Source organism: Kluyvera sichuanensis, assembly GCF_014218705.1.
GTDB lineage: Bacteria > Pseudomonadota > Gammaproteobacteria > Enterobacterales > Enterobacteriaceae > Kluyvera > Kluyvera sichuanensis.
In genome coordinates this window covers 1-57,671 of the sequence record NZ_JABBJF010000016.1, presented here as the reverse complement: position 1 = coordinate 57,671, position 57,671 = coordinate 1, and the positions used below count along the sequence as shown (strand labels likewise).

General features: G+C 56.2%; 51 protein-coding genes and 1 riboswitch (1 of these 52 running past the window's edge). Of the genes, 25 read left to right on the top strand and 26 right to left on the bottom strand.

Translation table 11 applies throughout. The features are described from left to right. The 5 genes from HII27_RS15985 to rhaB all read right to left on the bottom strand — a co-directional run. On the bottom strand, positions 1 to 597 hold the 5' end (the start) of the coding sequence (locus tag HII27_RS15985; protein WP_185668824.1) for a sugar ABC transporter ATP-binding protein. The gene continues 915 nt to the left of window position 1, outside the view; only the first 597 of its 1,512 coding nucleotides appear in the window; its start codon is at positions 595 to 597; the stop codon falls past the left edge of the window. An 86-nt stretch (positions 598 to 683) separates the two neighbouring features. Then, complete coding sequence (rhaS, locus tag HII27_RS15980) at positions 684 to 1,670, bottom strand: rhamnose ABC transporter substrate-binding protein (protein WP_035892339.1); 987 nt, start codon at positions 1,668 to 1,670, stop codon at positions 684 to 686. Between the two features lie 89 nt (positions 1,671 to 1,759). After that, positions 1,760 to 2,590, bottom strand: coding sequence for a rhamnulose-1-phosphate aldolase (rhaD, locus tag HII27_RS15975; RefSeq protein WP_185668823.1), 831 nt, complete (start codon positions 2,588 to 2,590; stop codon positions 1,760 to 1,762). A gap of 125 nt (positions 2,591 to 2,715) precedes the next feature. Continuing rightward, on the bottom strand, positions 2,716 to 3,975 hold the full coding sequence (rhaA, locus tag HII27_RS15970; RefSeq protein ID WP_185668822.1) for an L-rhamnose isomerase: 1,260 nt from the start codon (positions 3,973 to 3,975) through the stop codon (positions 2,716 to 2,718). Beyond that, entirely contained in the window at positions 3,972 to 5,441 is a 1,470-nt protein-coding gene (rhaB, locus tag HII27_RS15965; protein WP_185668821.1) for a rhamnulokinase, read from the bottom strand. The genes rhaA and rhaB overlap by 4 nt, the downstream gene beginning before the upstream one ends. Before the next feature lie 292 nt (positions 5,442 to 5,733). Between rhaB and rhaS (HII27_RS27185) the strand changes: the two genes are divergently transcribed. The 4 genes from rhaS (HII27_RS27185) to yiiM all read left to right on the top strand — a co-directional run bounded on the left by rhaS (HII27_RS27185) (position 5,734) and on the right by yiiM (position 9,013). Next, complete coding sequence (rhaS, locus tag HII27_RS27185) at positions 5,734 to 6,570, top strand: HTH-type transcriptional activator RhaS (protein ID WP_185668820.1); 837 nt, start codon at positions 5,734 to 5,736, stop codon at positions 6,568 to 6,570. Between the two features lie 71 nt (positions 6,571 to 6,641). After that, positions 6,642 to 7,493, top strand: a complete 852-nt coding sequence (gene rhaR / locus HII27_RS15955; protein ID WP_185668819.1) for an HTH-type transcriptional activator RhaR — start codon at positions 6,642 to 6,644, stop codon at positions 7,491 to 7,493. Positions 7,494 to 7,651: 158 nt separating this feature from the next. Further along, on the top strand, positions 7,652 to 8,272 hold the full coding sequence (gene sodA, locus HII27_RS15950) for a superoxide dismutase [Mn] (RefSeq protein WP_035892347.1): 621 nt from the start codon (positions 7,652 to 7,654) through the stop codon (positions 8,270 to 8,272). A gap of 6 nt (positions 8,273 to 8,278) precedes the next feature. Then, positions 8,279 to 9,013 (top strand): 6-hydroxyaminopurine reductase, encoded by a 735-nt coding sequence (yiiM, locus tag HII27_RS15945; protein ID WP_185668818.1) that lies wholly within the window; start codon positions 8,279 to 8,281, stop codon positions 9,011 to 9,013. A gap of 41 nt (positions 9,014 to 9,054) precedes the next feature. Here the strand turns inward: yiiM and cpxA are convergent, their stop codons facing one another. Together cpxA and cpxR are read right to left on the bottom strand one after the other, a co-directional pair. Continuing rightward, positions 9,055 to 10,428: an envelope stress sensor histidine kinase CpxA gene (gene cpxA / locus HII27_RS15940; protein WP_185668817.1), complete on the bottom strand. Its 1,374-nt coding sequence runs from the start codon at positions 10,426 to 10,428 to the stop codon at positions 9,055 to 9,057. Continuing rightward, the gene (gene cpxR / locus HII27_RS15935; RefSeq protein WP_185668816.1) at positions 10,425 to 11,123 is read right to left on the bottom strand and encodes an envelope stress response regulator transcription factor CpxR; all 699 of its coding nucleotides are present in this window, start codon (positions 11,121 to 11,123) and stop codon (positions 10,425 to 10,427) included. The genes cpxA and cpxR overlap by 4 nt, the downstream gene beginning before the upstream one ends. Before the next feature lie 149 nt (positions 11,124 to 11,272). Here cpxR and cpxP point away from each other — a divergent pair, with 149 nt between their 5' ends. From cpxP to pfkA, 5 genes are all read left to right on the top strand, one after another. Beyond that, entirely contained in the window at positions 11,273 to 11,779 is a 507-nt protein-coding gene (gene cpxP / locus HII27_RS15930) for a cell-envelope stress modulator CpxP (protein ID WP_185668815.1), read from the top strand. 180 nt (positions 11,780 to 11,959) lie between these two features. After that, positions 11,960 to 12,301: a type II toxin-antitoxin system RelE/ParE family toxin gene (locus HII27_RS15925; RefSeq protein WP_317983858.1), complete on the top strand. Its 342-nt coding sequence runs from the start codon at positions 11,960 to 11,962 to the stop codon at positions 12,299 to 12,301. Beyond that, positions 12,298 to 12,636: a helix-turn-helix domain-containing protein gene (locus HII27_RS15920; RefSeq protein WP_185668814.1), complete on the top strand. Its 339-nt coding sequence runs from the start codon at positions 12,298 to 12,300 to the stop codon at positions 12,634 to 12,636. The genes HII27_RS15925 and HII27_RS15920 overlap by 4 nt, the downstream gene beginning before the upstream one ends. Before the next feature lie 131 nt (positions 12,637 to 12,767). Further along, a complete protein-coding gene (fieF, locus tag HII27_RS15915; RefSeq protein WP_035892352.1) occupies positions 12,768 to 13,661 on the top strand; it encodes a CDF family cation-efflux transporter FieF in 894 nt (297 codons plus the stop codon). Positions 13,662 to 13,862: 201 nt separating this feature from the next. Beyond that, on the top strand, positions 13,863 to 14,825 hold the full coding sequence (gene pfkA / locus HII27_RS15910; protein ID WP_185668813.1) for a 6-phosphofructokinase: 963 nt from the start codon (positions 13,863 to 13,865) through the stop codon (positions 14,823 to 14,825). Positions 14,826 to 14,907: 82 nt separating this feature from the next. On the opposite strand, the gene rraA is transcribed toward pfkA, so the two are convergent. From rraA to priA, 7 genes are all read right to left on the bottom strand, one after another. Continuing rightward, positions 14,908 to 15,393: a ribonuclease E activity regulator RraA gene (rraA, locus tag HII27_RS15905; RefSeq protein WP_035892355.1), complete on the bottom strand. Its 486-nt coding sequence runs from the start codon at positions 15,391 to 15,393 to the stop codon at positions 14,908 to 14,910. Between the two features lie 92 nt (positions 15,394 to 15,485). Next, positions 15,486 to 16,412: a 1,4-dihydroxy-2-naphthoate polyprenyltransferase gene (menA, locus tag HII27_RS15900; RefSeq protein WP_185668812.1), complete on the bottom strand. Its 927-nt coding sequence runs from the start codon at positions 16,410 to 16,412 to the stop codon at positions 15,486 to 15,488. A gap of 68 nt (positions 16,413 to 16,480) precedes the next feature. Continuing rightward, a complete protein-coding gene (gene hslU, locus HII27_RS15895; RefSeq protein WP_185668811.1) occupies positions 16,481 to 17,812 on the bottom strand; it encodes an HslU--HslV peptidase ATPase subunit in 1,332 nt (443 codons plus the stop codon). Positions 17,813 to 17,821: 9 nt separating this feature from the next. Next, the gene (gene hslV, locus HII27_RS15890; protein ID WP_185668810.1) at positions 17,822 to 18,352 is read right to left on the bottom strand and encodes an ATP-dependent protease subunit HslV; all 531 of its coding nucleotides are present in this window, start codon (positions 18,350 to 18,352) and stop codon (positions 17,822 to 17,824) included. A gap of 101 nt (positions 18,353 to 18,453) precedes the next feature. After that, positions 18,454 to 19,425: a cell division protein FtsN gene (ftsN, locus tag HII27_RS15885; protein WP_185668809.1), complete on the bottom strand. Its 972-nt coding sequence runs from the start codon at positions 19,423 to 19,425 to the stop codon at positions 18,454 to 18,456. Positions 19,426 to 19,523: 98 nt separating this feature from the next. Continuing rightward, a complete protein-coding gene (gene cytR, locus HII27_RS15880; protein ID WP_185668808.1) occupies positions 19,524 to 20,546 on the bottom strand; it encodes a DNA-binding transcriptional regulator CytR in 1,023 nt (340 codons plus the stop codon). A gap of 150 nt (positions 20,547 to 20,696) precedes the next feature. Further along, complete coding sequence (gene priA, locus HII27_RS15875) at positions 20,697 to 22,892, bottom strand: primosomal protein N' (protein WP_185668807.1); 2,196 nt, start codon at positions 22,890 to 22,892, stop codon at positions 20,697 to 20,699. A gap of 197 nt (positions 22,893 to 23,089) precedes the next feature. On the opposite strand from priA, the gene rpmE reads away from it, so the two are divergent. Further along, complete coding sequence (gene rpmE / locus HII27_RS15870) at positions 23,090 to 23,302, top strand: 50S ribosomal protein L31 (RefSeq protein WP_185668806.1); 213 nt, start codon at positions 23,090 to 23,092, stop codon at positions 23,300 to 23,302. Positions 23,303 to 23,611: 309 nt separating this feature from the next. Here the strand turns inward: rpmE and metJ are convergent, their stop codons facing one another. Then, positions 23,612 to 23,929, bottom strand: a complete 318-nt coding sequence (gene metJ, locus HII27_RS15865) for a met regulon transcriptional regulator MetJ (protein WP_012907792.1) — start codon at positions 23,927 to 23,929, stop codon at positions 23,612 to 23,614. Positions 23,930 to 24,189: 260 nt separating this feature from the next. Here metJ and metB point away from each other — a divergent pair, with 260 nt between their 5' ends. Together metB and HII27_RS15855 are read left to right on the top strand one after the other, a co-directional pair. Further along, on the top strand, positions 24,190 to 25,350 hold the full coding sequence (metB, locus tag HII27_RS15860) for a cystathionine gamma-synthase (RefSeq protein WP_185668805.1): 1,161 nt from the start codon (positions 24,190 to 24,192) through the stop codon (positions 25,348 to 25,350). A gap of 2 nt (positions 25,351 to 25,352) precedes the next feature. Then, positions 25,353 to 27,785 carry a bifunctional aspartate kinase/homoserine dehydrogenase II gene (locus HII27_RS15855; protein WP_185668804.1) on the top strand — a complete coding sequence of 811 codons (2,433 nt, stop codon included), beginning with the start codon at positions 25,353 to 25,355 and terminating at the stop codon, positions 27,783 to 27,785. Between the two features lie 40 nt (positions 27,786 to 27,825). On the opposite strand, the gene malI is transcribed toward HII27_RS15855, so the two are convergent. Both malI and HII27_RS15845 read right to left on the bottom strand, forming a co-directional pair. Continuing rightward, positions 27,826 to 28,842 (bottom strand): Mal regulon transcriptional regulator MalI, encoded by a 1,017-nt coding sequence (malI, locus tag HII27_RS15850; RefSeq protein WP_185668803.1) that lies wholly within the window; start codon positions 28,840 to 28,842, stop codon positions 27,826 to 27,828. Positions 28,843 to 28,931: 89 nt separating this feature from the next. After that, complete coding sequence (locus tag HII27_RS15845; protein ID WP_185668802.1) at positions 28,932 to 30,431, bottom strand: PTS transporter subunit EIIC; 1,500 nt, start codon at positions 30,429 to 30,431, stop codon at positions 28,932 to 28,934. 452 nt (positions 30,432 to 30,883) lie between these two features. On the opposite strand from HII27_RS15845, the gene metF reads away from it, so the two are divergent. After that, the gene (gene metF, locus HII27_RS15840) at positions 30,884 to 31,771 is read left to right on the top strand and encodes a methylenetetrahydrofolate reductase (protein WP_185668801.1); all 888 of its coding nucleotides are present in this window, start codon (positions 30,884 to 30,886) and stop codon (positions 31,769 to 31,771) included. A gap of 287 nt (positions 31,772 to 32,058) precedes the next feature. Next, complete coding sequence (gene katG / locus HII27_RS15835; RefSeq protein ID WP_185668800.1) at positions 32,059 to 34,233, top strand: catalase/peroxidase HPI; 2,175 nt, start codon at positions 32,059 to 32,061, stop codon at positions 34,231 to 34,233. A 140-nt stretch (positions 34,234 to 34,373) separates the two neighbouring features. On the opposite strand, the gene gldA is transcribed toward katG, so the two are convergent. From gldA to ptsP, 3 genes are read right to left on the bottom strand one after another with little or no spacing between them, the layout of a single operon-like run. Further along, positions 34,374 to 35,477, bottom strand: a complete 1,104-nt coding sequence (gene gldA / locus HII27_RS15830) for a bifunctional L-1,2-propanediol dehydrogenase/glycerol dehydrogenase (protein ID WP_185668799.1) — start codon at positions 35,475 to 35,477, stop codon at positions 34,374 to 34,376. 9 nt (positions 35,478 to 35,486) lie between these two features. Next, positions 35,487 to 36,149, bottom strand: coding sequence for a fructose-6-phosphate aldolase (fsa, locus tag HII27_RS15825; protein ID WP_185668798.1), 663 nt, complete (start codon positions 36,147 to 36,149; stop codon positions 35,487 to 35,489). 11 nt (positions 36,150 to 36,160) lie between these two features. Continuing rightward, positions 36,161 to 38,662 (bottom strand): phosphoenolpyruvate--protein phosphotransferase, encoded by a 2,502-nt coding sequence (gene ptsP / locus HII27_RS15820; RefSeq protein ID WP_185668797.1) that lies wholly within the window; start codon positions 38,660 to 38,662, stop codon positions 36,161 to 36,163. A 312-nt stretch (positions 38,663 to 38,974) separates the two neighbouring features. Here ptsP and HII27_RS15815 point away from each other — a divergent pair, with 312 nt between their 5' ends. The 3 genes from HII27_RS15815 (at position 38,975) to HII27_RS15805 (ending at position 40,841) form a co-directional block, all read left to right on the top strand. Then, positions 38,975 to 40,054, top strand: coding sequence for a PTS fructose transporter subunit EIIC (locus HII27_RS15815; protein WP_185668796.1), 1,080 nt, complete (start codon positions 38,975 to 38,977; stop codon positions 40,052 to 40,054). An 18-nt stretch (positions 40,055 to 40,072) separates the two neighbouring features. Further along, the gene (locus HII27_RS15810) at positions 40,073 to 40,393 is read left to right on the top strand and encodes a PTS fructose-like transporter subunit IIB (protein ID WP_185668795.1); all 321 of its coding nucleotides are present in this window, start codon (positions 40,073 to 40,075) and stop codon (positions 40,391 to 40,393) included. Between the two features lie 91 nt (positions 40,394 to 40,484). Further along, positions 40,485 to 40,841, top strand: coding sequence for a PTS fructose-like transporter subunit IIB (locus HII27_RS15805; RefSeq protein ID WP_185668794.1), 357 nt, complete (start codon positions 40,485 to 40,487; stop codon positions 40,839 to 40,841). On the opposite strand, the gene HII27_RS15800 is transcribed toward HII27_RS15805, so the two are convergent. From HII27_RS15800 to argE, 3 genes are all read right to left on the bottom strand, one after another. Further along, positions 40,828 to 41,667, bottom strand: a complete 840-nt coding sequence (locus tag HII27_RS15800; protein WP_185668793.1) for a helix-turn-helix transcriptional regulator — start codon at positions 41,665 to 41,667, stop codon at positions 40,828 to 40,830. The genes HII27_RS15805 and HII27_RS15800 overlap by 14 nt on opposite strands. 165 nt (positions 41,668 to 41,832) lie before the next feature. Beyond that, the gene (gene ppc / locus HII27_RS15795; RefSeq protein ID WP_185668792.1) at positions 41,833 to 44,484 is read right to left on the bottom strand and encodes a phosphoenolpyruvate carboxylase; all 2,652 of its coding nucleotides are present in this window, start codon (positions 44,482 to 44,484) and stop codon (positions 41,833 to 41,835) included. Positions 44,485 to 44,795: 311 nt separating this feature from the next. Continuing rightward, positions 44,796 to 45,947 carry an acetylornithine deacetylase gene (argE, locus tag HII27_RS15790; protein WP_185668791.1) on the bottom strand — a complete coding sequence of 384 codons (1,152 nt, stop codon included), beginning with the start codon at positions 45,945 to 45,947 and terminating at the stop codon, positions 44,796 to 44,798. Positions 45,948 to 46,100: 153 nt separating this feature from the next. Here argE and argC point away from each other — a divergent pair, with 153 nt between their 5' ends. From argC to oxyR, 4 genes are all read left to right on the top strand, one after another. Next, the gene (gene argC / locus HII27_RS15785) at positions 46,101 to 47,105 is read left to right on the top strand and encodes an N-acetyl-gamma-glutamyl-phosphate reductase (protein ID WP_185668790.1); all 1,005 of its coding nucleotides are present in this window, start codon (positions 46,101 to 46,103) and stop codon (positions 47,103 to 47,105) included. A gap of 12 nt (positions 47,106 to 47,117) precedes the next feature. Further along, positions 47,118 to 47,891: an acetylglutamate kinase gene (argB, locus tag HII27_RS15780; protein WP_185668789.1), complete on the top strand. Its 774-nt coding sequence runs from the start codon at positions 47,118 to 47,120 to the stop codon at positions 47,889 to 47,891. Between the two features lie 110 nt (positions 47,892 to 48,001). After that, positions 48,002 to 49,375: an argininosuccinate lyase gene (gene argH / locus HII27_RS15775; RefSeq protein ID WP_185668788.1), complete on the top strand. Its 1,374-nt coding sequence runs from the start codon at positions 48,002 to 48,004 to the stop codon at positions 49,373 to 49,375. Between the two features lie 308 nt (positions 49,376 to 49,683). Beyond that, a complete protein-coding gene (oxyR, locus tag HII27_RS15770) occupies positions 49,684 to 50,601 on the top strand; it encodes a DNA-binding transcriptional regulator OxyR (RefSeq protein ID WP_185668787.1) in 918 nt (305 codons plus the stop codon). Here oxyR and sthA read toward each other — a convergent pair. Next, positions 50,584 to 51,984 (bottom strand): Si-specific NAD(P)(+) transhydrogenase, encoded by a 1,401-nt coding sequence (gene sthA / locus HII27_RS15765; RefSeq protein ID WP_185668786.1) that lies wholly within the window; start codon positions 51,982 to 51,984, stop codon positions 50,584 to 50,586. The two genes, oxyR and sthA, sit on opposite strands and share 18 nt — an antisense overlap. A 197-nt stretch (positions 51,985 to 52,181) precedes the next feature. Between sthA and fabR the strand changes: the two genes are divergently transcribed. Further along, positions 52,182 to 52,817, top strand: a complete 636-nt coding sequence (fabR, locus tag HII27_RS15760; RefSeq protein ID WP_185668785.1) for an HTH-type transcriptional repressor FabR — start codon at positions 52,182 to 52,184, stop codon at positions 52,815 to 52,817. 15 nt (positions 52,818 to 52,832) lie between these two features. Then, positions 52,833 to 53,189 carry a YijD family membrane protein gene (locus HII27_RS15755; protein WP_185668784.1) on the top strand — a complete coding sequence of 119 codons (357 nt, stop codon included), beginning with the start codon at positions 52,833 to 52,835 and terminating at the stop codon, positions 53,187 to 53,189. Between the two features lie 34 nt (positions 53,190 to 53,223). On the opposite strand, the gene trmA is transcribed toward HII27_RS15755, so the two are convergent. Then, positions 53,224 to 54,324, bottom strand: coding sequence for a tRNA (uridine(54)-C5)-methyltransferase TrmA (gene trmA / locus HII27_RS15750; RefSeq protein ID WP_185668783.1), 1,101 nt, complete (start codon positions 54,322 to 54,324; stop codon positions 53,224 to 53,226). A 114-nt stretch (positions 54,325 to 54,438) separates the two neighbouring features. Then, a riboswitch (cobalamin riboswitch) is annotated at positions 54,439 to 54,625 on the top strand. A 65-nt stretch (positions 54,626 to 54,690) separates the two neighbouring features. On the opposite strand from trmA, the gene btuB reads away from it, so the two are divergent. Continuing rightward, positions 54,691 to 56,559, top strand: coding sequence for a TonB-dependent vitamin B12 receptor BtuB (gene btuB, locus HII27_RS15745; RefSeq protein ID WP_185668782.1), 1,869 nt, complete (start codon positions 54,691 to 54,693; stop codon positions 56,557 to 56,559). Next, entirely contained in the window at positions 56,504 to 57,361 is an 858-nt protein-coding gene (murI, locus tag HII27_RS15740; RefSeq protein WP_185668781.1) for a glutamate racemase, read from the top strand. The genes btuB and murI overlap by 56 nt, the downstream gene beginning before the upstream one ends. A 66-nt stretch (positions 57,362 to 57,427) precedes the next feature. Here the strand turns inward: murI and HII27_RS27180 are convergent. Then, positions 57,428 to 57,671 (bottom strand): hypothetical protein (locus tag HII27_RS27180; protein WP_223883238.1); only part of this gene is annotated, 244 nt, incomplete at its 5' end.

The window sequence follows — 57,671 nt, the reverse complement described above, 5'->3', positions numbered from 1 at the left end:
CAGAATAGCTTTGCCTTCCAGCTTCAAGCGCTCAACGATTTGATAAAACTCCAGAATCTCGTGCTGGGAGAGGGCGGCGGTGGGTTCATCGAGGATCACTACCTGCGCTTCAAACGACAGCGCGCGCGCAATGGCCACCATGTGGCGCTGGGCGATACTGAGGGTTTTTAGGGTGGCGCGTGGGTCAATCTGCACATCGAGGCGGGTGAGAATTTCCCGCGCTTTCTGGTGCATGGCGGGCCAGTCGAGCTTTTTCAGCCAGCCTTTATAGAGGTACTGGCCGACAAAAATATTTTCGCTGACCGAGAGCTCATCGAACAGAACGGTTTCCTGATGAATCGCGGTGATCCCCACCCGGTGCGCGGAGTCCGGCGTGGGCAGGGTTATTGGAATGGCTTTGTAGAGAATCTCGCCCTCTTCGGGCTGATAGATGCCGGTCATTACTTTGACCAGTGTGGACTTGCCCGCGCCGTTTTCACCGATTAACGCGGTGACCTTGCCGGGCCAGAGATCGAGCTGCACGTTTTCAAGCGCGCGCACGCCGGGGAAGACCTTGGTGATCCCCTTAAGCTGCAATAGCGGAGTCGATGCGGTCATGATAGTTCTCCGGAGCATTCCCCTCACTGCCGCCTGCTTTTCTCCCTCTCCCATTTAGGGAGAGGGGCGGGGTGAGGGTCAAAGGATTAGAAAATCTTCGAGAACTTATCAATATTGCTGGCATCGTAGACGAACGGCTCGGACATCGCGCCATTACCGTCAGCATCGAGCTTCACTTTGCCCAGTTTACCCATGCTGGCTTCGGTTTTGGTTGCCGTACCTTTTACCAGGTCATCGGCGAGGTAGGTGGCGGCATAGCCCAGGTCGATTGGGTTCCAGATGGCGAAGCTTTTGCTCGCGCCGGACTTAATGGCGCCGGCCATTTCAGACGGCAGTCCCAGCCCGGTGACGTAAACCTTGCCAATTTTGCCTTGATCCTTCACCGCCTGCGCCGCCGCGACGATACCGACGGAGGAAGGGGAGACAATCACTTTCAGGTCTGGGTAAGACTTCAGCAGCCCAACCGCTTCGCGGTAGCTCTTATCCGACAGGTCGTCGCCGTAGGCCACGGTCACCAGGTTGATGGACGGATAGTTCGGCAGCACCTTTTTCATCTCGCCAATCCAGATATTCTGGTTGGTGGAGGTGGGGGTCGCGCTCAGAATGGCGACGTCGCCTTTCTCGACGTTCAGCGCTTTCAGCGCATCGGCGGCGAGCTTCACGTTGGTTTCGCCAATCAGCTGGTTGTTCGAAGGGTTCAGGTGAATCTGACGGCCACCGGCGGCAACGCCGGAATCCCATGACACGACCTTAATGCCGCGCTGCATGGCTTTTTTCAGCACCGGCACTACCGCATCAGGATCGTTGGCGGAAATAGCGATCGCATCGACGCCCTGGGCGATCAACCCGTTGAGCACTTCGATCTGCGCTTCAGCGGTGGTAGTGGTAGGGCCGGTATAAATGACTTTAACATCGCCTAACTCTTTGGCCGCCTCCTGTGCGCCAACGTTCGCGGCTTCGAAGAAGCCATTGCCTAATGACTTCGCCACAAGGGCAATTTTCACTTCAGCTAAAGCGGAACCGGACAACGCCAGGGCGGCAACGGTGAGGATGAAGCTTGCTTTTATTTTCATTGCTTGTACTCCACGGTTTTGAGTTAGTTGGTTTGCAGGTAACAGAGTTTCCCCTGCGGATCGTTGCCCGCAGGGGTTATGCGATGTTCTTACTTGTACAGATTTAATGCGCTGGCCATCGGGGTGACGCCAAAGCGCTGGCCGAGGGCAATCAGTTCTTGCTGGGTGATGGTCTGCTTCATGCCGCCCATCGAGTAGACCTTCACCAGCACTTCTGCGGATTTTTCGGCGGTATCGATCAGACCAAAGGCTTCATCGAGCGTTGGGCCGCTGCCGAAGACGCCGTGGAACGGCCACAGCACCAGAGAGTGCTTCTGCATTTCGACGGCGGTCGCCTGGCCGATTTCATCGGTACCCGGCACCATCCACGGCAGAATGCCAACGCCGTCCGGGAAGACCACCAGACACTCGGTGCTGCCTTCCCACAGTTTGCGGGTAATCAGCGCGGTGTCGTTTTCCAGTACGTAGGTCAGCGCGATCAGGTTAGTCGCGTGGCAGTGCATGATGACGCGGTCTTTACCACCGGTCAGTTTGATACGTTCGCAGTGTGACAGGAAATGCGCTGGCAGTTCGGAGGTTGGTACGGCTTCGTGAGTCAGCCCCCACAAAATATGGTAGCCCGCACCGTCGCTATCGACCTTCACTACGCCGAGGTTGGCGGCGGGGTCGAGCTGGACGTTGCGGAAGAATTTACCGGAACCGGTGACGATAAACGGCGTGTTCGCCAGCATTGGCATCGGCTGGCTCAGGGCGATATAGCGCGGTTTGGCGTGGAAATCGGCGGTGAAAGGCGTGATATCCGCATCGTCCAGACGCAGCGTCAGGTTGCCGCCGTTGCGTTCGTCCCAGCCTTTTAACCAGGCGTCAGAGGTGGCTTTAATCATGCCCTGGACGAACCAGGAATCGGTAATGGTCTGCATAGTCTTGTTGTCCTGTTGTCTCGGTGAGGTGTTTCCCCTCACCCTAGCCCTCTCCCCTAAGGGGCGAGGGAACGGTTCGGTTTTTGCCCTCTCCCTTTCAGGAAGAGGGGCGGGGTGAGGGTCAATCACCCACGCTGGTTCAGAATCTCTTTCTCGTAGCTGCGCACGCTCTCCAGCCACTGGCTGCCCGCCGGGGTATCGTTGCGCTGGCAGTACATTTCCCATACCGCCTGCCACGGCAGGCACTTCTGCTCTTCCAGCAGCGCCAGACGCGCGGTGTAGTCACCGTCAACTTCCAGCTGACGCAGCTGTTCGGTTGGTTCCAGCAGCGCGCGCAGCAGGGCTTTCTTCATGTTGCGAGTACCAATAACCCATGCTGCGATGCGGTTGATGGAGGCGTCGAAGAAATCGAGGCCGATGTGCACGCGGTCAAACAGGTCGTGGCGGATGATTTCGCTCGCGATGGCCTGGGTTTCGTCGTCCAGCAGCACCACGTGGTCGCTGTCCCAACGTACTGGGCGGCTCACGTGCAGCAGCAGACGAGGCACGTACAGCATGGCGGCGGAGATTTTGTCGGAGATAACTTCCGTTGGGTGGAAGTGACCGGCATCCAGGCACAGTGCGGTCTGGCGGCTGGTGGCGTAGCCCATATAGAACTCGTTAGAGCCGACGGTGTAGCTCTCAGCGCCGATGCCGAACAGCTTGCTTTCGACGGCATCAATGTGATGCGCCGGATCCAGTTTTTCACTGATGACTTCATCCAGCGCGGCCGCCAGACGCTGGCGCGGCGCCAAACGGTCAACGGTCACGTCTTTCATGCCGTCTGGGATCCAGATGTTCATCACCGAAGGCGTACCCAGCTGTTCGCCAAAGTAGGCGGAAACGCGGCGGCTGGCCTTGCAGTGATCAATCCAGAACTGGCGAATTTTCGGGTCGGCGTGAGACAGCGTAAAGCCGTCGGCGCTCAGCGGATGTGAGAAGCAGGACGGGTTAAAATCGAGGCCCAGCTTGTGTTTTTTCGCCCACTCAACCCAGTTTTTGAAGTGCTCAGGTTTGATCTCGTCGCGCGCCACCGGGGTGTCAGACTCCAGATAGATAGCGTGCAGGTTCAGGCGCTTTGGCCCAGGGATCAGGCTCAGTGCCTGCTCCAGGTCGGCGCGCAGCTCGGTGGCGTTACGCGCTTTGCCCGGATAGTTACCGGTCGCCTGAATACCACCCGTCAAGCTGCCTTCTGGATTTTCAAAACCCGCGACGTCATCGCCCTGCCAGCAGTGCATGGATACGGGTAAGCGGTCCAGCTGGCGTAACGCCTCTTCGACATCGATACCCACAGCGGAATAGCGCTGTTTCGCGAGTTCCCAGGCTTGTTCAAGTTGAGTGGTCATGCGCAAAGCTCCTTTGTCTGTCGTTGTTGCTGAAACTGCGCAACGTAGCGGGCAATTTCATGGTCTGAATTCGGGGTAAACGTGGTGAGGCCGTAGTTGCCGGTCACCACCTTGCGGAAATCGTCGACGTTGGTGAGTTCGTCCAGCGTCATTAATTGGATGCCGATGTTGCCGAGGGTTGAAGCTTCAATCGGCCCGGCGACCACGGTGATGCCGCAGGCATCGGCGCACAGCTGGTTCAGCATCTGGTTCTGGCAACCGCCACCAACAATGTGCAGCTGGCTGAATGGTTTACCGCGCAGCAGCGCCAGCTCGTTGAGCACGTCGGCGTACAGCAGCGCCAGGCTGTCGAAGATGCAGCGCGCCAGCTCGGCTGGGGCATGGGGAACGGGCAGCGCGGCTTCGCGGCAGGCAGCCTGAATCTCGGCGCTCATGTTTTCCGGGTTGATGAAGCGGTCATCGTTCGGGTTAATCAGGTAGCGGCAAGCCGGTAGCTTCTCCGCTCCGGCAATGAGATCTGGCAGGCTGCCGATGTTCTGCTCTTTCAGCACCCGCTGCAGCAGCCACAGGCCCATGATATTTTTCAGCACCCGGTAGCGCCCTTCCGCGCCGCCTTCGTTGGTGATGTTGGCGCGCTGCGCCTGCTCGCTGGTGTACGGCGTTTTGCTCTCAAAGCCCATCAGCGACCAGGTACCGGAAGAGAGATAAGCGGCATCGCGGTCAGCCAGCGGTGAAGCGATGACGGCGCTGGCGGTGTCGTGGCTGGCAACGGCAACCACCGGAATATCATTACCCTGCGGGCAGACCCAGCGGCCGATCACGTTGCCGGGATGCGTCGGCGTACCAAACCAGGACGACGGTGCACCGGTCCAGTTCAGCAGGTCTTCATCCCAGTTATCGCTATTGATATTGACCAACTGCGTGGTGGTGGCGTTGGTGTATTCCCAGTTCATCTTGCCGGTCAGGCGGAAGCTGAGGTAATCCGGGATCAGCAGGGCGTGAGCGGCCTGGCTCACCAGTTCTGGCTGCTGTTCAACCAGCGCGCGCAGCTGATAAAGCGTGTTGAACGGCAGGAACTGAATGCCGCTGCGACGATAGATCTCACTTTTACCCAACTGTTCCATTGCCATGGCCATGACGCCGTCGGTTCGACTATCGCGATAGGCCACCGGCAGGCCAACGCGCTGCCCGTGTTTATCCAGCAGGACGTAGTCCACGCCCCAGGTGTCGATGCCGATGCTGTCTATCAAAATGCCTTCATCGCACACCTTGTTGAGGCCGATGCGGATTTCGGCTTCCAGCGCGTCGATATCCCAGGTATCAAAACCTTCCTGCTTATGCAGGCTGTTCACGAAACGGTGGATTTCGCGCAGTGAAAGCGAACGCTGTTTGGCATCAAAGCGCGCCAGCATTACGCGTCCGCTGGAGGCGCCTAAATCGACGGCCACACAATGGCGAAAAGTCATGGCAAGAGTCCTTCTATGAGTCATTGCGAAACAGTCTAGAAAAAGCGCAATGCCACAACCTTCTCGTTACTGACAGGCGAAATTCGGCGCTGGCAAGAAAGCAAAGGTGAACGTGAGAGAGTTCACAAATTCCGCCGATGAGGGGGTGTGATGCTGACCGCATTTCCCGATCTTTCCGGCTGTTTCTTGAAAAAACGACCGGCTTTGCGCGGTTTGCTGTCAAAACGTCAAGGTCAGATCCCTCATCCGATATTACTATCCTGATAACATTTCTCATTTGTCGGGGGTCGCGATGACCGTACTACACAGCGTGGATTTCTTCTCTTCAGGTAAGCTGCCCGTGGCGATTGAACCTCGACTTCCTCAGGCGGCATTTCCTGAGCATCATCATGATTTTAATGAGATTGTTATCGTTGAACATGGCACAGGTATTCACGTGTTCAATGGTCAGCCGCATACCATTTGCGGTGGCACGGTTTGCTTCGTCCGTGACTTCGACCGGCACCTCTATGAGCACACGGAAAACCTGTGTCTGACCAACGTGCTGTACCGCGCGCCGGATGCTTTCCAGTTCTTGTCAGGTCTTAATAAGCTGCTGCCGCAGGAGCAGGATGGTCACTATCCTTCCCATTGGCGCGTAAACCAGAACACCTTGCAGCAGGTGAGAACGATTGTCGGGCAGATGGAAGAGGCGAATGACAGCACCGATATGATGTCGCTGGCGAACCGTGAAATTCTGTTTATGCAGCTGCTGGTGCTGCTGCGTAAAGGCAGCCAGGAACAGGGGGCGATGGATAACGACGCCCGTCTGAATCAGCTGATGGCGTGGCTGGAAGAGCATTTCGCCGAAGAGGTGTGCTGGGAAGGGGTGGCGGACCGATTCTCGTTGTCTCTGCGCACGCTGCACCGCCAGCTGAAGCACTGTACCGGCCTGACGCCGCAGCGCTATCTTAACCGCCTGCGCCTGATTAAAGCCCGCCATCTGCTGCGCCACAGCGATGAGAGCGTTACCGATATCGCCTATCGCTGCGGTTTTGGCGACAGTAACCACTTTTCGACCCTGTTCCGCCGCGAATTTAACTGGTCGCCGCGCGATATTCGCCAGGGGCGGGACACCCTGCTTCAGTAACGCGAAGGGAATCACCGTTTTTTGCCTCAAAACGGCTAATAATAGAGAGTTGTTAGTCGTGAGGTGCCAGCGTGCCAGGCCAGTTAGTTCTTCGAAAAGCGGATTTTTTTGCCAATCCGACGCAAGCCGTGGCGGTGGCTGACCGCTACCCGCAAAACGTCTTTGCTGAGCATACCCACGAGTTTAACGAGCTGGTGCTGGTCTGGCGCGGCAACGGCTTACACATCCTCAACGACCGTCCTTACCGCATCACCCGCGGCGATCTGTTTTATATCCGCGCGGAAGACAAACACTCCTATGCTTCGGTTAACGATCTGGTTTTACAGAATATTATCTACTGCCCTGAACGCTTAAAGCTCAACCTTGATTGGGTGGCCCATATTCCCGGGCTGCACGGTTCCCACTGGGCGCCGCACTGGCGGATAGGTAGCACCGGCATGACGCAGGCGCGGCAGATAATGACTCAACTGGAGCAGGAGAGCCGCAAAGACGACGCGTTAGCCAACGAGATGTCTGAACTGCTGTTTGCCCAGCTGGTGGTCTGCCTCAAGCGCTATCGCTATGCCACCGATAACCAGGCGGCCACGCAAAGCGAAGCGCTGCTCGACAAACTGCTGACCGTGCTCGCAGGCAGCCTGAACCGTCCTTTCGTCCTTGATACCTTCTGCGAGCAGCAGGGCTGCAGCGAGCGCACCCTGCGCCAGCAGTTCCGCAGCCAGACCGGCATGACCGTTAACCACTACCTGCGCCAACTGCGGATTTGCCACGCGCAATATCTGCTTCAGCACACCGAACTGCTGATTGGCGAAGTGGCGATGCGCTGCGGCTTTGAGGACAGTAACTACTTTTCGGTGGTCTTTAACCGCGAAATTGGGATGACGCCAGGACAGTGGCGGCATAAAAGCCGAATTCCCGTCAATTAACCTGAATGCCGCGTGTTATCAGGAACATAACAAAATGTTATAACCTTATAAAAACTACGGCATTGATAATCATTTTCAATATCATTTAATTAACTATAATGAACCAACTGATTACGCGGCGTTTACAGGTTTGCCGCCCGACAATAATGGAGATGATTATGAGCTATACCCTGCCATCACTGCCTTATGCGTACGATGCCCTGGAACCGCACTTCGACAAACAGACGATGGAAATCCATCACAGCAAACACCACCAGGCCTACGTCAACAACGCTAACGCAGCGCTGGAAAGCCTGCCGGAATTCGCTGCGCTGTCCGCTGAAGAGCTGATCGCGAAACTGGACCAGCTGCCGGCTGACAAGAAAACCGTTCTGCGTAACAACGCGGGCGGCCACGCTAACCACAGCTTCTTCTGGAAAGGCCTGAAAAAAGGCACCACCCTGCAGGGTGACCTGAAAGCGGCTATCGAGCGTGATTTCGGTTCCGTTGATAACTTCAAAGCTGAATTTGAAAAAGCAGCAGCAACGCGTTTCGGCTCCGGCTGGGCGTGGCTGGTGCTGAAAGGCGACAAACTGGCTGTGGTTTCTACCGCAAACCAGGACTCCCCGCTGATGGGTGAAGCCGTTTCTGGCGCTTCCGGTTTCCCAATTGTGGGCCTGGACGTTTGGGAACACGCTTACTACCTGAAATTCCAGAACCGCCGCCCGGACTACATCAAAGAGTTCTGGAACGTGGTGAACTGGGACGAAGCAGCAGCGCGTTTCGCCGCTAAAAAATAATTTGCATTGCCGGTCTGTAGAAGCGAGTCTGATGACTCGCTTTTTTTGTATCCGCCTAAGGAGCAGCAGATGCATTTTCCGGTTGATGTGTTTATTGGCAAAATCCGCGACTATGACGGCAGTCGCCCGAGCGCCATCGCGAAGGTCCAGATGGATGGCGAACTGGAACTCACCGAGCTGGGACTGTTAGGTGACGAACAGGCCGAGAAAAAAATCCACGGCGGCCCCGACCGCGCGCTGTGTCAGTTCCCCCGCGAACATTACGCCGACCTGATTCGTGATTTCCCCGAGCAGGCATCCCTGTTTTGTGCCCCGGCGTTTGGTGAAAACCTGTCGACGGAAGGCATGACCGAGCACAACGTTTTTATCGGTGATATTTACCGCTGGGGTGAGACGTTGATCCAGGTTACCCAGCCGCGTTCTCCGTGCTTTAAGCTCAATTTCCACTTTGCTATCAGCGATATGGCATCGTTGATGCAAAACAGCGGCAAGGTTGGCTGGCTGTATCGGGTGATTGCGCCGGGTAAGGTCTCTACTGATGCTCCGCTGGAGTTGGTGTCGCGTTTGAGCGATGTTTCGGTGTATGACGCCGCCGCGATTGCCTGGCATATGCCGTTTGATGACGACCAGTATCACCGCCTGCTGAGCGCGGCGGGGCTGTCGGTGAGCTGGAGCAGAACCATGCAGAAGCGTCGCCTGAGCGGCAAGATTGAAGATAACAGCAGAAGACTGTGGGGTTAGACGATACAAAAAATTGGCCTGCATTCGCAGGCCGATGGTTTTTAGGTTCGCTTATAAAGCGGTAGCCACAGCGTGAGCCGCAACCCGCCGAGTGGGCTGTCGTCGGCCTTCACCCAGCCGCGGTGCTGCTGCATGGCGCTTTCTACAATCGCCAGCCCCAGTCCCGTCCCGCCAGATTCACGGTCACGGGCCTCATCGGTACGATAGAACGGACGGAAAATCTGCTCGCGGTCTTCCGGGCTAACGCCTGGACCGTCGTCGTCCACGTGAACGGTGACGCCATCTTTGTCCACTGAGAAGCTCACGGCGATTTTGGTGTGCGAGTAGCGCAGCGCGTTGCGTACGATGTTCTCCAGCGCGCTTTCCAGCGCGTTCGGGTTACCGTAAAGCGGCCACGGTCCCGGCGGATAATCGACGCTGAACGACTTGCCCATCTGTTCTGCTTCAAACGCGGCGTTGTCCAGCACGTCGCCCCACAGTTGATTGGCCTTCAGGGTTTCGCTGACCAGTGCGCTTTTCTGCTGATTGCGCGACATCACCAGCATGTCGTTGATCATGCTGTCCAGACGCTGTGCCTCGGTTTCAATGCGCTCCAGCTCTTTACTCTCGCCGCTGCGACGACGCAGCAGCGCCGTGCCAAGCTGCAGACGCGTTAACGGCGTACGCAGTTCGTGAGAGATGTCGGAGAGCAGCCGCTGTTGCGACGTCATCATCCGCTCAAGCGCCATCACCATCTGGTTAAAGCTGGCACCGGCGGCGAGAAACTCCTGCGGCCCGGCCTCCAGCTCAGGATGCTGACGCAGGTTGCCCTGAGCCACTTCATCCGCAGCATTTTTCAGCTTACGCGCCGGTTTTGCCAGGCTCCACGCCAGCCACAAGAGTAGCGGGGCGCTGACCAGCATGGTGACGATAAGCAGCAATAAAGGTCGGTCGAACAGCAGGTTGATAAAGTCGGACTGCGAACTGCTTGCCGGACGGATCAGGTATAACTGGTAGTTATCTTCCCCGTCACGAATGGAGAACGGCCCGACTAACTCAACGCGGCCATACTTCTTTTTTTGCGGATGATCGGAGTTATCAGACTGGCCGATAAAGTTACGAATGATCTGCATTTCGTTGCGTTCTGCGCCGATCACGCGGCCTTCGCTAGTCACCAGTAACAAACGCTGGCCCGGCGGTGCCCACTTATCAATTGCGCGGAACAGCCGACGCCACCACATCAAATCGTTGGGTGGATCGTTAGCCAGTTCTTCTTCAACATGCTGCTCAATCATCAGGCCCTGACGCTGCTCGCTATCGAGCAGCTCGGTCATTTGACGGGAGTCGAGCTTTGGCAGCATCAAAACCAGCATCAGCACCAGCGCTAGCGTTAGCCAGAAAATGGCGAAGATGCGGGCGGTTAAACTTCCTATCATGAAGCGGAGACCATCAGATAGCCGCGGCCACGCAGGGTTTTAAACCACGGATGACCGTCTTTGCGTTCCGGCAGCTTACGGCGCAGGTTGGAGATGTGCATATCAATCGCGCGGTCGAATGGCGTTAAGCGTTTACCCAGCACTTCCTGACTCAGGTGTTCACGAGAAACCACCTGACCCAGATGCTGTGCCAGCAGATAGAGCAGGGTAAATTCGGTACCGGTCAGTTCGAGCGTTTGGCCATCAAAGCTGGCTTCCTGACGACCTGGGTTCAGGCTCAGCGCGTCAACTTCTACGGTTGGTGAACTGGTATCGCTACTTTGCTGCTGTTCGCTCCAGTGTGAACGGCGCAAAATAGCGCGAATACGCGCGACCAGTTCGCGATCGTTAAACGGTTTCGGCAGATAGTCATCCGCGCCCAGCTCAAGGCCCAGCACGCGATCCAACTCGCTTCCGCGAGCAGTTAACATAATGACGGGAGTCTGGTGTGTTTGTCGCAATTCTTTCAGCGTGTCGATACCGTTTTTCTTCGGCATCATCACGTCGAGTAAAAGTAGGTCGATGCTGTCGTCAATCAGCGATAACGCCTGTTCGCCATCGTGGGCAACAAGGACGTTAAAGCCTTCCATATCAAGAAGTTCCTTGAGCAAGGAAGTCAGCTCGCGGTCATCATCAACTAATAAAATTTTATTCATATTTTCATCCCTCCGAGGCAGAAATTACGTCATCAGAGCCAGCGAATCCATGACTTTACGTTGTTTTACACCCCCTGACGGATGTTTGCAGCCTGAATCGTAAACTGTCTCTCGTTGAATCGCGACACAAAAGTTTTTGGGAGCATGTGATGCGCAATGTTATCGCTGCCGTCATGGCCTCAACGCTGGCATTCAGTGCATATAGCCAGGCCGATGAAGTCGTCACCAGCGTTAACTGGCACCCAGCGGAAAGCAATACGCTGCGGAACGGCCAGGGCCATATGTTCGACGGTATTAGTTTAACCGAACATCAACGCCAACAGATGCGCGATCTGATGCAAAGGGCACGACACGATCGTCCACCTGTTAATGTTAGCGAAATGGAGACAATGCATCGCCTTGTCACCGCAGAAAAATTTGATGAAGCCGCCGTGCGAGCCCAGGCCGAGAAAATGGCCGAGGAGCAGGTAAATCGCCAGGTAGAAATGGCGCGGGTACGCAACCAGATGTACCGCCTGTTAACGCCGGAGCAGCAAGCGGCTTTAAATGAGAATCACCAGCAGCGTATGGAGCAGCTGCGTGACGTTGCACGGATGCAGCAAGGTTCAGTACCGAGTCAGAACCTGTTTAGTAGCAATACCCGTAGCAACCAGTAACAAACCCTGTTTTTCCTTGCCATAGACACCATCCCTGTCTTCCCCCTCATGATGAGGGGGTTTTTTTTGTCTTTTTTCCGGCACTTTCTGTTCGATCTTTCATTATTATCATGCTGTTCGTTTTTTGCTCTTTACTGTATAATATTTTATACCTTTTCAAGGCTGAGAAGGTATCGCAGGGTGGCGACGAAGCAGATTGAGTGGATGGGAACGTCTCTGGACGATCTCATCGCTTTCCCGGTTGATGTCCGGCGTGAGGCTGGATTTGAACTGGATAAAGTGCAAAACGGGAAGGAGCCGTCAGATTGGAAATCGATTAATGACTGGGGCTCAGGGGTTATTGAGATTAGGCTGCATGGTGAAGATGGTGAGTATCGCGTTGTGTATGTCGCCAAATTTGACGATGCAGTATGCGTGCTCCATGGGTTTCAGAAGAAGACGCAGAAAACCAGCCCGAGAGATGTTTTCATCATTACGAGTCGATATAAAGAGGCTGTTGCGCAGCGGAGGAGAGCAAAATGACGAAAGATATTGATACTAAAGTTCGCCATGTGACGAAGGCTGACGGCAACGTATTTGCCGACCTCGGATTTGCGCCTGAAGAGGCAACAAAGCTCCTCGCAGAATCTCGTGCCGAGATGGCCAGAACGGATGCGCTTAAAAAACAGCTGATGGGTGAAATTGCTGCCTGGATGAAGCGCGAAGGTTATAAACAGTTGGATGCAGCGAAGGTGCTGCGCGTTTCTCGCCCGAGGGTATCGGATGTGGTGAATAAGAAAACCGAAAAATTCACGTTGGATACGCTGGTTGGCATGGCGACGCTGATTGGTAAAAAAGTACGCCTGATTATTGAGTAACGGTGAACGGTACCGTGAGATTGAAAAACGCATGATGGCAGTTTCCATTGTGCGTTTTTTTGTCTTAAATTCGTCACCGCGCACCCCTCATACATTCCGCTATACTACGCAGATCGAAAGCAGGAGTGTTTATGAATCAATCTTATGGACGACTGGTAAGTCGTGCTGCAATCGCCGCGACGGTCATGGCTTCCGTGCTGCTGGTGATTAAAATTTTTGCGTGGTGGTATACCGGGTCAGTCAGTATTCTGGCGGCGCTGGTCGATTCATTGGTGGATATCGCCGCCTCGCTGACCAACCTGCTGGTGGTGCGCTATTCGCTGCAACCGGCGGATGAGGAGCACACCTTTGGGCACGGTAAGGCCGAATCGTTGGCGGCGCTGGCGCAGAGTATGTTTATTTCCGGTTCGGCGCTGTTCCTGTTCTTGACCGGGATTCAGCATCTGGCACGACCAACGCCGATGAGCCAGCCGGGCATCGGGGTGGTGGTGACGGTGATTGCGCTTATCAGTACATTAGTTCTCGTGACGTTTCAGCGCTGGGTAGTCAGAAAAACCCAGAGCCAGGCCGTACGCGCGGATATGCTTCATTATCAGTCTGATGTTATGATGAACGGCGCGATTCTTGTCGCGCTCGGCCTCTCCTGGTACGGCTGGCATCGCGCCGATGCGCTGTTTGCATTAGGAATTGGCATCTATATTCTATATAGCGCGTTACGCATGGGGTACGAAGCGGTGCAATCGTTATTGGATCGCGCGCTGCCCGATGAAGAACGTCAGGAAATTTTCGACATCGTGACCACCTGGCCAGGTGTGAGCGGTGCTCACGATCTCCGAACGCGGCAGTCAGGGCCGACCCGCTTTATTCAGATTCATATTGAAATGGAAGACAACCTGCCGCTGGTTCAGGCACATCACGTTGCCGATCAGGTGGAGCAGGCGATTTTGCATCGTTTTCCTGGGTCCGACGTGATTATTCATCAGGATCCATGCTCTGTTATGCTGCAGGCAAACAGAGACGTTTGAACTTTCGCAGTGGTTGTACGAAATGTGAGCTAAGTCGGCATTATTTGTATAAATAACCGCCGGTTAGCCTGACCTGAATCAATTCAGCAAGAAGCGCTTGATATACTATCTCTACATAGAGTCGTTCTCTCCCCCCTACAATTGCGGGAGCGCTTCGGGCAGAAGAATTAATTTTTAGCATTCCTAAGTTCAGAGGTAGTCATGATTAAGAAAATCGGTGTGTTGACAAGTGGCGGTGATGCGCCGGGTATGAACGCCGCCATTCGCGGTGTCGTACGCGCAGCATTGACGGAAGGCATTGAAGTCATGGGCGTCTATGACGGTTATCTGGGCCTGTACGAAGATCGTATGGTACAGCTCGACCGTTACAGCGTGTCAGACATGATTAACCGTGGCGGCACCTTCCTGGGCTCCGCGCGTTTCCCGGAATTCCGTGATGAAAACATCCGTGCCGTGGCTATCGAAAACCTGAAAAAACGTGGTATCGATGCGCTGGTAGTTATCGGCGGTGACGGTTCCTACATGGGCGCCGTGCGCCTGACCGAAATGGGCTTCCCATGCATCGGCCTGCCGGGCACCATCGATAACGATATCAAAGGCACCGACTACACCATCGGTTTCTTCACCGCGCTGAGCACCGTCGTTGAAGCGATTGACCGTCTGCGTGACACCTCTTCTTCTCACCAGCGTATCTCCGTTGTTGAAGTGATGGGCCGTTACTGCGGCGACCTGACTCTGGCTGCGGCTATCGCGGGCGGCTGCGAATTTATCGTGGTGCCAGAAGTTGAATTCAAACGTGATGACCTGGTTGCTGAAATCAAAGCGGGCATCGCTAAAGGTAAGAAACACGCCATCGTGGCGATTACCGAGCATATGTGCGACGTTGACGAACTGGCTCACTTCATCGAAGCTGAAACCGGTCGTGAAACCCGTGCAACCGTTCTGGGCCACATCCAGCGCGGCGGCTCCCCGGTTCCTTACGACCGCATCCTGGCATCCCGTATGGGCGCCTACGCGATTGAACTGCTGCAGCAGGGCTTTGGTGGCCGTTGCGTCGGTATTCAGAACGAAAAACTGGTTCACCATGACATCATCGACGCTATCGAAAATATGAAGCGTCCGTTCAAAGGTGACTGGCTGGAATGCGCTAAACAGCTGTACTAAGCCGCGTTTGCCCGGTAACGGGCAGATTTGAGCGAAAAAAAAGCCTTCTCATTGAGAAGGCTTTTTTGTATGCGTCAGGCGCTTATTCGATATCCAGCGCATCTTCCGACAGGATAATGCCGGTGTTATCAGCATACAGATGGTCGCCGGAGAAGAAGGTTACGCCGCCGAAGTTGACGCGTACGTCGCTTTCGCCGATACCTTCGCCCGCTGCGCCAACCGGAATCGCGGCAATCGCCTGAATGCCGATATCCAGCTCTTCCAGATCATCAACCTGACGCACTGCGCCATACACCACAATGCCTTCCCACTCGTTTTGAGTGGCCAGACGGGCGAGGTCAGCGTCGATCAGCGCGCGACGGACAGAACCGCCGCCGTCGACCAGCAGAATGCGGCCACGACCGTTCTGTTCGAGCAGATCGTACAGCAACCCGTTATCCTCGAAACATTTTACGGTGATGATTTGCCCACCGAACGACAGCCGCCCGCCAAAGTTAGAGAACAGGGGTTCTACTACGTTGACATCTTCCTGGTAGATGTCGCAAAGCTCGGAAGTATCGTATTTCATAGGATTAACGCTCAGTTGCTGCGAGTGATTTTAGTATATCGCGCTCTATGCATTGTTGGCAAAATCATCAATTGTTAATTGATATTTGTCAGTTAAGCCAGCGCCTTGCTGAGCACAATCCCGATGACGAACAGCAGGTTAGTTAATAGCGCTCCTTTCACCGTGCGTTCCAGCATCGGCGGCATCGCCTGCGGCGAGCGCTCGCGCATCACAAAGCGCGCTTGTTTCACCAGCAGCGGCGCGCTGAGGATAAACAGCCAGCCCCACGGGCTATGCAGCGAGAGCAGGTTAAACAGCGCCAGGCAGACTAGCGTCCCCATCAGCAGACAGACGTGGTAGCGGCGGGCGTTAACCGGCCCCAGACGTACGGCCAGGGTGTTCTTGCCGTTTTCGCGGTCGCTGTCGATATCACGCAGGTTATTGATATTGAGCACCGCCGTCGCCAGCAGGCCGCAGGCGGTAGCGGGCAGAATAATCGCGCTGCTCAGAGTATGCGTCTGCAAGTACCAGCTGCCAATCACGCTCAGCCAGCCGAAGAAGATCAGCACCGAGATGTCGCCAAGGCCAATATAACCGTATGGGCGCGTGCCGACGGTGTAGGTGATAGCGGCAATAATGGCCAGCAGCCCCAACACCAGGAAGCCGATAAAGTCACCGGTTGTCTGCGAAGCGGTAAACAGCAGAGCAAGACCAGAGATGCAGATAAGCCCGACGGTGATAATCAGCGCGCGCTTCATCTGTTCTTTGGTGATCACCCCTTTTTGCATACCGCGCAGTGGGCCGATGCGGTCCGGCTTATCGCTGCCTTTCACCGCATCGCCATAGTCGTTGGCGAGGTTAGAGAGGATTTGCAGCAGGCTTGCGGTGATCAGCGCCAGTACGGCAACGCCCGCGTTAAAGTGCCCCTGCCACCACGATAGCGCGGTACCGACGATAATCGCCGCGCAGGCCAGAGGTAACGTTTTCGGGCGCAGACTTTCCAGCCAGGCCTGAGAGCGGCTTACAGGTGTATTTGTCATAATAATTAGCCAATAAAAATGGGGCTTTTCAGCCCCATCAATTAAAGATGAAAATGCAGTGAACGCGATTATAGGATAAAACGGCTCAGATCTTCATCTGCGACTAATGCATCCAGATGTTTGCTCACGTATTCCGCATCAATTGTGATGCTTTGTCCGTTGAGGTCGCTGGCGTCATAGGAGATATCTTCCATCAGACGTTCCAGCACCGTGTGCAGACGACGAGCACCGATGTTCTCGGTGGTTTCGTTAACCTGCCATGCCGCTTCGGCGATACGCTTGATACCGGATTCGGTGAACTCGATGTTCACGCCTTCGGTTGCCATCAGCGCTTTGTACTGAACGGTAACGGAGGCATTTGGCTCCGTCAGGATACGTTCGAAGTCGCTGGTGGTCAGCGCCTGTAGCTCTACGCGAATCGGCAGACGACCCTGCAGCTCAGGGATCAGGTCAGACGGCTTCGCCACCTGGAACGCGCCGGAGGCGATAAACAGGATGTGGTCAGTTTTGACCATACCGTGTTTGGTGGAGACGGTGCAGCCTTCAACCAGCGGCAGCAGGTCACGCTGTACGCCTTCACGGGAAACGTCCGGGCCGGAGGATTCGCCGCGCTTACAGATTTTGTCGATTTCGTCGATGAACACGATACCGTGCTGCTCAACAGCGTCGATCGCGTCCTGCTTCAGCTCTTCCGGGTTGACCAGCTTCGCCGCTTCTTCTTCAATCAACAGCTTCATCGCATCTTTGATTTTCAGCTTACGCGGTTTCTGTTTCTGGCCGCCCAAGTTCTGGAACATGGACTGCAGCTGGCTGGTCATCTCTTCCATGCCAGGAGGTGCCATGATTTCAACGCCCATCGGTGCCGCAGCGAGATCGATCTCAATCTCTTTGTCGTCCAGCTGGCCTTCACGCAGTTTTTTACGGAATGCCTGACGTGCAGCAGACGGCTCAGACGGCTGTTCAGCCTGGCCCCAGTTGTTTTTTGCCGGTGGGATCAGCACGTCGAGAATGCGCTCTTCCGCCATCTCTTCTGCGCGGTAGCGGTTTTTCTCGATAGACTGAACGCGTACCATTTTGATAGCAGAATCAGTCAGATCGCGGATGATAGAGTCCACTTCTTTACCCACATAGCCCACTTCGGTGAACTTGGTGGCTTCCACTTTGATGAACGGTGCGTTGGCAAGTTTCGCCAGACGACGGGCAATTTCGGTTTTACCAACGCCGGTTGGGCCGATCATCAGAATGTTTTTCGGCGTGACTTCGTGGCGCAGCTCTTCGTCGAGCTGCATACGACGCCAGCGGTTACGTAAGGCGATAGCCACGGAACGCTTAGCGGCGTCCTGACCGATGATGTGTTTGTTCAGCTCGCTGACAATTTCGCGTGGGGTCATTTCAGACATGGGAGATCCTTACGCCTTAGATGGTAATTCTTCGATGGTGTGGAAATGGTTGGTATAGATGCAGATATCACCTGCAATACTCAACGCTTTTTCAGCAATCTCACGTGCGCCAAGCTCGGTATTTTCCAGCAGGGCACGGGCAGCGGCCTGGGCGTACGGGCCGCCAGAGCCGATAGCAATCAGGTCGTTCTCTGGCTGCACCACATCACCATTACCGGTGATGATAAGCGACGCGGTTTCGTCCGCGACCGCCAGCAGGGCTTCCAGCTTGCGCAGCATACGGTCGGTACGCCAGTCTTTCGCCAGCTCAACGGCGGCTTTGACCAGATGGCCCTGGTGCATTTCCAGCTTACGTTCAAACAGTTCGAACAGCGTGAAGGCGTCCGCAGTGCCGCCCGCGAAGCCGGCGATCACTTTGTCGTTGTACAGACGGCGAACTTTTTTCACGTTGCCTTTCATGACGGTATTGCCCAACGTGGCCTGACCATCACCGGCGATTACGACGTGGCCGTTACGGCGAACACTTACTATTGTTGTCACGAGCAGACCCCTTTGTTGCAAATACGATATGTAGGGGCCCCGTATCGCGGTCACGCGTACGGGGCAGAATGTAAGTATAGATGGGGGGGTTTTTGGGGGTTTCAACCCCCGGAGGCGAGCCTAATGCAGTTTCCGTGACCTGCCAGCTTCAGACGGGCGATAGTGTTATCGACGTTCTCTTTGCCTTTGACCGGGCCGATGACCACGCGATTCCAGCCGTTGTTGGTGGTGATTCTGGAATCAAAGCCTTCAAACGCCAGCTGCGCACGAACGGTTTCCGCCTGCTCGGCACCTTTGAAGGAACCGCACTGCACCATCCAGCGGCGATCGTCTTTTTTCTCTGGCTTCGGCGGCGGCGTGACTTCACGCACTTCCGGGATACCGTTATTGCTCTGCGCTTTTGGCTGCGAGGCGGCGGTGTGCGCTGGCGTCTGCAACAGATCCTGATACGGCGCCTTGTTAGAGACCGTGGCCTTAGGTGGCTGCTGGGTCTGGGTTTGACGCGGTTGCTGAACCGGCGGCGCGGTGCGCGTTTGCGGCTGCTGCACAACCTGCTGCTGTGACCACTGCTGTTGCTGAGCCTGCTGCGCCAGACGCTGGCGCTGCAAGGTTTGCTGGCGCTGTTCCGGCGTTTGTTCGTTCCACGGCACTTCCGTCAGCTGTGTTGGCTGCTGGCGCATATCCGCCTGCATCTGGGCCAACAGCTGGCGCTGCTCGTCGGTAAGCTGATTCGGGTTGATCACTTCTCCGCCTGCTGACGGTTCGGTTGGCGCACGCACGCCTGGCTGGCGACTTTCCAGCTCTTTGATATAGCGCCAGCGCTCTTCCGGTTTCGGCGGAAGGCCGTTCCCGGTTACCTGACGGCCCTGGAGCGCTTCGGACTCTTCTTTTTTATGATGCGTGATGAAGTACAAACCGCCGATAAAGGCGACGACGACTGCAGCAGCAATCGCCACCATGGCAGGAGAGACGGCCGGAAAGTTACTTTGTTTTTTCCGTGTATTCCGTGAAGCGCTGTTCTTGCGCCGCGAAGGTGCCTGTTGGCTGCGGCGTACATAGTCTCGTTGTGCCACTATCGTTTCGCTGTCTTTTTCCGTTAGTTAGCCCGACATGTTACTTAAGCGACGGGGCTTTGACCAGACAAGCAAGTCTTAAAGCTCCCGGCTTTACATCAAATTTTGCTTGTGCTGCCGCGAATGATCAGTTCGCAATCAAGTAGACGCGAACCGCTATCAACAAACTGCCCGCTCAGCTGGTTCAGCAGCAGCAGCATGGCTTCACGACCAATATCAAAACGCGGCTGGGCAACTGTGGTGAGCGGCGGGTCGCAAAACTCTGCCAGTGAAATGTTATCGAAGCCAATAATGGACAGATCGTCCGGCACTTTCAGCCCCTGACGTTTAGCGTAAGAGAGCGCGCCGAGCGCCATAATATCGCTGTGGCAGAAGATGGCGGTAGGTGGTTGCGGCAGCGCCAGCAGCTGTTCCAGCGCGTTAGCACCGGCTTCGTAGGTGAAGTTGCCGCGGGCAATGTAGTGAGGGTCGACGGTGATACCACAGCGACGTAGCGCCTGCACGTAGCCTTGCAGACGATAATGGCACAGCGGCATCTCTTCCGGCCCGGCGATACAGGCGATGCGCTGGTGGCCGAGTTCGTGAAGATAGTTAACGGCATCGAACGAGGCGGTGAGGTTGTCGATATGTACCGTAGGCAGCCCCAGCTCCGGAGCAAATTCGTTAGCCATCACCATCGGCGGCAGGTTGCGCTGCTCTTCAATACTGGCATCAAACGGCAGACGCGAGCCCAGCAGCAGCATGCCGTCAATTTGCTTGGTGATGATTAAATCGATGAAGGTTTTTTCCTGCTGGTTCTGATGCGCGCAGTCGCCAATCAGTACCAGGTAGCCCTGTGCTGCGGCGGTGACCTCGATCCCGCGGATCACTTCGCTAAAGAAGGGATCGCAGATATCCGGGACGATGACCAGAATCGTGCGCGATTCATTACGCTTCATGTTACGCCCCTGCATCTGCGGGAGGTAACCCACTTCCAGGGCGGCCTGCTCAACGCGGTTACGCGTCGCCTGCGAGACTTTCTCGGGGTTCATCAATGCACGAGATACGGTTGCCGTAGAGACATTCGCTTGTAGGGCAACATCCTTCATGGTTGCGGCAACAACCGGTTTTTTAGCCTTCACCTGATTTTCTCCTCGCTAACTGGCGCAGGCACGTCCTATGTGACCTGACATCTGACACACTTTTATCAGATAGTTAGGGGGATCCGTTACAGAATTTTCATCAGAAATGTGATGTTTGTTTGATTTCTAGATCCGGCTCGCAACTCTGCATTAACCTTCGATAGGGTCAACGTCGAGAACCCACTTCACCTTACGGGATTCCGGCAGCGTATTGATAAGCGCCAGACTGGCCGTGACGATGTGCTGCAGGCGAATGCGTGAGGGATGTTGCAGCAGTATCTGCCAGCGGTAGCGGCCGCCGCGCTTCGGCGCTAACGCCGGAACCGGGCCAATCACCCACAGCTTTTCGTCCGCCAGCGGGCTGGCCTGTATCAGATTACGCAACTGCTGCAGGAACACCGGTGCCTGCTGGTTGTTATGATCTTCAGCGCGAATCAGCACATGGCTGGTGTACGGCGGCAGCTGCATGGTCTGGCGTTCGGCCAGCGCCTGCTCGGCAAAGGCGTTATAGCCTTTATAGAGCAGCGTTTGCAGCAGCGGGTGGTCAGGATGGTGCGTCTGCAGAACCACTTCGCCCTGCTTACCCGCACGCCCCGCGCGGCCAGAGACCTGGGTATAAAGTTGGGCAAAGCGTTCCGCCGAGCGGAAATCGGCGGAGAAGAGCGCGCCGTCAACGTCCAGCAGGGCTACCAGCGTCACGTCCGGGAAGTGGTGGCCTTTCGCCAGCATCTGGGTGCCAATCAGGATACGCGCGCCGCCGCGATGGACTTCCGCCAGATGCTGCTCCAGCGCACCTTTGCGGCTGGTGGTATCGCGGTCGATACGTGATAGCGGCACGCCGGGGAACATCGGCGCCAGCACCTGCTCCAACTGTTCCGTTCCCAGACCCACCGGCACCATGTGCGTCGAGCCGCAGGAAGGGCACTGGCGCGGGATCGGACGCTGGCTGTCGCAGTGGTGACAGCGCAGATGATGCTGTGCCTGGTGCAGGGTGTAGTAACTGTCGCAACGCGGGCATTCGGCAATCCAGCCGCAGTCGTGGCACAGCAGCGTAGGCGCGAATCCCCGGCGGTTGAGGAACAAAATAACCTGGTTGTCGGCCTGCAAATGCTGACGCATGCGGTTGATCAGCGCCGGTGAGAGCCCGGCCTGTAGCTGCTGACCTTTTAAATCGAGCACGTGCTGCGTTGCCGGGCGTGCGTTGCCCGCGCGGCGAGTTAAACGTAGCAGGTGATATTTATGCTGGCGTACGTTGAGCAATGTCTCCAGCGCTGGCGTGGCCGAACCGAGAATTATCGGGATCTGTTCGCTGTGGGCGCGCCATACCGCGAGGTCGCGGGCGTGATAACGCCAACCTTCCTGCTGTTTATAGGAGCTATCGTGCTCTTCGTCGATGACGATCACGCCGAGATTCTTAAACGGTGTAAACAGCGAGGAGCGGGTGCCAATGACAATCGCGGCTTCGCCGCTCTTTGCCTTGAGCCAGGCGGCCATACGTTCGCTGTCGTTCAGCGCCGAGTGCAGCACTTCGACAGGCGCATTAAAGCGCTCGCGGAAGCGCGCGATGGTTTGCGGCGTCAGGCCGATTTCCGGCACCATCACCAGCGCCTGTTTGCCCTGCGCCAGCACGTTTTCCAGCACGCTAAGATAGACTTCCGTCTTCCCGGAGCCAGTGATCCCTTCCAGCAGCCAGGCGGAGAACGCATCGGACGCGCTATGAATCGCGCCTACCGCCGTGGCCTGCTCGGTGTTGAGCCGCAGGCGTTCGCCCGGTACCGAGTAGCCGGTGCGCCAATCGGTGGTTTCCGGCGCAATGCTGCCCAGCTCGCAAAGCCCTTTGGTACGCAGCGACTGCATCGCGCTTTCATTAAATTCCAGCTCCGCCACCTGGTGACGCCAGATTTTACCCTGACGCAGCGCGGCCAACGCCTGTTGCTGCTTTGGTGAGCGCTTGAGCGTGTTGATATCGACGGCCTGACCCTGCTCGGTGGCAAACCAGAACCACTGCGGCGTCGCGCTGGCGGGTTTGCCCTGACGCAGCAGAATTGGCAGCGCGTGGAACAGCACATCGCCAATTGGGTGATGATAATAGTCCGCCGCCCAAAGCAGCAGTCGCCAGACGGAGGTAGAAAAGACCGGCTCGCCGTCCAGCACCTCAATCACCGCTTTCAGTTCATCGCGCGGGAGTTCGCTGCTTTCGTTGACCGAGACCACGATGCCAACGCGCTCTTGTTTGCCAAACGGCACGCGCACGCGACAGCCCGCTTTAGCGCTGAAAGCGTCAGGCAGCAGGTAGTCGAACGTACGGGGCAATGGAACAGGCAGGGCAACGTGAGCAACGGGCATGTTTTCTTCCTGACTTGAAATCTGGCGAGACAGTATACACATTGTAGGAGTGCGGATCAGTTTGCATCTGCTGGTCAAATTCTGTATGATTCGCCGCCTTTGATACATCTTTGTATCACTGACCTATACTATTAACATCGCGTGGTGTCTGGCGTTAGGGCTGGAAGAGCGACGCGGCCTTAACCGAGGTTTTCCCCATGAAAAAAGATATTCACCCGAAATACGAAGAAATTACTGCAACTTGTTCTTGCGGTAACATCATGAAAATCCGCTCTACCGTAGGTCACGATCTGAACCTGGACGTGTGCGGTAAATGCCACCCGTTCTATACTGGCAAGCAGCGTGATGTTGCTACCGGTGGCCGTGTTGACCGCTTCAACAAGCGCTTCAGCATCCCAGGCAGCAAGTAAGTTGCCTAACGAAAAAAGCGCCTCAGGGCGCTTTTTTTGTCTCTGAATTTCGGCAGTCGCCATTTTTTTTGTGATGTGCGTCACGAAAATATTGCACCGCACTGCGGATAAGCTTATTATTTGCCCATCAAACGACCACAAAATAACGATGGGTAAAGGTGTGACTATGCTGACCGCAATCAAAAACGTTTTTGTTTCTTACCTGATCTCTATGTCTGAACTGCATCCTGAAGTAACACGCTTCTAAGACGCTGAAAAAATTCGAAAAAAAAAGCAGAAATTACTTTCTGCTTTTTTTATGCCTGCCAATCAGTATTCCCACGTCTCCGGGTCAATCCCCAGCTCACGCATAATTTCTTTTGCCGCTTCCGGAATTTCATCGCTGCGCTCTTTACGCAGGTCTTCATCGTTAGGTAACGGTTGACCGGTAAATGCATGCAGGAACGCTTCACACAGCAGTTCGCTGTTGGTGGCGTGACGCAGGTTGTTCACCTGACGACGCGTGCGTTCATCGGTGAGGATCTTCAACACCTTCAGAGGAATGGAAACCGTAATTTTTTTTACTTGCTCACTCTTCTTACCGTGCTCAGCGTATGGGCTGATATATTCGCCGCTCCATTCAGCCATGAGATACCTTTAATCCTCTAGTCATAAGTTAACAGGCCGGGTTACGGCCGTGATCGCGCGTAGTTTACCGTAGAGAGGCCTGATGTGACACGAGCTTAGGCTTCGCAGATGTGCGCTAATGCGTATAATTTTAACGGCTATTTGCCAATAGCTCAATCTATACGCAAAGAAGTTTAGAAGTCTAGATGTATTGACGGCTATGGCAACAATGTTTACTCTGGGGTCTGACTTTTCACAGACCTTGCCAGGAACGAATCCTCATGACCCGTAAACAGGCCACCATCGCAGTGCGTAGCGGATTAAATGACGACGAGCAGTATGGTTGTGTTGTCCCGCCCATTCATCTTTCCAGTACCTATAACTTTACCGGCTTTAACGAGCCGCGTGCGCATGACTACTCTCGTCGCGGCAACCCGACGCGTGACGTGGTTCAGCGGGCGCTGGCCGAGCTGGAAGGGGGCGCAGGCGCGGTTCTGACCAACACGGGCATGTCGGCGATTCACCTGGTAACCACCGTATTCCTCAAGCCTGGCGACCTGCTGGTGGCGCCACACGACTGCTACGGCGGCAGCTACCGTCTGTTCGACAGCCTGGCTAAACGCGGCTGCTATCGCGTGCTGTTTGTCGATCAGGGCAATGATGAAGCGTTAAAAGCGGCGCTGGCTGAAAAACCGAAGCTGGTGCTGGTGGAAAGCCCAAGCAACCCGCTGCTGCGCGTGGTGGATATTGCGAAAATCTGCCAGCTGGCGCGTGAAGCTGGCGCGACGAGCGTGGTGGATAACACCTTCCTGAGCCCGGCGCTGCAAAATCCGCTGGCGCTGGGCGCGGATCTGGTCCTGCACTCCTGTACCAAATACCTGAACGGTCACTCTGACGTGGTGGCGGGTGTGGTGATTGCAAAAGATCCTGAAACGGTCACGGAACTGGCATGGTGGGCGAATAATATCGGCGTCACCGGCGGCGCGTTCGACAGCTATCTGCTGCTGCGCGGTCTGCGCACGCTGGTACCACGTATGGACGTGGCGCAGCGCAATGCCCAGGCGATTGTCGACTTCCTGAAAACCCAGCCGCTGGTGAAAAAGCTGTATCATCCTTCTCTGCCGGATAACCAGGGGCATGAAATTGCCGCTCGCCAGCAGAAAGGTTTTGGTGCGATGCTGAGCTTTGAACTGAACGGTGATGAACAGACGCTGCGTCGCTTCCTGAGCGGGCTGTCACTTTTCACGCTGGCGGAATCGCTGGGTGGGGTTGAAAGCCTGATTTCTCACGCGGCGACCATGACCCACGCGGGCATGGCCCCGGAAGCGCGCGCGGCCGCAGGTATTTCTGAGACGCTGCTGCGTATCTCAACCGGTATTGAAGATAGCCAGGACTTAATTGCCGATCTGGAAAATGGATTCCGGGTCGCAGCCGAGGGGTAAACATGAGTGTGATTGCGCAGGCAGGGGCGAATGAGCGTCAGCTGCATAAATTTGGTGGAAGTAGTCTGGCGGATGTGAAGTGTTACCTGCGCGTTGCCGGCATTATGACTGAGTACTCTCAGCCCGGCGATATGATGGTCGTTTCTGCCGCAGGGAGCACCACCAACCAGCTGATTAGCTGGCTGAAGCTCAGCCAGACCGATCGCCTTTCTGCGCATCAGGTTCAGCAGACGCTGCGCCGCTATCAGTCTGAGCTGATTAGCGGCCTGCTGCCTGCCGAAATTGCCGACTGCATGATCGCTGAGTTTATTCATGACCTGGAGCGTCTGGCCGAGCTTTTAGATAACGGCGTAAGCGACGCGGTGTATGCGGAGGTGGTTGGTCACGGTGAAGTGTGGTCAGCTCGTCTGATGGCGGAAGTCCTTAAGCTGCAAGGTCTGGACGCCGCATGGCTGGATGCGCGCGCGTTCTTACGCGCCGAGCGCTCCGCGCAGCCGCAGGTAGACGAAGGCCTCTCTTATCCGCTGCTGCAACAGCTTCTGGCACAGCATCCGGGTAAACGTCTGGTGGTGACCGGCTTTATCAGCCGCAACAACGCGGGTGAAACCGTGCTGCTGGGGCGTAACGGCTCGGACTACTCCGCGACGCAAATCGGCGCGCTGGCGGGGGTTTCCCGCGTCACCATCTGGAGCGACGTGGCCGGGGTGTACAGCGCCGACCCGCGTAAAGTCAAAGATGCCTGCCTGCTGCCGCTGCTGCGTCTGGATGAAGCCAGCGAGCTGGCACGTCTTGCCGCCCCGGTGCTGCACGCCCGTACGCTGCAGCCAGTTTCCGGCAGCGATATCAACCTGCAATTACGCTGTAGCTATTCGCCGGATCAGGGTTCGACGCGCATTGAGCGCGTGCTCGCTTCCGGCACCGGTGCGCGTATCGTCACCAGCCATGATGATGTCTGTCTGATTGAGTTCCGCGTTCCGGCAAGCCAGGACTTTAAGCTGGCGCATAAAGAAATCGACCAATTACTTAAGCGCGCACAGATTCGCCCACTGGCGGTAGGCGTGCACGCTGACCATAAGCTGCTGCAGTTCTGCTACACCTCAGAAGTGGCCGACAGTGCGCTGAAAATTCTTGATGAAGCGGGCCTGCCTGGCGAGCTTCGCCTGCGTCAGGGTCTGGCGCTGGTGGCGATGGTGGGCGCGGGCGTCACCCGTAACCCGCTGCACTGCCACCGTTTCTGGCAGCAGCTGAAAGGCCAGCCGGTTGAGTTTACCTGGCAGTCGGAAGAGGGCATCAGCCTGGTCGCCGTGCTGCGCGCGGGGCCAACCGAAAGCCTGATCCAGGGCCTGCACCAGTCGCTGTTCCGCGCGGAAAAGCGTATCGGCCTGATGCTGTTCGGCAAGGGCAACATTGGTTCCCGCTGGCTGGAGCTGTTTGCCCGTGAGCAGAGCACGCTCTCTGCCCGCACCGGCTTTGAGTTTGTGCTGGCCGGGGTGGTGGATAGTCGCCGCAGCCTGCTGAACTATGAAGGGCTGGATGCCAGCCGCGCGCTGGCCTTCTTCGACGATGAAGCTATTGAACAGGATGAAGAGTCACTGTTCCTGTGGATGCGCGCCCACCCGTACGACGATCTCGTGGTGCTGGACGTGACCGCCAGCCCGCAGTTGGCCGATCAGTATCTTGATTTCGCCAGCCACGGTTTCCACGTGATCAGCGCCAACAAACTGGCCGGGGCCAGCAGCAGCGATAAATATCGCCAGATACACGACGCGTTCGATAAAACTGGCCGCCACTGGCTGTATAACGCGACCGTCGGCGCAGGTCTGCCGGTGAACCACACTGTGCGTGATTTGATCGATAGCGGCGACAGCATTCTGGCCATTAGCGGTATCTTCTCCGGCACGCTCTCCTGGCTGTTCCTGCAGTTCGACGGCAGCGTGCCGTTTACCGAGCTGGTGGATCAGGCCTGGCAGCAGGGGCTGACCGAGCCCGATCCGCGCGTCGACCTTTCCGGTAAAGACGTGATGCGCAAGCTAGTGATTCTGGCGCGCGAAGCGGGCTACGACATCGAGCCGGATCAGGTCCGCGTAGAGTCTCTGGTGCCTGCGCACTGCGAAGAGGGCTCAATCGACCACTTCTTTGAAAATGGCGATGAGCTGAACGAGCAGATGCTCCAGCGCCTGGAAGCGGCGCAGGAGATGGGTCTGGTGCTGCGCTACGTGGCGCGATTCGATGCTAACGGTAAAGCCCGCGTCGGCGTGGAAGCCGTGCGTCAGGAGCACCCGCTGGCGTCTTTGCTGCCATGCGATAACGTCTTTGCGATTGAGAGCCGCTGGTACCGCGATAACCCGCTGGTGATTCGCGGGCCGGGCGCCGGTCGCGATGTGACGGCTGGGGCAATTCAGTCGGATATTAACCGTCTGGCGCAGTTACTGTAGCTTTGGTTGCCGGATGGCGCTGCGCCGTCCGGCACCTCTCTCAGGCTGACTCGCGCGTCACCAACTGACCGGAAAGCGTAATCGACTGATTCTCTAACGCAGGCTCTTTGAGTTTGCGGATCATCAGCGTTGCCGCCTGCCGCCCGCTCTCTTCGCTGGCGGAAGAGACATAGGTAAAGGCCGGTGAGGTGAGGTTGATGTGCAGCATATCTTCAAAGCCAATCAGCGCGACCTGCTGCGTCAGAAAGACATCTTTACCTACCGTACGCCCCACCTTATGAATCCCATCAATACAGCCGATTAGGGCATCCGGTGAATGACAGAGCAGCGCGGTAATGGCGTTGTTATTTTCCAGCAGTTGGCGCGTGGCTACGCTTGCAGCATAGGTATCATTGCCGCAGGCAGGGCTGAACTCTTCGCGATAGCCGATCCCAAGGCGGGTGAGGGTACTGCGAAAGCCCATCAGACGCTGCTGGCGGATGAGATCGTTTTCCAGGCCACCGAGATAGGCAATATAGCGATGACCGCGCTCCAGCAGATAGCGTGTCGCCAGGCTGGCCGCCTGTTGGTTATCGCGCAGCACTCGGTTGCACTCGTCTTTAATCGGCGACTGCGAGACGACGACCAGCGGCAGCGGGCACTGGCGAATTTGCGCAGGCAGAGTGTCGCTGCGGACATCGGATGCCAGATAAATCACACCGGCAACGCCTTGCTGCTTAAACGACAGCAGGCAGCGCTCGAGGTGTTCATGTTCGTTTAGCGGTTGGCCGAGAAAGACCATGTAGCCCTGCGCTTCCAACTCCTGCACGATGCTTGCCATCACTTTGATGGAAAAGCTGTCGCTGAAGTCGCGGAGGATCAGACCAATCAGGTTAGAGGTATTCGAACGGAGGTTAGCGGCGGCGACGTTGTGAACGTAGCCCAGCTCATGAATGGCGGTCTGCACTTTTTCGATGGTGGCATCGGAGATTTTGCCTTTCTGGCGAAGCACCAGCGACACGGTGGAGACGGAAACGCCCGCCCGTTTTGCCACATCAATTATGCTGACCTTCTTCAAAAATCACTCCCTGAGCCGCTACGTCATTTGCAGAAAACAAAGAGGCTCCCATCAGGGACGGGAACCTCCAACCGCTTATAATCTTATGATTATTTGCCAATCATCGTCGACATGGTTTCCGCGATAAATTGCGCTCGCGCGCCAAATATCACCTGAATGCCGTGATCGCCGACGAAAACGACCCCGCGAGCACCGATATTATTCAGCCCATCTTTGTCCACCGGCCCTTTATCCGCCACTTCAAGACGCAGGCGGGTAATGCAGGAGCCTACGGACGCGATGTTATGTTCGCCGCCCAGCAGGTCGATAATTTCCGTTGCCAGGTCTTCATCAGTTTTGTCGTTGGCGCTGACCGTGGTTTCCGTGCGGCCCGGCGTTTTGACGTCGAAACGGCGAATCACAAAGCGGAAAGTGAAGTAGTAAATCAGCCCCATCGGAATACCGACGATAATCGCATTCAGGAAGTTGGTCTGATAGCCGTTGAACGACGGCAGGATCCCGAAGGAGATGTAGTCGATAAGCCCGGCCGAGAACGACTTGGCGATATGCGCATGCAGCAGGTACATCACCATGTAGGAGAGACCGGCCATGATGGCGTTGAAGACGTAGAGAATCGGCGCCACAAAGATAAAGGTGAACTCAACCGGTTCGGTGATCCCGGTCAGGAAGCAGGTCAGCGCGGCGGAGAACAGGATACCGGCGGCGATTTTTTTATTCTTGGTATGTGCTTCATGGTACATCGCCAGACAGGCAGCAGGCAGCGCGAACAGCATCAGCGGGAACTCGCCCTGCATGAATTTACCGGCGTTCTGGTAGGTATCGCTGCTGAAGGATTTCACCCCTTCTTCCAGCATTTTGAACCAGATAGTCTGGTCACCGTGGATCACCTGACCGGCGTGGGTGGTGTAGTCGCCGAAGGAGTACCAGAAAGACGGATACCAGATGTGGTGCAGGCCAAGCGGAATCAGCGCACGTTCAACCAGACCGAAGATAAAGGTCGAGGCCGCCTGGTTATCACCGTTGATCACCACCGACAGCGCGTCGATACCCGCCTGAATGTGCTGCCAGATGTACGGCAGAATCAAGCCGAGGGCGAACGATAGCAGCGCGGTGGCAATCGCCACGAAGCGTTTGCCGGAGAAGAAGCCAAGGAATTCAGGCAGCTGCATTTTGTGGAAGCGGTTAAAGCACCACGCTGCCAGGATGCCACAAATCAGGCCGCCAAAGACGCCCATCTGCAGGGTAGGAATACCCACCACCATGGCGTATTTCCCGCCTTGTGCCGCCATTTCCGGCGTAATGCCAAGCACGGTACTAATGGTGATGTTGGTAACAAACACGGAGACGGCGGCAGATAGCGCCGCGATGCCAGATTCGGAGGCCAGGCCGACGGCAGAGCCGATGGCAAACAGCATTGGCAGGTTGTCGAAGATAATCCCACCGGCGTTCATCATCAGCGGCAGATGGAATTTATCCCCGAACGCCAGCAGCAAGCCCGCAGCGGGCAGAAGCGAGATCGGCAGCATCAGCGCACGGCCAATCATCGACAGTTTGGAAAGCGATTTAACAACACTTTGAATCAGACTCATACTGATTTCCCCCGATAGACGCCTCTTCGTGCGTGCTTTTAGTAACCCTGTTTATATTAGGTATAACGTTATAGTAGAACGTTCTACTTATCGTGAAACAAGTCATTAACGTCTGCAATGGAATTTTTGCGTAGTAGGCAGATGCGTGAAAAATATGAGATCTAGTTCTCAAATTTTATGCCATAGTGAAAGTGTGGTTAATGTGACCAGACGGGGAGTGCGTGAGAGGGTAGCTAAACTATTTATGTGCGGAAAACGGCCTTCTGACAGCACAGCCTGCTCCATTCACCGTGGAGATGAATATTTTTCATCTTGATTGCAGAGAACTCACTTTTTACGCGGATTTTTCTATTGACGCCTGACTGCTTTTGGGGCATTTTTACATCCAGACGTCTAAACGGATAGATGTTTACAACACAACAATAATGACACGTGATTGATAGAGGTAAGGTATGAGCTTTTTTCACGCCAACCAGCGGGAAGCGCTGAATCAGAGTCTGGCCGAGGTTCAAGGGCAGATTAACGTTTCTTTCGAGTTTTTCCCGCCGCGCACCAGTGAAATGGAGCAAACCCTGTGGAACTCTATCGATCGCCTAAGCAGCCTGAAGCCGAAATTCGTCTCGGTCACTTACGGGGCCAACTCCGGTGAGCGCGACCGCACGCACAGTATTATTAAAGGCATTAAAGACCGCACCGGTCTGGAAGCCGTGCCGCACCTGACCTGCATTGATGCCACACGCGACGAACTGCGCGCCATTGCCCAGGACTACTGGAACAACGGCATCCGTCATATCGTCGCCCTGCGTGGTGACCTGCCACCGGGCAGCGGTAAACCAGAAATGTATGCCTCCGATCTGGTCACTTTGCTGAAAGACGTGGCGGATTTTGATATCTCCGTAGCGGCCTACCCGGAAGTGCATCCGGAAGCGAAGAGTGCCCAGGCGGACCTGCTGAACCTGAGACGTAAAGTGGAAGCCGGGGCAAACCGTGCTATCACCCAGTTCTTCTTCGACGTTGAAAGCTATCTGCGCTTTCGCGACCGCTGCGTGTCGGCGGGTATTGATGTAGAAATTATTCCGGGCATCCTGCCGGTCTCGAACTTCAAACAGGCGAAGAAATTTGCCGACATGACCAACGTGCGCATTCCTGCCTGGATGTCGACGATGTTCGATGGCCTGGACGATGATGCTGAAACCCGCAAGCTGGTGGGGGCCAACATCGCGATGGACATGGTTAAAATCCTGAGTCGTGAAGGGGTGAAAGATTTCCACTTCTACACGCTGAACCGTGCGGAAATGAGCTACGCCATTTGCCACACGCTGGGTGTGCGCCCGGCGTAATATTCTGCCGGATGGCGCTGCGCTTATCCGGCCTACGGTTCGTGTTCAAATACCCTGCTTAGACATAAGAAACTCCTTATATTTTGAGGGGTTTCTTATCATTTCTCCCGATCGATCACAGTCAACTACCCCTAAATTGTGTAAGGATAGGCTCGACCTGCGCAGAAATTCCTCTCTGACAAGGGAAAAATAAGAGGAATTAACTATCAAATCCGTGGGTCATTTCAGCTATAACTTATCAGCAGGGGTGTATATCTTAACGATAAATACTGTAAGGGAGCATAGTGATGAGCACGCCAGACGATATCCAGAACGCAGGTAAATGTCCTTTCCACCACGGTGGTGGTCACGATCAGAGCGCCGGCGCTGGCACCAGTAGCAAGGACTGGTGGCCGAAGCAGCTTCGCGTTGATCTACTTAATCAGCATTCCAATCGATCCAACCCGCTGGGTGAAGATTTCGATTATCGCAAAGAATTCAGCAAATTAGATTACTCCGCACTGAAGGGTGATATTCGTGCGCTGTTAACGGATTCGCAATCCTGGTGGCCTGCAGACTGGGGCAGCTATGTGGGGTTATTTATCCGCATGGCGTGGCACGGTGCGGGTACCTACCGTTCTACCGACGGTCGCGGCGGCGCAGGGCGCGGTCAACAGCGTTTCGCACCGCTGAACTCCTGGCCGGATAACGTGAGCCTGGATAAGGCGCGTCGTCTGCTGTGGCCAATCAAACAGAAATATGGGCAGAAAATCTCCTGGGCCGACTTGTATATCCTTGCGGGTAACGTGGCGCTGGAAAACTCTGGTTTCCGTACCTTTGGTTTTGGTGCCGGGCGTGAAGACGTGTGGGAACCGGATCAGGACGTAAACTGGGGTGATGAAAAAGCCTGGCTGGCGCACCGTGATCCGGAAGAGCTGGCGAAACGCCCGCTTGCGGCCACCGAAATGGGCCTTATCTACGTGAACCCGGAAGGGCCAAACGCCAGCGGTGAACCGCTGTCTGCGGCAGCGGCGATTCGCGCCACCTTCGGTAACATGGGGATGGACGACGAAGAGACCGTGGCGCTGATTGCCGGTGGTCACACGCTGGGTAAAACCCACGGCGCAGCCTCGGCTACGCACGTCGGTCCGGATCCGGAAGCGGCACCGATTGAATCTCAGGGCCTGGGCTGGGCAAACAGCTACGGCAGTGGTGTAGGTAAAGATGCCATCACCTCCGGTCTGGAAGTGGTCTGGACACAGACGCCTACCCAGTGGAGCAACTACTTCTTCGAGAACCTGTTCAAATACGAATGGGTGCAGACCCGCAGCCCGGCTGGCGCCATCCAGTTTGAAGCGGTAGATGCGCCGGACATCATTCCGGATCCGTTCGACCCGTCGAAAAAACGTAAGCCAACCATGCTGGTGACCGACCTGACGCTGCGCTTCGATCCGGACTTCGAGAAAATTTCTCGCCGCTTCCTGAACGACCCGCAGGCCTTTAACGAAGCCTTTGCCCGTGCGTGGTTCAAACTGACCCACCGTGATATGGGGCCAAAAGCGCGTTACATCGGGCCAGAAGTGCCACGTGAAGATCTGATTTGGCAGGATCCGCTGCCGCATGCGTTCTTCAACCCGACTGCCGAAGATATCGAAAGCCTGAAGGCTGAGATTGCGGCATCCGGCCTCTCCGTCGGTGAGCTGGTGTCGGTCGCCTGGGCTTCCGCTTCCACCTTCCGCGGCGGTGATAAGCGCGGTGGGGCGAACGGCGCACGTCTGGCGCTTGCGCCGCAGCGTGACTGGGAAGTGAACGCCACGGCGGCTCGCGTACTGCCGGTGCTGGAAGGCATCTATAAGTCAGCGCACAAAGCTTCTCTGGCCGATATTATCGTGCTGGCCGGTGTGGTGGGCGTTGAGCAGGCAGCGAAAGCGGCCGGCGTTGATATCAAGGTTCCGTTTACCCCAGGCCGCGTTGATGCGCGTCAGGATCAGACGGACATCGAGATGTTCGAGCTGCTCAAACCGCTTGCCGATGGTTTCCGTAACTATCGTGCGGCACCGGGTGAAGCGACCACGGAATCTCTGCTGATCGACAAAGCACAGTTGTTGACCCTGACCGCGCCGGAACTGACCGTACTGGTTGGTGGCATGCGCGTACTGGGTGCGAACTTCGACGGCAGCAACCACGGCGTCTTTACCGACAACGTGGGCGCGCTCAGCACTGACTTCTTCGTCAACCTGCTGGATATGCGCACCGAGTGGAAATCGACCGACGAAACGTCTGAGCTGTTTGAAGGCCGCGATCGTGCGAGCGGTGAGGTGAAATACACCGCCACGCGCGCTGACCTGGTCTTTGGCTCTAACGCCGTACTGCGTGCGCTGGCGGAGGTTTATGCCTCCAGCGATGCGAAAGAGAAGTTTGTGAAAGACTTCGTGGCGGCATGGGTGAAAGTGATGAACCTGGACCGTTTCGACCTGCTGTAAGGTGGGCGTGAAGGTATAAAAAATCCCCGCGAAAGCGGGGATTTTTGTTTGTGGGTTTAAGGTAGCCCGGACGAGACGCGTTAGCGGCGACTCCGGGGAGATCCCGGCGTCACTTCGTTCGGCCGGGCTACCTTATCTCATTACTCCCACTCGTGCAGAAAACGCTGCCCATACTGGTCAGCCACCAACAGCGCCGCGTAAACGCGGTCAGGGTCCGCGCCGCCCGGCATGTTGTGGATGGTCTCGCCTTCCGCACAGGCCGCTTCCGCCACCAGGCGCATTTTCGCCGGAATATCCTCTTTGATACTCAGCTGTGCCAGGGTGATTGGCAACCCAACGCTATGGCAAAGCGCCGCGACGGTTTCAATTTCCTCCACCGGCGCGTTTTCCAGCACCAGTTGGGTGAGGGTACCAAACGCGACTTTCTCACCGTGGTAGTAGTGGTGTGCGTCTGCAATTGCCGTCATGCCGTTATGAATGGCGTGCGCAGCCGCCAAACCACCGCTCTCGAAGCCGACGCCGCTCAGGTAGGTGTTAGCTTCAATGACGCGGTCCAGCGCTGGCGTCACCACGTGCTGCTCGGCGGCCAGCATGGCTTTCTCGCCTTCTTCAATCAGCGTGTTGTAGCAAAGCTCAGCGACCGCCAGCGCGGCCTGGGTGCATTTCCCGCCTGCCATGGTGGTGGCGCCGCTGCGCGAGCAGGCACGGGCTTCAAACCAGGTCGCCAGCGCATCGCCAATCCCAGCAGCCAGCAGGCGCGCAGGGGCACCGGCGACGATTTTGGTATCGACGATAACCATGTTCGGGTTGTGCGGCAGCATCAGGTAACGGTCGAATTCGCCATCATCGGTGTACAGCACGGAGAGTGCGCTGCACGGTGCATCGGTAGATGCGATGGTGGGAACAATCGCCACCGGCAGATTCATAAAGTGGGCCAGCGCTTTGGCCGTATCCAGCGTTTTCCCGCCGCCGATACCTAAAATGGCGCTGCATTTGGCGCTGTTCGCCACGTCCTGCAGACGGTTAACTTCGTTCTGTGAACATTCGCCGCCGAACGGCGCGATTTCAACGGACAGGCCCGCGCCGGTCAGGCTTTTGCGCAGCGTCTCTTCGGCAAATCCCAGCACGAATTTATCGCCGACGACCAGCCAGCTATTGGCCATTGGCTTCAGATAGTCACCTAGACGTGTGATAACGTCGGCACCCTGAATATACTTACCTGGTGATTGAATAATGCGATCCATACATTTCTCCTACAGGTTCAGATTCCCAAATGCGTTTTTCCAGTCTTGCTCAAACTTCTCAATAGCTGACTCTACTGCGGGTGTGCCGAGCATTTGTTGCGCTACATCTAAAGGAAGGGTGATGGCCTCACATCCTGCCAATAAACAGTCCAGCGCCTGACGTGGGGTTTTAAAGCTGGCTGCCAGCACTTTGCTTTCCGGCGCGTGCAGCTCCAGCAGCGATTGCAGCTCCTGCACCATGCGGATACCGTCACCGCCCTGGGCGTCAACGCGGTTGACGTACGGCGCCACGTATTTTGCCCCCGCCAGCGCGGCCAGCAGCCCCTGAGAGGCGCTGTAGACAGCGGTGCCAAGCGTTGGAATGCCCGCTTGTTTCAAAAGCTTAATCGCCGCCAGACCTTCGGCGGTGACCGGGACTTTCACCACGATGCCCGGCACGGCATCATTCAGCTTACGCGCTTCGGCCACCATACCTTCGGCGGTACGGCTCATGGTCTGGGCAAACAGCGTGCCGTTTTCACCCACGGCTTTTTTCAGCCGCGGCAGCACGTCCCAGATGGATTCGCGGCTGGCGGCCACGATGCTTGGGTTAGTGGTCACGCCGACAATCGGAAAAATACGGGCCAGACGTTCCACTTCCTGCACGTTGGCGGTATCCAGATACAGTTCCATGCTATTTCCTCTTAAAGTTCCAGTTCGTGTTGCAGCAGGCTGGCGATAGCGTCGGCAGAAGCGGCGTTAACCAGAGCGCTGCGGAATTCTTCATGCATAATACGGCGGGCCAGGCGCGAGAAGATGCGCATATGCTGGTCTCCGGCGGCATGTTTGTTCAGCGTCAGCATAATGATGAACTGCGCCTCGTCATCGCCCCAGGCTACCGGCGCGGGCAGGCGCGCGACGCTGATGGTCGACTGCTCAATATGTTCCGATTTGCTGTGCGGAATGGCGAAGCTGAAGCCCAGCCCGGTGGAGAAGACCGCTTCTCGTGCCCACAGGTCGGCTTCCAGCTTACGCGGATAGCGGCAGCGCCCGGCGAGCAGCAGGTTGTCGGTCATCCCTTTGATGACCTCCTCTTTGCTGCGCCAGTCGTTATCGAGCGAAATACAGCGTGGGGTAATCAGCGGCGCATCCTGCTGGCTCATACGGAACTGGGCAAGCAGATGCTCCACTTCCAGCGAGGTGCGGCAGGCCATCGCCTGGTTGAGCAACTGGCGGCAGGCGCGGCTGTCGAGCTGCGCCAGACGCGCTTTAGTCGCCGGAATCGACGGGGCGCTCATGCTGATTTCATCCATTCCCAGCCCAACCAGCAGCGGCAGTACCGAGCCTTTAGCGCCCAGCTCGCCGCACAGACCAATCCATTTCCCCTGACGGTGCACCGCCTGCACGGCGAAGTCCAGGGCGCGCAGGAAGGCTGGATTCAAACTGTTGTAGTGGCGAGTCACTTTGGCGTTATCGCGATCGACTGCCAGCAGGTACTGGGTCAGGTCGTTACTGCCAATGCTGAAGAAGTCTATCTCTTCGCAGCACTGGTCGATGATGAACATCACCGACGGCACTTCCAGCATGATGCCCAGCGGAATGCGCTCATCGAACGGCACGTGTTCGCTGCGCAGCTGCTGTTTGGCTTCGGCCACCTTCTCTTTGACCCACAAAATCTCTTCCATGGAGGAGATCATCGGGATCATGATTTTCAGGCTGCCGTGGGCGGAGGCGCGCAGGATGGCGCGCAGCTGGGTGGTGAACAGCGCGGAATACTCTTCATAAATACGCACCGCGCGGTAGCCGAGGAACGGGTTGTTCTCTGCCGGAATATTGAGGTAATCCACCGGCTTATCGCCGCCGATATCCATGGTGCGGATAATAATGCTACGCCCTTCGGCAGACTCCAGCGCCTGGCAGAAAATGTTGTACAGCTCGCTCTCGCTCGGCTCGCTGGCCCTGTCCATATAGAGCATTTCCGTGCGGAACAGGCCGACGGCCTCCGCGCCGTTGCCGAAGGCGGCCTGTGCTTCAACGGAGTGGGCAATGTTGGCGGCAACCTCAAGGCGAATGCCATCGGCAGTGCGCGCTTCTTTATGCAGCCATACGCTTTGCTGTTCGCGAATGGCGGCCTGTACACGTGCTTCCTGCTGGTAATAGCGGGTGATGGCCTCTGTTGGGGCGACAATCACCGCACCCGCGTTGCCGTCGAGGTAAACCGGCTGGTTCTGCCACGGCGTTAGTGCATCAATCTCCACGCCCACAAGGGTTGGAATGTTAAAGGAGCGAGCGAGGATCACCGTATGCGAGGTGGTACCGCCGCTTTGCAGCAGCAGGCCCTTGAGCAGGGTTTTGTCCAGTTCGAGGAACTGGCTTGGGGTCAATTCTTCCGCCACGCAGATGGACGGCTGAGTAAGCTGGCCCGGTGCCGGGAAGCGGTCTTCACCATAAATATGCTGCAGCAGCTGGAAGCCGACGTCGCGCACGTCCAGCGCACGCTCTTGTAAATAGCTGCTGCTGGAACGGGCAAATTCGGCACAGAAGTGGTTGGCGCTCTCAACGACGGCCTGCGCGCAGCTCAGGCCGTTATTTACGCCCGCCAGTAAATGCTGGCGTAACGAGGTATCGGTGGCCAGCGAGCGGTGCGCTTCGAGGATAGCGCTGGCGGTGCTGTCGTTGTCTAACAACCGCAGTTCCAGTGTTCTGACCAGCCGTGTCAGGCCGCTATCCAGCGCAGCTTGTTCCTGTTCCGCATTTTTCGCGGGCGGAAGTTCGCCGAGATTATTGAGATCCAGCGCGGCCAGACGAGTGAGCACACCGCCCGCGCTGCCGTTACAGACCGGCAGTGCGCGGAACAGCGTTGGGTTGAGGCGAGTCAGGGATTCCGGCAGCGCTTCCTGCTCTACGTTGGCAACCTGCGCCAACGGCGCGTCGCACAGCGGGAATTCCTCTTTCAGCCAGGCAGAGAGACGTTGATGCGCGTTCTGCTCATCTGCACCGTTCAGCAGCAGGCGGCAGCTATCGCCTGACAGCGTGTCGGTGCCGATAATTGCCAGCGCGCTTTTGGCGTTGCCTTTGCGATCCGTACGCAGGTTATGCCATTCAATATCGCAGCTAAACGTGTTGCACAGCGTCTCAACGTGGCTGGCCGGGCGAGCATGCACGCCGTTCGGTAATTCGCAGACAAATTCAACAACCAACGCCATAACCTTATCTCCCAAATCATTCGATATGGGTAACAGAATAGGGGGCTTGTGAAGGGGCATGCTATCTGACATTTATGTCAAAAACTGGATAAATGTATGGTCTGCTGGAAAATGCGAGCAACCTCACAGGTTCCATGTCATGCGTATTAAGGCCGTTCATGCGCTAACTTTTGAGGTCGCTCGCATTTTTCTTTTGATAATACAAAAATCCAGTAAATGCACTTTTTATCCACTGTCTGTCCCGCCGCCAATTGCCTATTGTTTGCCACAACACCCTAATAGACATGGGCCGAAGAAGCCCAGGAGCGACTGATGAAAGAATTGGTGCAAATACTCAAAAACACCCGTCAGCATTTGATGACTGGCGTGTCGCACATGATCCCGTTTGTGGTTGCGGGCGGTATTTTACTGGCCGTCTCCGTCATGCTGTACGGCAAAGGGGCCGTACCTGATGTTGCAACCGACCCTAACCTGAAAAAGCTATTTGATATCGGCGTCGCGGGCCTGACGCTGATGGTGCCTTTCCTCGCTGCCTACATCGGCTACTCCATTGCTGAACGTTCTGCGCTGGCGCCTTGCGCCATCGGCGCGTGGGTCGGTAACAGTTTTGGCGCGGGCTTCTTCGGCGCGCTGATTGCCGGGATTATCGGCGGTATCGTGGTCTACTACCTGAAGAAGATCCCGGTGCACAAAGTGTTGCGCTCGGTGATGCCTATCTTCGTCATTCCTATCGTCGGCACCTTTATTACCGCAGGCATCATGATGTGGGGGCTGGGTGAGCCGGTAGGTCTGCTGACCTCCAGCCTGACGCAGTGGCTGCAAGGGATGCAGGCTGGCAGCATCGTGGTGCTGGCGGTGATTATGGGCCTGATGCTGGCGTTCGATATGGGCGGCCCGGTCAACAAAGTGGCCTATGCGTTCATGCTGATCTGCGTCTCTCAGGGCGTCTATACCGTCGTCGCCATTGCCGCTGTCGGCATCTGCGTGCCACCGCTGGGCCTGGGGCTGGCAACGCTGATTAATCGTAAAAACTTCAATAACGAAGAGCGTGAAGCGGGCAAAGCCGCGCTGGTCATGGGCTGCGTCGGCGTTACCGAAGGGGCGATTCCGTTCGCCGCCGCTGACCCGCTGCGTGTGATCCCTTCCATCATGCTGGGCTCCGTCTGCGGCACGGTGACCGCCGCGCTGATGGGTGCACAGTGCTACGCCGGGTGGGGCGGCTTGATTGTCCTGCCGGTGGTTGAAGGCAAGCTGGGCTATCTGCTGGCGATTGTGGTCGGTGCGGTGGTCACGGCGGTGAGCGTCAACGTCCTGAAGAGCCTGGCGCGTAAGAACAAGAAAGCGGTTGTCGAAAAAGAGGACGACCTGGATTTAGATTTCGAAATTAACTAATTGAGAAGGTAGAAGATTATGACCAGTATTATTGCGGTAACGGCTTGTCCTTCCGGCGTAGCACACACCTACATGGCAGCGGAAGCGCTGGAGAGTGCGGCGAAATCAAAAGGCTGGAACGTGAAGGTAGAAACGCAGGGGTCTATTGGTCAGGAAAATGAGCTGACGGCGAGCGATGTAGCGGCAGCGGACATGGTGATTCTGACCAAAGACATTGGCATCAAGGCGGAAGAACGTTTTGCCGGGAAAACCATTGTGCGGGTTAATATTAGCGATGCGGTTAAACGTGCCGACGCTATTATGAATAAGATCGAGGCACACTTAGCGCAGAGCGCCTAAGTTTTATCCCGATACAATAGAAACTTAGCCACTGGCGGGTGCGAAAGAATTTTTGCGCCCGCCAGCGTTTGTTTTCTGCAAGGAGGAGACGATGACGGTAACGAGCGGAAGAGTGCTGGTAGCGGTAACGGCCTGCGTCAGTGGGGTGGCCCACACCTACATGGCGGCGGAACGTCTGGAAAAACTCTGTCAGCAGGAAAAGTGGACCATAAAGATTGAAACGCAGGGGGCGCTTGGCATTGAAAATGCGCTGACGGAAGACGACATCCGCCGGGCCGATGCGGTGCTGCTGATTACCGATATCGAGCTCAACGGCGCAGACCGTTTTACCCAGAGCCGCTGCGTGCAGTCTGGGATTAGCGCCTTTTTACGCGAGCCGCAAAAGGTCATGGCCGCGGTGCGTAAGCTGCTTTCCGCGCCGCAGCACACGCACATTATTCTGTCGTAGTCAGCTGACTGTGGTACTGACGGCGGTACTCTGACGGCGAACGGTCAGTATTCTTACGGAACAGACGGCAGAAGTAGTTGCTGTCGACAAACCCACAGGCGTGGGCAATCTCTTTGACTTTCAGGTCATAGCCCTTTAACAGCCGTCTGGCGTGCTCCAGTCGGGTATGGTTAAGGTATTCGTTAAATCCCATTACTCCGCTTTTCTGGAACAGGTGCGAAAGATAGTTGGGGGAGATGTAGAACGCCTGCGCCACCGATTCGCGGGTCAACGGCTCGGCAAAGTGGCTATCGATATGCTCACGAATGGCGTCGAACAGCGCCTGGCTGCGCGAAGCGGTCTGAATCTGGCTGCTGAGCAGGTCGGCGCAGTGGCTGATCAGGCTGGTGGCAATCAGCCGGGCGGTTTGCTGCTCCAGCGGCTGCATCTGAATTTCACCCATGGTTTGCAGCAGGAAAGAGCCGACGCGCGGGCCTCGGCGAGCGACGTGCTGCTTCGCCATGTTCTTCAACTGCTGCCCATCCCACTGCTGCACGCTAAACCCCAGCTGTTGCTTGCCAAACAGAATGCTCAGCGTGGTGACCGGACTCTGCCACTGCGGGAAATTCCAGCCGCCAGCGGGAACGTAGAGCGCATCGAGCGTCAACATGGGTTCACCCAGCGCGGCATCGGTGAGCTGCCCTTCAAGCAGGATCTCCAGCCGCGGAAAGTCGACCTGAAACGCCATCTCCGGCACCGGCGCGTGATTCCCGGCAAACCAGATTTTTTGCAGCGGCGTGGCGCCTGAGGCGATGTGGGAAAGCAGCGGGTTGATATCGAAAAGCATGGGGCTCCCTGTCGTGGTGAACAACGCAGAAACCTTAACCGAGGGGATAAAAAAAGGCCACAAAGAATGTGGCCTTTTGGCGTGCAGATCGCCCGGATAACGCCGGGGCTGCACCGTGCATATTCCCGGCGTCGCTTCGCTCGGCCGGGCTACATGGGGGAGAGATTAACCGGTGTTACGCATACCGGCAGCAACGCCCGCGATGGTGACCATCAGCGCCTGCTCAACGTTATGGTTCGGCTCCAGACCTTCTTCTTCCGCTTTACGTGAACGGTGCAGCAGTTCGGCCTGCAGAACGTTCAGCGGGTCAGTGTAGACGTTACGCAGCTGGATAGATTCGGCAATCCACGGCAGGTCGGCCATCAGGTGCGCATCGTTGGCGATATCCAGCACCACTTTGATGTCGGCTTCCAGCTGCTCGCGCAGCTCGGTGCCCAGACCCCACAGCTCTTTTTTCACCAGACGCTGGTCGTAGTATTCCGCCAGCCACAGGTCAGCCTTCGAGTAGACCATCTCCAGCATGCCCAAGCGGGTAGAGAAGAACGGCCAGTCGCGACACATGGCTTCCAGCTTGCTCTGCTTACCGTCTTCAACCACTTTTTGCAGCGCCGCGCCAGCGCCCAGCCAGGCTGGCAGCATCAGGCGGTTCTGCGTCCAGGCGAAGATCCATGGAATCGCACGCAGTGACTCAACGCCGCCGGTGGCGCGACGTTTTGCCGGGCGTGAACCCAATGGCAGTTTGCCCAGTTCCTGCTCCGGTGTGGCGGAGCGGAAGTACGGCACGAAATCTTTGTTTTCACGCACGTAGCCGCGGTACATCTCGCAGGAGATATCCGACAGTTCGTCCATGATGCCGCGCCACTCTTCTTTTGGCTCCGGCGGTGGCAGCAGGTTCGCTTCCAGAATGGCGCTGGTGTACAGCGACAGGCTGCTGACGGTGATTTCCGGCAGACCGTATTTGAAGCGGATCATCTCGCCCTGTTCGGTCACGCGCAGGCCGCCTTTCAGGCTGCCCGGAGGCTGAGAGAGCAGCGCAGCGTGCGCCGGGGCGCCGCCGCGGCCGATAGAGCCACCGCGACCGTGGAACAGCGTCAGCTCGATGCCCGCTTTCTCACAGGTTTTGATTAACGCATCCTGTGCCTGGTACTGCGCCCAGGATGCCGCCATTACGCCCGCATCTTTTGCGGAGTCGGAATAGCCAATCATGACCATCTGCTTGCCCTGAATAAAGCCGCGATACCAGTCGATGCTCAGCAGCTGAGTCATGACGTCGTCGGCGTTGTTCAGGTCGTCGAGGGTTTCGAACAGTGGCGCCACTGGCAGCGCGAAGGTAATGCCCGCTTCTTTCAGCAGCAGGTGAACGGCCAGCACGTCGGACGGCGTTTTCGCCATGGAGATTACGTAGGCGGCGACCGAGCCGATAGGCGCATCGACAATCGCTTTACAGGTATTGAGGACTTCGCGGGTTTCGTTGCTTGGTTCCCAGCTACGCGGGAGAAGCGGACGTTTGGAATTCAGTTCGCGGATCAGGAAGGCCTGCTTGTCGGCTTCAGACCAGCTTTCGTAGTCGCCGATGCCCAGATAGCGGGTCAGTTCGCCCAGCGCTTCGGTATGACGGGTGCTTTCCTGACGCACGTCGATACGCACCAGCGGCACGCCAAAACACTTCACGCGGCGCAGGGTGTCGAGCAGTTCGCCGTTGGCGATAATGCCCATCCCGCAGGCCTGCAGTGATTTATAGCAGGCGTACAGCGGTTCCCACAGCTGTTCGTTCTGGCTGATCAGGCCCGCCGGTTTCGGCAGACGTTCACCTTTCAGGCGCGCTTCCAGCCACGCCTGGGTCGCCAGCAGACGGGTACGCAGGTTTTTCATCAGGAAACGGTACGGCTCGGTAGCACCCGCTTCGCCAACCAGTTCGCGCAGTTCGTCGGTGCACTCAACCATCGACAGTTCGGAAATCAGAATCTGAATATCTTTCAGGAACAGGTCGGTGGCTTTCCAGCGGCTGAGCAGCAGGACGTGGCGGGTGATTTCCGCGGTGACGTTCGGGTTGCCGTCGCGGTCGCCGCCCATCCAGGAGGTGAAGCGTACCGGCACGAAATCAACCGGCAGCTGGTAGCCGAGGTTCTCTTCCAGCTGTTCGTTCAGCTCGCGCAGGTAGTTTGGTACGCCTTCCCACAGGCTGTTTTCCACAACCGCAAAGCCCCATTTGGCTTCATCAACCGGGCTTGGGCGGTGTTTACGGATTTCGTCGGTGTGCCAGGACTGGGCAATCAGCTGACGCAGACGGCGCATCACCTGGTTGCGTTCGTAGTCGGCGATATCGGTATTATCGAGCTGCTTTAAGCAGTTGTTGATCTCGCCCATTTTGTGAATCAGCGTACGACGCGTGATTTCAGTTGGGTGCGCGGTGAGCACCAGCTCCAGCGACAGGGATTCAACGGCTTTTTTTATCGTGGTTTCGTCGAGATTAGGTTGGTCTTTGAGTTTACGCAGGGTACGAGCAATCACTTCCGGGTTGCTTGCCGCTTCGCCTTTTGGCGAAATGCTGTGGTACTGCTCGGCGGTGTTAGCCAGATTCAGGAACTGACTGAACGCGCGGGCGACCGGCAGCAGTTCATCGTTGGACAGGTTCTGCAGCGTGGTGAGCAGCTCCTGGCGATTGGCTTCGTTGCCCGCACGAGAAGATTTGGACAACTTACGGATCGTTTCTACACGGTCAAGAATGTTCTCACCAAGCGCATCCTTGATGGTATCGCCTAGCACTTTACCGAGCATACTGACATTACTACGCAACGCGGAATATTGTTCGTTCATTAACCCAGACACCCCATCTCATTTTATTTTGTTATATCCCAACCCCTGGAACGTAAGGGCGAGATAAAGACACCTCTTTTATAAAGCCACGTAAAAACCCGTACGTCAATTGCTGCGAAATCGCTTCAGCAAACGAATAAATCGCGACAATTTATGAAAGTTAATTCGTATCGTGCCAGATAAGAAATGCTTATGAAAATGTGAAGGAGATCGCGGGAACGGGGGAGCGGAAAGGTGCCGGATGGCGCTGCGCTTATCCGGCCTACTGACAGGATAGGCCCGGCAAGCATTAAGCCACCGGGCAAAATTCATTAGTGCCAGCAGAAGTGATGCACGACCTGGGTAATTAACTCGCGCGTCGGCTTAATAAAGCGCGTTTCCAGGTATTCGTCCGGCTGGTGCGCCTGGTTAATCGAGCCTGGGCCGAGAACGATGGTCGGGCACAGGGTCTGGATAAACGGCGCTTCGGTGCAGTAGTTCACCACTTCGGTCTTGGTACCGAGCAGTTTTTCCAGCACCTGAACCAACTGGTGATCCGGCGGGCATTCGTAGCCTGGAATCGGCGGATGCAGCTCGCTAATGGTCAGGCGGCCCGGCCACTGCGTGCTGACTGGCTCAAGGGCTTCATCGAGCAGGCCGTTCAGATCGTTCAAGGTCATTCCCGGCAGCGGACGGATGTCCATGTGCAGCTCGCAGCAGGCGCAGATGCGGTTGGAAGCATCGCCGCCGTGGAGGCTACCGAGGTTGAGCGTTGGATACGGTACGGTAAACGCGTCGTAGTGATAGCGTTCTTTCAGCGAGTCGCGTAACTGCATCACGCGGCCAATCGCGTCGTGCATGATCTCAATGGCATTGACGCCGCGCGCCGGGTCGCTGGAGTGGCCAGACTGGCCCATCACGCGGATGGCGTTCGACATATGACCTTTGTGCGCGCGCACTGGCTGCAGTGAAGTTGGTTCACCGATGATGGCGCAGTCCGGGCGCAGTTCGGTGGATTCGGAGAAGTAGCGAGCCCCCGCCATGCTGGTCTCTTCATCGGCGGTGGCCAGGATATAGAGCGGCTTTTTCAGCGTCGTCACGTCAACATCACGCAGCGCATCCAGAATAAAGGCGAAGAAGCCTTTCATGTCGGCGGTACCCAGACCGTAGAGCTTGTTGTCATGCTCGGTGAGGGTAAACGGATCGCGGGTCCAGCGCCCGTCGTCGAACGGCACGGTATCAGTATGACCGGCCAGCAGTAGGCCGCCCGCGCCGTGTCCGGTGCTGGCCAGCAGGTTGAATTTATTGCGCGTGCCGGGAACCGGCTGCACCTCAACGTTGAAGCCTAACGAGGCAAACCAGTCAGCAAGCAGAGTGATTAAAGACGCATTGCTCTGATCGAGCGCTTCTTCGGTTGCGCTGATGGAAGGAGTGCCGATCAACGCACGGTAAATCTCGATAAATGGGGGTAAATTGTTTTTCATTGTTGACACACCTCGGGTCATGATAGTATCAATATTCATGCAGTATTTGTGAATAAAAATACATTATCATTAGGCGTAAGAAAACCCACCAACGGTAGGGTGAATAGAAAACGCTTAATCAGGCAAACAGACATAAGAAGGTGAGCAGCCCCGATGTTGAATACGCTGATTGTGGGCGCGAGCGGTTACGCTGGCGCAGAGCTTGTGACCTATGTAAATCGCCATCCTCATATGAACATAACCGCTTTGACGGTCTCAGCGCAAAGCAATGATGCAGGAAAGTTAATCTCCGATTTGCATCCACAGCTGAAAGGGATTGTCGATCTGCCGCTGCAGCCGATGTCCGACATCAGCGAATTCAGCGCCGGTGTTGATGTGGTGTTCCTGGCGACCGCCCACGAAGTGAGTCACGATCTGGCCCCGCAGTTCCTTGCGGCAGGCTGCGTGGTGTTCGACCTTTCCGGTGCGTTCCGCGTCAACGACGGCGCCTTCTATGAAAAATACTACGGCTTTACCCATCAGCATCCTGAGCTGCTGGCGCAGGCGGTGTACGGCCTGGCCGAGTGGAGCGCCGAGGCGCTGAAAGAGGCGAACCTGATTGCGGTGCCGGGCTGTTACCCGACGGCGGCGCAGCTTTCTCTGAAACCCCTGATTGATGCCGATCTCCTGGATCTCAACCAGTGGCCAGTGATCAACGCCACTTCCGGCGTGAGCGGTGCCGGGCGCAAAGCCGCTATCTCTAATAGCTTCTGCGAAGTCAGTCTACAGCCGTACGGCGTGTTCACTCATCGCCATCAGCCGGAAATCGCCAGCCACCTTGGCGCAGAGGTGATTTTCACCCCGCATCTGGGCAACTTCCCGCGCGGTATTCTGGAGACGATTACCTGTCGTCTGAAGCCGGGTGTGACCCACGCGCAGGTGGCAGAAACCTTACAACAGGCCTACGGTGACAAGCCGATGGTACGTTTATACGAGAAGGGCGTTCCGGCACTGAAAAATGTGGTCGGCCTGCCGTTCTGCGATATCGGTTTTGCCGTGCAGGGCGAGCACCTGATCGTCGTGGCGACCGAAGACAACCTATTGAAAGGCGCTGCCGCACAGGCCGTGCAGTGCGCCAATATCCGTTTCGGCTTCGCTGAGACGCAGTCTCTTATTTAAGGTGTGACGACGATGAATCCATTAATTATCAAACTGGGCGGCGTGTTACTGGATAGCGAAGAGGCGCTGGAGCGTCTGTTTACCGCACTGGTGAACTACCGCGAGTCGCATCAGCGCCCGCTGGTGATTGTCCACGGCGGTGGCTGCGTAGTGGATGAGCTGATGAAACAGCTCAATCTGCCGGTGAAAAAGAAAAATGGTCTGCGCGTCACGCCTGCCGATCAAATCGACATTATTACCGGCGCGCTGGCGGGTACAGCCAACAAAACGCTGCTGGCATGGGCGAAGAAGCATGATATCGCCTCCGTTGGCCTGTTCCTCGGCGACGGCGACAGCGTGCAGGTGAGCAAACTGGATGAAGAGTTGGGCCACGTGGGTCTGGCGCAGCCGGGTTCGCCTAAACTGATTAATCTGCTGCTGGAAGGTGGTTTCCTGCCGGTGGTGAGCTCTATCGGCGTGACCGCCGAAGGGCAACTGATGAACGTCAACGCTGACCAGGCGGCAACCGCGCTGGCGGCTACGCTTGGCGCAGACCTGATTCTGCTCTCCGACGTGAGCGGCATTCTCGACGGTAAAGGCCAGCGTATCGCGGAAATGACCGCAGCGAAGGCGGAACAGTTGATCGAGCAGGGCATTATTACCGACGGGATGATTGTGAAGGTGAACGCGGCGCTTGATGCGGCACGTACCCTGGGTCGCCCGGTGGATATCGCCTCATGGCGTCACGCGGAGCAACTGCCGGCGCTGTTTAACGGCACACCGATTGGCACGCGTATTCTGGCTTAAGTGATTTTCCCCTCACCCTAGCCCTCTCCCTCAGGGAGAGGGCCGGGGTGAGGGTTGTTTTCAGGCCGGAGACTACCCGGCAAAAATAAACGAATTTAAGGAAGCATGTTATGGCACTTTGGGGCGGGCGTTTTACTCAGGCAGCGGATCAGCGGTTCAAACAGTTCAATGACTCTTTACGCTTTGACTATCGCCTGGCGGAGCAGGATATCGTTGGCTCTGTTGCCTGGTCCAAAGCGTTGGTGACGGTCGGCGTTCTGACGGCGGAAGAGCAATCTCAACTGGAAGCCGCGCTGGGCGTGCTGCTGGAAGAAGTGCGGGCAAACCCGCAGCAGATTCTGCAAAGCGATGCCGAAGATATCCATAGCTGGGTAGAAGGCAAGCTTATCGACAAAGTGGGCCAGCTGGGTAAAAAGCTGCACACCGGCCGTAGCCGTAACGACCAGGTCGCGACCGACCTCAAGCTGTGGTGCAAAGATACCGTTGCTGAACTTCTGACGGCCATCCGCCAGCTGCAAAGCGCGCTGGTCGACACCGCGCAGGCCAACCAGGATGCGGTGATGCCGGGCTATACGCACCTGCAACGTGCGCAGCCGGTGACCTTTGCGCACTGGTGCCTGGCCTACGTTGAGATGCTGGCGCGTGACGAAAGCCGCCTGCAGGATACCCTCAAGCGTCTGGACGTGAGCCCGCTGGGCTGCGGCGCGCTGGCGGGTACCGCTTATGAAATCGATCGTGAACAGCTGGCGGGCTGGCTGGGCTTTGCGTCCGCCACCCGTAACAGCCTGGACAGCGTTTCTGACCGCGACCACGTGCTGGAACTGCTGTCTGATGCGTCCATCGGCATGGTGCACCTGTCGCGCTTTGCTGAAGATCTGATCTTCTTTAATACCGGTGAAGCGGGCTTTGTTGAGCTGTCTGACCGCGTGACCTCAGGTTCCTCCCTGATGCCGCAGAAGAAAAACCCGGATGCGCTCGAGCTTATCCGCGGTAAGTGTGGCCGCGTACAGGGTGCGCTGACCGGCATGATGATGACCTTAAAAGGCCTGCCGCTGGCCTATAACAAAGATATGCAGGAAGACAAAGAGGGCGTATTCGACGCGCTCGATACCTGGATGGACTGCTTGCATATGGCGGCGCTGGTGCTGGACGGTATTCAGGTGAAGCGTCCACGTTGCCAGGAAGCGGCGCAGCAGGGCTATGCGAATGCCACCGAGCTGGCGGATTATCTGGTGGCGAAAGGCGTTCCGTTCCGTGAAGCGCACCATATCGTGGGCGAAGCGGTGGTCGAGGCCATTGCTCAGGGCAAACCGCTGGAGGATCTGGCGCTGGCTGACCTGCAAAAATTCAGCGCGGTGATTGGCGACGATGTTTACCCAATTCTGTCGCTGCAATCCTGCCTTGATAAGCGTGCAGCAAAAGGCGGCGTGTCGCCGAAGCAGGTAGCGCAGGCGATTAGCGACGCGAAGGTGCGCTTGGGTTAATTCTCTGCGGGCTGATGCCCTCACCCCAACCCCTCTCCCACAGGGCGAGGGGAGCATGTAGCCCGGCCGAGCGCAGCGACGCCGGGTTTTTTACGGCCAAAAAAAAGCGGGCACGGGGCCCGCAAACGTTCATGTTGGCTTTATTTGTCGAGTTTGAGAGAAACTCCGAATCAGTGTGACGACTTCAAGGGTTAAACAAGGGTCACCTGTTTCTGTGGTGTATTATTGAACAGAACGCTTGATAGGGATAATCATTCATTGCTATTCTATCTATCGCCATGAACTATCGTGGCGATGGAGGATGAATAATGAATATTCGTGATCTTGAATACCTGGTGGCGTTAGCTGAACACCGGCACTTCCGCCGGGCGGCAGATTCCTGCCATGTCAGCCAACCAACCCTGAGCGGGCAGATTCGTAAGCTGGAAGATGAACTGGGCGTCATGCTGCTGGAGCGTACCAGCCGCAAAGTGCTGTTCACCCAGGCGGGGCTGCTGCTGGTGGATCAGGCGCGTACCGTGTTACGCGAGGTCAAAGTGCTGAAGGAGATGGCAAGCCAGCAGGGGGAGACAATGTCCGGCCCGTTGCATATCGGCCTGATCCCAACCGTTGGCCCGTATCTGCTGCCTCATATTATTCCCATGCTGCACCAGACCTTCCCGAAGCTCGAAATGTACCTGCATGAAGCGCAAACCCATCAACTGCTGGCGCAGCTCGACAGCGGTAAGCTGGACTGTGCGATTCTGGCGCTGGTGAAAGAGAGTGAAGCCTTTATTGAGGTGCCGCTGTTCGACGAGCCGATGATGCTGGCGATCTATGCCGATCACCCGTGGGCGGAGCGCGATCGCGTGCCGATGTCGGATCTGGCCGGTGAGAAGTTGCTGATGCTGGAAGACGGGCACTGCCTGCGCGACCAGGCGATGGGCTTCTGCTTTGAGGCGGGTGCGGATGAAGATACGCATTTCCGCGCAACCAGCCTGGAAACGCTGCGCAATATGGTGGCGGCGGGAAGCGGGATTACGCTGCTGCCTGCACTCGCCGTGCCGCAGGAACGCAAACGCGATGGCGTGGTGTACCTGCCGTGCATTAAGCCAGAACCACGCCGCACCGTTGGCCTGGTCTATCGCCCGGGATCGCCTCTACGTGGCCGCTATGAGCAGCTGGCAGAGGCCGTCCGCGAAACGATGGACGGCCATTTTGACAGCGCGTTAAAACAGGCGGTTTAAGCCGTTTAGCGCCGCTACCCGATAGGCTTCCGCCATGGTTGGGTAGTTAAAGGTGGTGTTGACGAAGTACTCAATGGTGTTACCACCACCTTTCTGCTCCATAATCGCCTGGCCGATATGAATAATTTCGGCCGCGCGCTCGCCAAAGCAGTGAATACCGAGGATCTCCTTGGTCTCCCGATGGAACAGGATCTTCAGGCTTCCCACGCTCATACCGACTATTTGCGCTCGGGCCAGGTGTTTAAACTGTGCACGACCTACCTCATACGGCACTTTCATCGCGGTCAGTTGCTGTTCGGTTTTGCCGACGGAGCTGATTTCCGGAATGGTATAGATACCGGTCGGGATGTCTTCAATCAGATGTGCGCTGGCTTCACCTTTCATTAACGCCTGCGCGGCAATGCGGCCTTGATCATAGGCCGCTGAAGCCAGGCTCGGATAACCGATAACGTCACCGACGGCATAGACGTGCGGCAGCGCGGTCTGGTACATGCTGTTCACTTTCAGCTGTCCGCGGCCATCGGCCTGTAGCCCGATGTTTTCCAGCGACAGCGAATCGGTGTTGCCGGTACGACCGTTGGCGAACAGCAGGCAGTCCGCTTTGAGCTTCTTGCCGGACTTCAGATGCATGATCACGCCGTCGTCCACGCCTTCAATTTTCTCGTACTCTTCGTTGTGGCGAATGACGACGCCGCTATTCCAGAAGTGGTAAGAGAGCGAATCTGACATTTCCTGGTCAAGGAAGGCCAGCAGACGGTCGCGGGTGTTGATCAGATCAACCTTAACCTCCATTCCACGGAAGATAGACGCATATTCGCAGCCGATAACCCCTGCGCCGTAGATAATCACGTGGCGCGGTTCGTGGTGCAGGCTGAGAATCGAGTCGCTGTCGTAAATGCGGGGGTGGGTAAAGTCGACGTCGGCTGGGCGATACGGGCGTGAGCCGCAGGCAATCACGAACTTATCGGCGGTGAACGTTTCGACAGAACCGTCCGGACACTCCAGCGCGATGGTGTGCTCATCGACGAAGCGGGCGTCACCCTGCAACATTTCACAGTGATTACGCTCATAAAAGCCCTGACGCATGTGAGTTTGCTGATTGATTACGCTATCGGCATGATTCAGGATGTCGGCAAATGAGGAGCGGAGAAGTCGGCTGTGGTCGCTGTAGAGAGGGTTCTGGTTGAATTCGATAATACGGCTAACGGCGTGGCGAAGGGCTTTAGACGGGATGGTACCCCAGTGGGTACAGCCGCCGCCGACGTTATGATAACGCTCAATAACGGCGACACGGGCTCCTTGCTTCACCAGACCCATAGCAGCACCTTCGCCGCCGGGGCCGGAACCAATTACTATTGCATCATAATCGTAGGAATGTGGCATGGTAAGGCTTACCTGTTCTTATACATAAAAGCAACAGAATCATAACATCATCGAAGTAATAACCCAATTATCGTTGGGCTTTTTTCATACGAAATAGCATAAATAGCATGTAAACAATCATTAACAAAGCTGCGTAAGTCGATTCGTTTTAATCTCTGGTATAGTGCCAGCACGGCTTGTGGAAGGATTCAGTCATCGTGATGGGTGTTAGAGCGCAACAAAAAGAAAAAACCCGGCGTTCGCTGGTGGAAGCGGCATTTAGTCAATTAAGTGCCGAACGTAGCTTTGCCAGCCTGAGCCTGCGCGAAGTGGCGCGCGAGGCAGGGATTGCGCCAACCTCCTTTTATCGTCATTTCCGCGATGTGGATGAGCTTGGGTTGACCATGGTCGATGAGAGCGGCCTGATGCTGCGTCAGTTGATGCGCCAGGCGCGCCAGCGTATCGCCAAAGGCGGCAGCGTTATCCGCACCTCCGTCTCAACCTTTATGGAATTTATCGGCAATAACCCGAACGCCTTCCGCCTGCTGCTGCGCGAACGTTCTGGCACCTCTGCGGCATTTCGTGCCGCGGTCGCCCGCGAAATTCAGCATTTTATCGCGGAACTTGCCGACTATCTGGAAATCGAAAACCATATGCCTCGTGCGTTCACGGAAGCGCAGGCTGAGGCGATGGTGACTATTGTATTTAGCGCGGGTGCAGAGGCTCTGGATGTAAGCCCTGAGCAGCGCCGTCAGCTGGAAGAGCGGCTGGTGCTGCAGTTACGGATGATCTCCAAGGGCGCATACTACTGGTATCGCCGTGAACAAGAGAAGATGACACATCAGTCCGAATAAGGTGGTAGACGAGCAATGAAACAGTCAGGTCAAGATAAAGGTACGCTGCTGCTGGCGCTGTTGGCTGGCTTATCGATTAACGGGACGTTTGCGGCACTGTTCAGCTCCATCGTGCCTTTCTCTATATTCCCTATTATTGCGCTGGTGCTGACGGTGTACTGCCTGCATCAACGTTACCAGAATCGTACGATGCCGGTCGGGTTACCGGGCCTGGCGGCCGCCTGCTTTATTCTTGGCGTGCTGTTGTACAGTACCGTGGTGCGCGCGGAGTACCCGGATATCGGTTCTAACTTCTTCCCGGCGGTACTCTCGGTAGCGATGGTCTTCTGGATTGGCGTGAAGTTGCGGAGCCGCAAGCAGGAACAGCAATAAGTTGTAGGCCGGATGAACCGGCCTACTTTCAGTCTTACTTCTTCGTTAACAGCACACCGCATTCCATATGATGGGTATACGGGAACTGATCGAACAGCGCCAGGCGTGTCACATTGTGCGTCTGGCTTAACGTTTCCAGGTTCTGACACAGCGTCTCTGGGTTACAGGAGATGTACAGAATGTTCGGATACGCCTGCACCATCTTCTCGGTTTCGCTGTCCAGCCCGCTGCGCGGCGGATCGACGAAAATCGTCTCACATTGATAGCTTTTCAGGTCAATGCCCTGCAGACGGTTAAATTCCCGCACGCCGTTCATCGCCTGAGTAAACTCTTCTGCCGCCATGCGGATGATCTGCACGTTGTCTATCTGGTTAGCGGCGATGTTGTACTGTGCGGCAGCCACGGACGGTTTGGCAATTTCAGTCGCCAGAACGCGGTCAAAGTTGCGCGCCAGCGCCAGCGAGAAGTTACCGTTACCGCAGTACAGCTCCAGCAGGTCGCCGTGTGAATTCTGCGTAGCGTCCAGCGCCCACTCCAGCATCTGAATGTTCATGGCGGCGTTCGGCTGGGTAAAGCTGTTTTCCACCTGACGGTAGATCATCTCTTTGCCTGCAACCGGCAGGCGTTCATCAATGTAGTCCTGGTCCAGCTCAATTTTGGTTTTGGTCGCACGACCAATCAGGTGCACGTTCAGACCCTGTGCGCGCAGCGCGTCACGCAGCGCTTCGGCCTGCTCACGCCATTCGTCATCGAGCTTTTTATGGTACAGCAGCGAGACGACAGCTTGATTGCTCAGCGTCGTGAGGTAATCAATCTGGAACAGCTTGTGGCGCAGCGCGCGGTTATCACGCACGGCATCAAGCACGGCGGTCATCAGCGTGTTGATAAGCTGGCTTGCCGCAGGGAAGGCGTCTACGCGGATGCGGTTCTTGGTCTGCTGGTCGAACATGATGTGGTACAGGTCATCACCGTCGTGCCAGATGCGGAATTCTGCGCGCATCCGGTAGTGGCTGACCGGCGAGCGAAACACCTCCGGCGCAGGTGCGCTAAACGGCGTCATCATCGTTTGCAGGCGAGTGACTTTCTCGGCGAGCTGAGCGTCGTACTGTTCGGTTGGGAGATGTTCGGGGGTCATGAGGCATCCTGAATAATAAAAGTACGCGGGGATTGTAGGGCTTGTTCAGGGGATGTCCAGCGCCGATGACGGTGAAAATCATAAATAGCAGTCTGGACATCCATATGTAACTAAATGTAGCATCCTTGTACCGGTCCTGTGAGTTAAAAGGGAACCCAGTGTAAATCTGGGGCTGACGCGCAGCGGTAAGGAAGGTAAGAGATGAGTGCATTCAATGCAGACACTGCGGCGTGCCGTGGGAAGTCATCGCCTCTTTATATAACCTCCAAGCCCGAAGACCTGCCGGATAACGTCGCATGGGGTTTTATCGTCGCGAGCAACGGATAAAACCTGCGGCATCCCTTTTCTATTTGGATGCTTTTAAAAATGATCAAAAAAGCTTCGCTGATGACGGCGTTATCCGTCACGGCATTTTCCGGCTGGGCGCAAGACAGCAATTCCGACTCGATGGTTATCACTGCAAATCGTTTTCAGCAACCCGTTGATACTGTATTGGCACCAATGGATGTGGTGACCCGTGATGATATAAATCGTTGGCAGGCAAAGAATCTGAATGACGTGATGCGCCGTCTGCCCGGCGTTGATATCGCGCAATATGGCGGTATGGGCCAATCCTCTTCGCTTTTTATTCGCGGCACGGAAACTCGTCAGGTACTAGTGCTGATTGACGGTATCCCAATGAGCCGTCCCGGTATTTCTAATACTCCAGACCTGAATCAGATCCCTCTCTCATTAGTACAACGAGTGGAATATATCCGTGGCCCGCGTTCGGCTATTTATGGTTCCGGTGCGATGGGGGGCGTGATTAACATCATTACGCATTCTGATACCGATGAGTCAAAAATTGATGCCGGGATGGGGTCGAAGGGATATCAGAAGTATGACGGCACACTGCGTCAGCGCTTTGGTGATACGGTAGCGACGGTTGCGGGTTCGTATGAGAGTACAAAGGGCTTTAACGTGCAACCCGGCTCAAGCTGGGATCATGATAGCGATCGCGATGGTTTCCGCAATAAGACATTCTGGGGTAGCCTGGAGCATAAGTTTAACGACAATTTGTCCGGCTTTTTCCGTGGGCATAGCTATACCAACAACGTTGATTACGATCTGGGAAGCCCTCCGAAATATAAAGACTACAGTGCGGATGAAGAACAACTTTATAACCAATCCTGGGATACGGGACTGAAATTCAACTCGGGGATTTACTCGTCTCAGTTGATTGCCAGCTACCAGAAGGTAAAGGATTACAACTACAGCAGTATCTATGGTCGATACAGCGATGGTACGACGCTGGACAACATGACGCAGCGCAATCTGCAGTGGGGTAATAATGTTCAGGTTGGCCAGGGCTCCATCAGTGCGGGCGTTGATTGGCAGCAGCAGCGTTTGACCTCTTCCAGCACGAAACTCTCGGACAGCTATAACCGTGATAACACGGGACTCTATTTGGCAGGGCAACAACAGTTCGGTAGCGTCACGCTTGAGGCCTCGGGCCGAGAAGATCATGATGAACAGTTCGGTTGGCACGGCACCTGGCAGACTACCGCTGGTTGGGCGTTTGTTGAGAACTATCGGGCAACGCTTTCTTATGGCACTGGCTTCCTTGCGCCATCATTAGGCCAGCAGTTTGGTTCCACACGTTTTGACATCAAATCCAACCCGGATCTTAAACCGGAAGAGTCAAAGCAGTGGGAGGCTGGGTTAGAGGGGCTAACCGGACCGCTTGACTGGCGACTCTCGGCATACCATTACAAGATTGCTAACCTAATTACCTACTATACTGACCCTGTTACCTATGTGAGTGAATATGGCAACATCAACTCGGCGACCATTAAAGGCGTCGAGTGGACAGGGAACGTAGACACTGGAATCTTCAGCCACCGCGTGACCCTGCAGTATGTGGATCCGCGCAATGACGAAAATGGTGAAGTGCTTGCACGTCGTTCAAAGCGCCAGGCGAAGTATCAATTGGACTGGACGATGTTCAATGTCGATATGGATGTTTCATGGCAATATTATGGGAAGCGCTACGACAATAACACGTCCCAGTACAGCCCAACGCAGCAAGTTTTACCGAGCTACAGCACTGTTGACGTATCGGCTTCATATCCAATCACCTCACACCTGACAGTTCGTGGTAAAATAGCCAACCTGTTCGATAAAGATTACGAGACAGTTTATGGCTACGCAACTGCAGGGCGGGAATACACCTTGTCTGGCAGCTACACCTTCTGAACCACGTCCTACCGTACTGGTGTTTGACTCCGGTGTCGGTGGGCTGTCGGTCTATGATGAGATCCGGCATCTCTTGCCGGATCTCCATTACATCTACGCCTTCGATAACGTCGCGTTCCCCTATGGGGAGAAGAGCGAAGAGTTTATCGTTGAGCGCGTCGTTGAAATTGTCACTGCGGTACAGGCGCGTTACCCGCTTTCCCTGGCGGTGATTGCCTGTAACACGGCCAGTACGGTCTCTTTGCCCGCGCTGCGTGACAAGTTTGCCTTCCCGGTTGTGGGCGTTGTACCGGCTATCAAACCGGCAGCGCGTCTGTCGGCTAACCGTATTGTGGGCTTACTGGCAACGCGGGGTACGGTCAAACGTCCTTATACCCATGAGCTGATTGCTCGCTTTGCCAATGAATGCCGCATCGAGATGCTGGGTTCTGCCGAGCTGGTGGAACTGGCGGAAGCGAAGCTGCACGGTGAGCCGGTTCCTCTGGAAGAGCTGCGCCGTATTCTGCGTCCATGGCTGCGTATGCAGGAACCGCCGGATACCGTCGTGCTCGGCTGCACTCACTTCCCTCTATTACAGGATGAGTTGCTGCAGGTGCTTCCCGAAGGTACCCGATTAGTGGATTCCGGTGCGGCAATTGCGCGTCGTACTGCCTGGCTGCTGGAACATGAAGCGCCGGATGCGAAATCCAGCGATGCAAATCTGGCTTACTGCATGGCGTTGACGACAGAAACTGAGCAACTTTTACCCGTTTTACAGCGTTACGGCTTTGAAACGCTCGAAAAACTGCCTGTCTCAGCCTGATTTGAGCAAAAAAGAGACGGTTGAAAAGTTTTTTTAAAACAGGGCTTGTCAACGTCTCAGAACTCCCTATAATGCGCCTCCACTGACACGGAACAACGGCAAACAAGCCGCCGGGTCAGCGAGGTTCTCCTGAGAATCTCGAGAGACGAAAGCGAAAATAAATGCTTGACTCTCAAGCGGGAAAGCGTAATATGCACATCCCGCGCCGCTGACAAAAAGCGAAGCGGCACTGCTCTTTAACAATTTATCAGACAATCTGTGTGGGCACTCGAAGATACGGATTCTTAACGTCGCAAGACGATAAATGAAT

What these genes read in the sequence shown, in the direction of transcription:
- HII27_RS15755 (WP_185668784.1), top strand. Translation starts at nt 52,833, where the DNA reads ATGAAACAGTCAGGTCAAGATAAAGGTACGCTGCTGCTGGCGCTGTTG.
- cpxA (WP_185668817.1), bottom strand. Translation starts at nt 10,428, where the DNA reads ATGATAGGAAGTTTAACCGCCCGCATCTTCGCCATTTTCTGGCTAACG.
- gldA (WP_185668799.1), bottom strand. Translation starts at nt 35,477, where the DNA reads ATGGATCGCATTATTCAATCACCAGGTAAGTATATTCAGGGTGCCGAC.
- metJ (WP_012907792.1), bottom strand. Translation starts at nt 23,929, where the DNA reads ATGGCTGAATGGAGCGGCGAATATATCAGCCCATACGCTGAGCACGGT.
- fsa (WP_185668798.1), bottom strand. Translation starts at nt 36,149, where the DNA reads ATGGAACTGTATCTGGATACCGCCAACGTGCAGGAAGTGGAACGTCTG.
- rraA (WP_035892355.1), bottom strand. Translation starts at nt 15,393, where the DNA reads ATGAAATACGATACTTCCGAGCTTTGCGACATCTACCAGGAAGATGTC.
- ppc (WP_185668792.1), bottom strand. Translation starts at nt 44,484, where the DNA reads ATGAACGAACAATATTCCGCGTTGCGTAGTAATGTCAGTATGCTCGGT.
- btuB (WP_185668782.1), top strand. Translation starts at nt 54,691, where the DNA reads ATGATCAAAAAAGCTTCGCTGATGACGGCGTTATCCGTCACGGCATTT.
- trmA (WP_185668783.1), bottom strand. Translation starts at nt 54,324, where the DNA reads ATGACCCCCGAACATCTCCCAACCGAACAGTACGACGCTCAGCTCGCC.
- argB (WP_185668789.1), top strand. Translation starts at nt 47,118, where the DNA reads ATGAATCCATTAATTATCAAACTGGGCGGCGTGTTACTGGATAGCGAA.
- argC (WP_185668790.1), top strand. Translation starts at nt 46,101, where the DNA reads ATGTTGAATACGCTGATTGTGGGCGCGAGCGGTTACGCTGGCGCAGAG.
- priA (WP_185668807.1), bottom strand. Translation starts at nt 22,892, where the DNA reads ATGCCCGTTGCTCACGTTGCCCTGCCTGTTCCATTGCCCCGTACGTTC.
- sodA (WP_035892347.1), top strand. Translation starts at nt 7,652, where the DNA reads ATGAGCTATACCCTGCCATCACTGCCTTATGCGTACGATGCCCTGGAA.
- fieF (WP_035892352.1), top strand. Translation starts at nt 12,768, where the DNA reads ATGAATCAATCTTATGGACGACTGGTAAGTCGTGCTGCAATCGCCGCG.
- rpmE (WP_185668806.1), top strand. Translation starts at nt 23,090, where the DNA reads ATGAAAAAAGATATTCACCCGAAATACGAAGAAATTACTGCAACTTGT.
- rhaS (WP_185668820.1), top strand. Translation starts at nt 5,734, where the DNA reads ATGACCGTACTACACAGCGTGGATTTCTTCTCTTCAGGTAAGCTGCCC.
- ptsP (WP_185668797.1), bottom strand. Translation starts at nt 38,662, where the DNA reads ATGGCGTTGGTTGTTGAATTTGTCTGCGAATTACCGAACGGCGTGCAT.
- rhaA (WP_185668822.1), bottom strand. Translation starts at nt 3,975, where the DNA reads ATGACCACTCAACTTGAACAAGCCTGGGAACTCGCGAAACAGCGCTAT.
- HII27_RS15805 (WP_185668794.1), top strand. Translation starts at nt 40,485, where the DNA reads ATGACGGTAACGAGCGGAAGAGTGCTGGTAGCGGTAACGGCCTGCGTC.
- cpxR (WP_185668816.1), bottom strand. Translation starts at nt 11,123, where the DNA reads ATGAATAAAATTTTATTAGTTGATGATGACCGCGAGCTGACTTCCTTG.
- pfkA (WP_185668813.1), top strand. Translation starts at nt 13,863, where the DNA reads ATGATTAAGAAAATCGGTGTGTTGACAAGTGGCGGTGATGCGCCGGGT.
- HII27_RS15855 (WP_185668804.1), top strand. Translation starts at nt 25,353, where the DNA reads ATGAGTGTGATTGCGCAGGCAGGGGCGAATGAGCGTCAGCTGCATAAA.
- HII27_RS15800 (WP_185668793.1), bottom strand. Translation starts at nt 41,667, where the DNA reads ATGCTTTTCGATATCAACCCGCTGCTTTCCCACATCGCCTCAGGCGCC.
- HII27_RS15810 (WP_185668795.1), top strand. Translation starts at nt 40,073, where the DNA reads ATGACCAGTATTATTGCGGTAACGGCTTGTCCTTCCGGCGTAGCACAC.
- menA (WP_185668812.1), bottom strand. Translation starts at nt 16,412, where the DNA reads ATGACAAATACACCTGTAAGCCGCTCTCAGGCCTGGCTGGAAAGTCTG.
- rhaD (WP_185668823.1), bottom strand. Translation starts at nt 2,590, where the DNA reads ATGCAGACCATTACCGATTCCTGGTTCGTCCAGGGCATGATTAAAGCC.
- sthA (WP_185668786.1), bottom strand. Translation starts at nt 51,984, where the DNA reads ATGCCACATTCCTACGATTATGATGCAATAGTAATTGGTTCCGGCCCC.
- hslU (WP_185668811.1), bottom strand. Translation starts at nt 17,812, where the DNA reads ATGTCTGAAATGACCCCACGCGAAATTGTCAGCGAGCTGAACAAACAC.
- katG (WP_185668800.1), top strand. Translation starts at nt 32,059, where the DNA reads ATGAGCACGCCAGACGATATCCAGAACGCAGGTAAATGTCCTTTCCAC.
- metB (WP_185668805.1), top strand. Translation starts at nt 24,190, where the DNA reads ATGACCCGTAAACAGGCCACCATCGCAGTGCGTAGCGGATTAAATGAC.
- argE (WP_185668791.1), bottom strand. Translation starts at nt 45,947, where the DNA reads ATGAAAAACAATTTACCCCCATTTATCGAGATTTACCGTGCGTTGATC.
- rhaB (WP_185668821.1), bottom strand. Translation starts at nt 5,441, where the DNA reads ATGACTTTTCGCCATTGTGTGGCCGTCGATTTAGGCGCCTCCAGCGGA.
- murI (WP_185668781.1), top strand. Translation starts at nt 56,504, where the DNA reads ATGGCTACGCAACTGCAGGGCGGGAATACACCTTGTCTGGCAGCTACA.
- argH (WP_185668788.1), top strand. Translation starts at nt 48,002, where the DNA reads ATGGCACTTTGGGGCGGGCGTTTTACTCAGGCAGCGGATCAGCGGTTC.
- cpxP (WP_185668815.1), top strand. Translation starts at nt 11,273, where the DNA reads ATGCGCAATGTTATCGCTGCCGTCATGGCCTCAACGCTGGCATTCAGT.
- metF (WP_185668801.1), top strand. Translation starts at nt 30,884, where the DNA reads ATGAGCTTTTTTCACGCCAACCAGCGGGAAGCGCTGAATCAGAGTCTG.
- HII27_RS15845 (WP_185668802.1), bottom strand. Translation starts at nt 30,431, where the DNA reads ATGAGTCTGATTCAAAGTGTTGTTAAATCGCTTTCCAAACTGTCGATG.
- rhaS (WP_035892339.1), bottom strand. Translation starts at nt 1,670, where the DNA reads ATGAAAATAAAAGCAAGCTTCATCCTCACCGTTGCCGCCCTGGCGTTG.
- HII27_RS15815 (WP_185668796.1), top strand. Translation starts at nt 38,975, where the DNA reads ATGAAAGAATTGGTGCAAATACTCAAAAACACCCGTCAGCATTTGATG.
- oxyR (WP_185668787.1), top strand. Translation starts at nt 49,684, where the DNA reads ATGAATATTCGTGATCTTGAATACCTGGTGGCGTTAGCTGAACACCGG.
- HII27_RS15920 (WP_185668814.1), top strand. Translation starts at nt 12,298, where the DNA reads ATGACGAAAGATATTGATACTAAAGTTCGCCATGTGACGAAGGCTGAC.